The following is a 54,731-nucleotide window of genomic DNA, read 5'->3' on the forward strand; positions in this document are numbered from 1 at the left end:
CGTTACCTCTTTTTCCCGTGCTCTCTCCCTTTTCTTGCTTCCATCCGCGGTTCGTTACCTCTTTTCCCGTGCTCTCTCCCTTTTCTTGTCTCCATCCGCGGTTGGTTACCTCTCTTTCCCATTCAAAGCAATCCGCTCTCTATCTAACTACTATTTTTCTGCGTTTCCTATCCTTTGTTCTCGTAATTGACGAATATATCTTTTAATTGGTGGGTGATGATGGAACCAATATTGATACACTATGTAGATAAGTAATAACAAGGACTGGACAGCCGCCAAATAAAAACCATCAATCATTTGACGAATGAGGGCAACAGTCATTAAACAGGCAAAAATCAAACCTACTCCTAATAAAAAAGAGACCACAACTGTTTTCCCTCGTAGCTTCGTCTTTTTAAGAAAAAGACAGCCTTGACTAATCGCATGAATAATAAAACAGGCTATAACTAGCATAATGAGCATGATCACAGGTGAAAAAACGATTTGATTGCCATTCATCCGATCAATGACAGCTAAATGAATCCCCTCAATAGGTAAAGCATTCCACCTTGATAAAGAAGACATAAAACCAAAAAGAACCCAGAGTACTAAAAGAATTAAACCAGATTCTATAAAATGCACCATATATTTTTTCATAGGACTCTCCTACTTTAAATAACTATTTTACTCGTTTTCAAGTTCTTTAGTAATCGAAATCGCGACAAAAAGGGCACCTAAAAATTGGATCCATGAGCCGAACACATCAAAGAGGTCCGCTCTCTGTAAAAAACCTGATACTCCTTGTAATCCCGCTCCATAGAATTGCCACATTCCTCCTATATACGCCAATGAACGAAAATCATCTCCAGAAGCAACCGTTGCGATATAAGCACCTGATGCCTGCAGAAAATTCCCTCCTATCCCTAGTGGCTTATTGACAACCTCTGAGTCAGAAAAGACTTCTGCCAAATGAAAGGTACTAAAAATATTGCCAACAATTCCGATTAAAACACCAGCACTGACCCAGCTATCCTCTCTCCTACTTTCAACTAGAGCATTTCGCTCCAAATAGCTTGACGTCTGCCTAAACAACAGAGGTTGTGAAGAAGAAAAGGAACTCTTTTCATCCTCTCCTTCTTCCCCCTTATTGAACCAACATATTGAACTCCTCCACCAAGAGCTTGAAGTTCATTTCCATAGATTCCTAAATTAGTCGCTAAAGAAGCTTCCGAATCCGGTAAAGAAGAGCCAAGTGCAGCAAAAAAATTGCCGAGTGCTTGCACCCAAGCTCCTATCAAATCAGCATTCTCTTCTTGCATTTTCCCTCCACCACCACACACTTGTATGCGATAGCTTATTCAAAAGTCTACGAACATGTTCAGTGTTACCCCCCACTTACTGGTGGAATTAACGCAATAACATCCTCTTTTTGAATTAGATAATTGTCCTCGGCATACTCTTCATTCACCGCAATCATCGTTGCTTCACTGATTGTTAGTTCAGGATACGACTTTTGCAACAAATCTTTAAATGCAGCAATTGACTTTCCTTCTGCTTCAATAAAAAGCTCGCCACTTTGTGCTTGCTCACTTAATTCAGCAAATAATAATATTTTAATCATTTAACTCCTCCATCTTTGGGGCCCCTTTTGGATAAGCGGTCTTTTCTAGCTGATCACCGATCCACTTTTGCCCGTCTTCCCAATGCTCTTTTTTCCAAATCGGAACAATTTCTTTAATCCGCTCAATCGCATATCGACTTGCCTCATAAGAATCATTTCGATGTGGCGTTGAGACAGCTATGACAACAGCAAGATCACTAATCGCCAATTCTCCAATCCGATGCGTAATCGCCACTTGTGTATGGGGCCAGCGTTCCTTAATTTCGTCACCAATTTGAGCTAACTTTTTCTCAGCCATTGGCACATAAGCCTCATAAGCTAAATAAAGCGTCTTTTTCCCTTTTGTCATTTCACGAACGGTCCCAATAAAACAATTTATCGCTCCCGCATTTCGATCACTTACTTTATCGACCACTTCTTGGACGGTAATTTCTTGCTCTGTAATTAAAAATAATTTATTTTCCATGTTAAACTCCCCATTGCTTAAATAGCCATTCACTAATTTCATCAACATCATTAATAAAAAAACAGGCTTATCTTCTATTTGTCCGCTTAAGTTTTTCTCCCAAACAACGACAGCTTGAATATTCGTTAATTCAGAAAGCAAGACTAAATCAGCTTCTTCTTTTAATAGAACCAATTTAGGGTACGTTTTGTTTTTATATCCCTCAAGTAGAATGACATCTAGATCAGCCTGCTCATATAGTGGCAAAAGATCTTCTAATTGCCATTCCGTCGGTTTACTAATTTGGATTTGAAGCGTTTCGGCTGCTAACACGGCGCTCCCTACCGCACCTGCTTGACGGTGCTTCCAAGAATCCTTTCCTGTATCAAGGGCGGCGAGCTTTTTGCCATGACCATGATGTTTAATCGTTGCGATCGACAAGCCCCTTTTTTTACTTTTTCTTAAAATACCTTCTATTAACGTCGTTTTTCCACGATTACTAAAACCACTAATTTGCCAAGTGTTTAAACCGTTGTCCATGGCCACTCGCTTCCTTCACCTGTAAGTAACAGGACATCGACCACATCCCCTTTTTGAAAGCCATTCGCTCCACCTGGAAGCATCATCAAACAATTGGCATCAGCTAATGAACTCACAACACCTGATTTATCCAATCCTGTTGGTTTTACATAAAACTTACCGTTATCAAAATACATATAACTCCGAATGAACCTAGAGAAATTATTTGATTTATCGTTATCAACTACGAGTGTTGCTTGAAGCTTTTGCAAATGAGGTTTTCCAACGGAAAAACTCGTTAAAATGGCTGGTCTCACAAGTAATTCAAATCCAACAAAACAAGCGGAAGGGTTTCCTGATAATCCAAATAAAAGCTTCCCATTTACTTCTGCGACTGTTGTCACACTGCCGGGCCGCATCGCTATTTTATTAAATAATACGTTCGCTCCTAACCGTTTATATATTTCCGGTAAAAAATCATAATCACCAACAGATACACCACCTGTTGTAATTAAATAATCAACTTTTTCTAATTCTAGTGAAATCTTTTGAAAGCTCTCTTCTAAATCATCAACAAGTTGTCCAAAATAGACGGGCTCAGCTCCGACTTTCTTTATTTGGGCCGCAACCATATAAGCATTACTGTTCCGAATTTTACCTGGTTGTAATTCCTCATCAACATCGAGAAGCTCTGTCCCCGTTGCGATAATCCCAACTTTAGGTTTTTTAAACACTTCAACCTCAGCATAACCAAAGGTTGCGAGCAACGCTTTAATACCAGGCGTAATCCGTACCCCTTTTTGCACTAAGCTTGCCCCTTTTTGAGCATCTTCCCCTTGAAAGGAAATATTATCACCAGATTGAAAAGATTGAGTTAATTCAAAGTAAGCTTCTCCCTCTTTTTCAAACTCACGCACTAATTCAAACATTACAATTACATCCGTACCAGCTGGAATTTGAGCTCCGGTCATGATTCGAATCGCTTCATTTTGAGTTGGGATTTTTGCTGCCACCGCTCCTGCACCAATTTCTTCAATCACTTTAAAAGACTTTGGTGATTCTTCCGTCACCCCTTGACTATCCACGGCTCTGATCGCAAATCCATCAAGTGGTGAGCGATCAAATGGAGGGACATCATGGTCGGCGATTAAATCGCTTGCTAAATACCTTTCCTCACAATCATCAATGGAAATAAATTCTGTTTCTCCTGCCTTAGCATGATTAAGCACAGCTGAAACTGCTTCAGATACTAAGATTGGTTTTCTAATATCAACCACTTCATTCACCTCTTCAAATTAATCCTTTTTATTATAAACATCGAGCATTCCAGCTTAAAGGTCTTTTTGGATTTCACGGATAACATGGTTAAGTTCAGGTATTATCAATTTATCCATCGCAAGTTTCACGGCTCCTCTTGAACCAGGCATTGAAAAAACAGCCGTATTCTCATAAACTCCAGCAATTGCTCGGCTTAAAATCGCCGCTGAACCAATATCTTCTGCATAACTTAAATAACGAAAAATTTCACCAAACCCTGGCATTTCCTTATGTAACAAAGCTTGAACCGCTTCATATGTCATATCCCTTTTCGCAATACCTGTCCCACCAGTTAATAATATCGCATCGATTTCCCGACTGGACACCGCCTTTTTAATCTTCTCTTGGATTAATAACGGTTCATCTTTTATAATAGAATAAGCAGAAATTTGATGGCCTGCTTCTTTTAGTTTCTCTTTAATTAAAGCACCACCATGATCATTTTGCTCCGTGCGCGTATCAGAAATCGTCAACACCATACAACGAATCGATGTGGGGGCACCTGATTTATGTTCCTGTACAGACATATGTAAACAACTCCTCTCATTAACAAACATGTGTATGTCCTATGATAGCATAGATTTTTAAATCAATAAAAAGCAAACCAATTTGAAATGAATAACTTACGTACTACTGAATAGGAGTGACAAAATGGATAAATTAACTCATTTTAATGAACAAGGCCGAGCTAAAATGGTCGACATTTCTGACAAAAACATTACCATACGCACAGCGCTCGCTAAATCAAGCATAGACGTCTCACCCGAAATTCACGAAAAAATCGAGCAAGGTAAAATCGGGAAAGGGGATGTTTTAGCTGTAGCCCAAGTTGCCGGCATCATGGCAGCTAAAAACACTTCACATTGGATACCTATGTGCCACCCACTCTCTTTAAATGGTGTAAACATTGAATTTAGTTGGGAAAAGAATGATCACGATGCAACATTACACATTTCAGTTGAAGTGAAAACAGAAGGTAAAACCGGCGTCGAAATGGAAGCCTTAACCGCGGCCAGTGCTACCGCTTTAACCGTTTATGATATGTGCAAAGCTCTCGATAAAGGAATGGTTATTGGCCCTACTTTTTAGTTAAAAAATCAGGTGGAAAAAACGGAGACTTCGAAAGATAGATTTAACCCATTAACGCATTACAAAATGACACTTGAAAAGTTGAATCCAACAATTTAAGATTAGAGTATTGAATCGATGAAAAGAGTGGAGGAATTCCATGAGCCCAAGTCTCGTAGCTATGGTTGAAACTGAACCAGCTCATGCAACATTAATAGATTACCACTTAAAGAAAATGGGAATAAACGTTCAATCATTTGAATCAGGTCAAGCCTTTCTTCATACATACACTACTGCTCCTGTGGATGTTTATATGATTAGTGACCAACTCGATGATCTTCCTATTGAACTCGTTTTACAAGAGATAGAAACACTAAACGAAAAAAAGACGATCATCATTATGACGACTAGTCACCTAACGCCTTACCAATCGGATTTGCACGATATTTTGTATATTCGCAAACCGTTTTCCTTAAAAGAGTTTCGTGATTGTGTTGAACCATTATTCCTGCAATCAAATTGTGTTTAAAATCCAATTATAAAAACAATCATCTCTAGTTATATTTCTCGCTAAAACCTAACTTATAACCTCAACTTGATATTTAAGCACTAACCATTCCTCAAGTTCATGGAATGGTTTTTCTTTTATGATTTGAATTCCTTTGTGGGAGCGTTGGGAGGGTTATGATTCCTTTTGAAGGCTTTTTTGTATGGATTTTGGCTTCATTCAGCTCCTTTGATTCCCTTTCACAACTTTTCTGTATAGCTTCGGGATTCATTCGGCTCCTTTGATTCCCTTTCAATGCTTTCTTGCTCGGCTTTTGGATTCATTTGAGCACTTGGCTCTTTTCTAACCTCTATCTTCTAACCCATGCCCATTTAACCCTAGCTTCCTCACAATAGAAAAGCTATTCCATAAGGTAGCTCCCTTACAGAATAGCTATCAACCATATTTTATTTTAGTACATTTAACGATTCTCGGATAAACGCTGGAATATCATCGGGGGTTCGACTTGTGACAAGTTGTTCACCGCAAACGACTACTTCTTTATCATGGAACTTAGCACCCGCATTTTTAAGATCGATGTGAATCGATTTATAGCCTGTGACATCGCGCCCGTGTAAGGATTCCGCTGTAATTAAGAGCTGAGGTCCATGGCAGATTGCCATAACCGGCTTTTTGTCATCCATAAACTCTTTTGAAAAATGCACAAAGCGGTCATCAGCTCTTAAAATATCAGGTGAAAAACCTCCTGGAATTAATAAGGCATCAAAATCCTTTGCTGAAACATCATCGATTCCTTTATCGATGCGCACTTTTTCTCCTTCACTTTTACCCGTTACTTCATTTCCAACTTCTTTTTCAATATTAACCACTTCATGGCCTGATTCCTTTAAAGCCTTTACTGGTTCTGTGTATTCAGAGTCCTCAAATTCATTGGTGATAACAACGGCAATTTTTTTACCCATTTCAACATCACTACTCCTTTATTGGAATCTACTTATCGTGTTCCCTATTAAATGAAAAACTAAACACTATCTCCTCCATGACTATTCATTGACTTACTATATAAGAAAGCCTCCTTTCACAAAATCGTTGTAGCTTGTTAATTTTCCAAAACGAAAAAACCACAGCCCTTTTCTAAAAAGGCTGCGGTTTCTTCTTTATCTTACTCCGAAAAATTGTTTAATCTTCGTAAACATTCCTTTGTCTTCTGATAACGACATGAGTGGAACACTTTCTCCTAAAATTCGTCTTGAAATATTTCGATAAGCAATCGACGCTTTACTTGTATTATGTAGAGCAATGGGTTCACCATTATTTGCACATCTAATCACTTCTTCATCGTCCAAGACAATCCCTAATAAATCTATTCCTAAGACAGAGACAATTTCGTCAACATCCAACATATCGCCATTTTTCATCATATGTCCTCTAATGCGGTTAACGACTAAACGAGGAGATGCGATGTTTTCTTGCTTTTCTAATAAGCCTATAATTCGATCAGCATCGCGAACTGCAGACAGCTCTGGTGTTGTGACAACAATTGCTTGATCAGCACCCGCAATGGCATTTTGAAAACCTTGTTCAATTCCCGCAGGACAATCAATGACAATATAATCAAAATCTTGTTTTAATTGATCAATGATTTTTTTCATTTGTTCTGGTTCAACAGCCGTTTTGTCTTTCGTTTGGGCAGCTGGTAGTAAAAATAAATGGTCAAAACGTTTATCTTTAATTAAAGCTTGGTTCACTTTACAAATGCCTTCAACTACGTCAACTAAATCGTAAATGATTCTGTTTTCAAGTCCCATCACAACATCAAGATTTCGTAAACCAATGTCGGTGTCTATTAAGCAAACTTTCTTTCCAGCAAGCGAAAGAGCAGTTCCGATGTTAGCAGATGTAGTTGTTTTGCCTACCCCACCTTTACCGCTAGTTACAACAATTGCCTCTCCCACGCTCATTACCCCTTTCTATCTTAACGTATCATTCATTCGATGATTTGATGTTCATTCCTTTGTAAATTAGGGCGAAATCGGATAAGTCGCTGAACTTTTTCTAATACGATCTCAGCTAACTCACGATCAATAAAAGCCGCTTCCATCTCTGAATCTTTGTCATCTTCTTTCTCAAAATGATAGATTTGGTTGGCAATTCTTAATTGAGAAGGAGACATTTGCGAAGCGCTAATGACTGCTTCATCATTCCCTTCAAATCCAGCATGAGCAATTCCTTTTAAAGCACCCATAATATAAATATTTCCTGTTGCCATAACCATTCCGCCTGGATTCACATCACCAACTAGTAATAAATCACCTGTTACTTTTAATACTTGTCCAGAGCGGATAACTTTTGTTAATGTAATCATTTCTGATTGTTTACGAATTTGCTCTGCTTCCTCTATCGAGAGAACATTCGATTCAATTTTTTCGATCGAAAAGTGACTATCTTTTGTGATAATTTCTCTTAGCTCTTCTTTATCCGCATTTGTTAAATAGCGGTTCCCTACATGAACATTAACATTCACTTCAGGACCGTCCTTATTTTGATAATGTTTGGAGGATAGCTTTTCCGTTAATTCTGCAATTAATTGGCTATATCCACAATGGTCATCAAGTAGGAACATGAGTCCGTCTTTTGTTCCTTTGATCGTAACATGTTGTTTTTTCTGTGCCATAACGTTCATCTCAGACCACACGTCCCTTCTAAATGCCTTTCTTTCCAACTGACAGAGTCCTGAATCTTCGTTACTACCTTAATTCAACACGCACTTACAAAAACCCTGCTAATTAGCAAAGAATACAATTAATTTTACATGTTTTATAAGTATACCGGCAAAGACTTGGAACCGGTTCGACAAAGTGACTCTTCTTAAGCTATAGTCAGAGAATATTTGTTCTCCGACACCCTTGTAATGCCCGTCCAACAACATTTTTTACTTTTATCAAATATGAAAATTAGCGCTCTCTTAATTTTGATTGTTGTACGATGTGGGCAACAAGCTTTTTAATTGGATAATACATAATAATCGCAAAGCACAGATTTCCAATTAAAGTTGGCCATAATCGTATTTCAAGAAATGTTGAAACAGGCATCTCGGTTATATCAATTAATAAAAATAAGCCATATTGATAAAACTCAATAAAACAAACCGCTACGACAGATAGCAATAAAGGTAAGACTAGACTATCCTGTACCCTTTTAAAAGATAAGGAAAACAAATAACAAGTTAAACCAAAACCAAATAAATAAACCCCTAACAAATCGGTATAAACAACATCATATAACAAACCGAAAATGAGTCCGTAAAAAATACTAGAAGAACGTCCTAAGTATATCCCAATAAAAACGAGTAGAACGACAATAAACCTAGCGACGACGATAAACTGACCTTCAATCGCTTGAGTGATGAATTGAAAGATCGTCCCCTCTACGATAAAAACAAAAAAGAGCAGTAAAGAGAGGTAATACCGACTCATTATTCACCCTCCCCAAGTAGTGATGGATCAAGAGTGACAGACGTTCGTTCCACGATATAAACATAATCAAGACCAGAAAAATCTGCGGTTGGTTCAATATAGACATTCTGTGTTAAGCCATATTCATCAGGTTCCACAAACGCTACTGTTCCAATCTCCAAACCAGCCGGATAGACATCACCCAAACCAGATGTTGCCACCATCGTATCCAGCTCAATTTCTGCATCGATATCCAGCTTTCTCATAATCAGAAGCCCTCGCTCCTCATCATAGTCCTCCACAAACCCTGTTTCCGGGTCATCTAGCTGAATTTGGGCTGAGACACGGTTTGTTCGATCATTATCAGTTAACAGTTGAATATATGAGCTAAATTCACTCACACTTTGTACTTTTCCGATTAATCCACCTTTTGAATCGATGACAGCCATATTATTTTCTACACCGTGCTGAGTTCCACGATTTAAGCCAATATGTTCCTGCCATCTATCTGGATAACGGTGAATCACAACAGCTGGGCGCAATAAGTAGTCATGTAATGATTCTTCTAGTTCAAGCATGTCTCGCAACGTATCGTTTTCGTTTTGTAGAAGGTTTCGCTCAACTGTTATTTTGGCATACTCTTCCAGCCTAGCTTTTAACACTTTATTCTCTTCATAGATATACTTCATATCCCTAACATTCTCAAAGAAACCCGCTACAGCATGAGCGGGTTTTGAGAAAATGGATTGTACCCAACCAACGGTATCACGCATAATCTGCTCAGGACCCGTTACTCGTTCTCTGTCGCTTAAGGAAAAACCAATCAACGCCACCAAGATAATAATACTGACTAAGAGAACAATTAACTTTTTGTTTGAAAAAAAAGATGGCATATTTGAAACACCTACTTATGATTTTCTATCAGATCGTGATGTAATTCCAGCTTTTGAACGGAAAAGATGCAGATTTTCTAATGCTCTCCCTGTACCAATTGCAACACAATCTAATGGATTCTCCGCGACGATGACCGGCATATTCGTCTCGTCACTTAATACTTGATCTAAGTTACGTAAATATGCTCCCCCACCAGTTAAAACAATTCCACGATCCATAATATCGGCAGCAAGCTCAGGTGGCGATTGCTCTAATGTATTTTTCACAGCCTCAATAATAGTCGTCACCGTATCAGCTAAGGCTCCAGCAATTTCATCCGCTGTTACAGAAAGCGTTTTTGGCAAACCTGTTAAAAGATCGCGCCCACGAATGTCCATATCATCCACGCCTTCAGGTGCACCAGCTGAACCAATCTCAAGCTTCAATGTTTCGGCCGTACGCTCCCCAATCATTAAATTATACTTTCTTTTAACGTATTGGATAATCGCCTCGTCCATTTCATCACCAGCGACACGGATCGATTGACTTGTCACGATCCCGCCTAATGAAATAATCGCGACTTCCGTTGTACCGCCTCCGATATCAACGACCATGCTCCCCGTTGGTTCCCAAACAGGTAAATCGGCACCAATCGCTGCAGCAAAAGGCTCCTCTAATGTATAAGCTTCCTTTGCTCCCGCTTGTTTTGTCGCATCTTCAACTGCTCGTTTTTCAACCGCAGTAATTCCTGTTGGTACACAAACCATAACATTCGGTCGACGTGAAAACAGAGAGCGATTTTTAGCTGCTTGTCGAATAAAATGTTTCAACATTGTAGCTGTTGTATCAAAATCAGCAATAACTCCATCTTTCATCGGACGAACTGCAACAATATTCCCCGGCGTACGCCCAATCATATTTTTCGCATCATTTCCTACTGCTTCAATAGAACCTGTATCTGTACGAAGTGCAACAACCGAAGGCTCACGCACAACAATTCCTTTACCTTTAACATAGACGAGCGTATTTGCCGTCCCTAAATCAATCCCAATATCTTTTGAAAACCCACCAAACATCTATATGTATCTCCCTTCACTGATCCAAAATCATACCCTTTATTATATCTAATAATTGAGCAAAAAAATAGCCTTAAGTTCCCCGTAAATAATTTTACATTTTTTCCATTAGTTCTAACATTCTTTTCTATTTATTGAAACCATTCTTTTTAACTTCCTTCATTTAACATACCCTTGTTCTTTTAAGCTAATGTATTTTCTGTCACCAATAATGACATGATCCAATAATTCAATTCCTAGAACGTGTCCAGCTTCCGATAATCGGGTCGTAACATCAATATCTTCTTTACTAGGTGTTGGGTCTCCTGAGGGGTGGTTATGAAGACAAATAAGCGAAGCGGCTGAACGTTTTAAAGCTTCTTTAAAAACCTCGCGCGGATGTACAATTGAGGCATTCAAACTCCCTATAAACAGCGTTTGACGATGAATGACTTGATTTTTTGTATTTAAATAAAGAGCCATAAAATGTTCCTGTTTTAAAAAACGCATATCTTCCATTACAAAGTTGGATACATCCTCTGGGGAACGGATAACATACCGATCTGCAGGGACAAAATTATGAATCCGCCTTCCTAATTCAATCGCTGCACTTAATTCAACAGCTTTGGCAATTCCGATGCCTTTTAACGAACACATTTCTTCAATCGTCGCTTCCTTTAATAAGGTAATGCCATCAAAAACCTTCAAAACTTGTTGAGCAATTTGTAAGACCGATTCGTTCTTTGTACCTGACCTTAATAAAATCGCTAATAGCTCTTGATTCGATAAAGCTCGAATCCCGTCTTTTAACATACGTTCACGCGGGCGTTCACTTACGGGGACATCACGAATGGGGAGAGGTTGTTCGTTCAATCGATTACTCCTTCCAACTATTCAATTTTTTATCTTCGGGAAAAATAGAATACGCTGCTAAAGCTCTCATCACTTTAGCTAATGGCAAACCAACAACATTATTGTAATCGCCTTTTATTTCCTTGACCAAATAAGCTCCTAACCCTTGAATCGCATAAGAACCCGCCTTACCAATCGGCTCACCACTATTCAAATAACGCATTATTTCATCATCTGTCAGCTCATACATTTCAACATCGGTTTGTTGATAAAAATGTTGAGTTTGATCACGCGATAAAATCGAAACTCCTGTATAAACAGAATGTCTACAACCAGAAAGGAGCTTTAACATTTGGAAGGCTTCCTCTTTACTCTCGGGTTTACCGAGTATGTTATCTGCCTTTGCCACTATCGTATCAGCTCCTAGAACAATTCTATCAGGATGATCATCAAAAACAGCTTCAGCTTTTCGGTTTGCTAATTGTAAGACGAGCTTCTCTGGGAGTAGGTTTTCTTGCACTTGTTCAGATGTGTCTTTTGTTATAATCTCAAATGAATAATTGACTTGCTTCAGCAATTCTTGACGCCTCGGGGAACTTGAGGCCAAAATGAAAGGTATCATGAAGGGCACCTCACCAATAAGTTTTTCTCTTATTGTACAAGGTTATCTTCATAATACCAAATTTAGCTAATCACAACAATTTTTTTATCTGAATATTTAATCAATTACTCCTTTGTATTCATCATAAGCGAATAATTATTTAAAACAGATAATAAAGCTTGCTGAACCTTAATCGCATCAGATCCACTTTGACTTTCATTATAAGAGGCTAAAGCAGCATTCGCTTCTTTTAACCTGTCTGCCATCTCTAATGCGTATGGTTTAATCTCATCCGGCAAATTGGAAAAAGCGACATCCCGTTGCTCAGACAAAGCATTCATTTTATTTGTTGAGGTATCAAGCTGTGAGGCTGAAATCGTCGCTTCCTTTGTTAAAGCAGCCGCAGATAAAGTAGAAAGCTGCTGAAATAACTGAATCGCTTCCTCAAACCAAGCTTGACTTTCCACTGACGGCGGCACAGAATCACCATTAATTTGGTACGTTTTCACATACGTTTCTTGTCCTTCACCGACAAAATAGGCACTCACATTCTGTGCTTCGGCTCGATCAGCAGCAAGTCCAATAAATAAATAAAAACTCTCTGTATCCGCTAATAACACCGATGGAAACCCATTTGATAACATTTGTTCGTTCATTTCATTTCCCTTTTCTAGAGTCGAAAACGCACCAGCTTGTACAACTTCAGCTGTGAGTCGTGGCCATTGAAGCTGATGATTGGTCGCACCTGCATCAACACCATTATTGCTCATAACAGGTACGGCTCCGTTTTGTGTTATTGACACATCACTTTCCCCAGTAAAAATCGTCTTAATCACAAACCCAAAACTTAACCCAACAATAATCGCTGAAAGAATCGCCATGACCGTCATTACTGGAAAATCCTGAAATGAAAAATTCCCTTTTTTCTTCTTTTTCCGTTTATACGGCAAACTCGGCCCTTGCTCACGATTCCCATCATCCCAAAACGGAGCCGCGTTTCGTTTCCGTTCCTCCTGAAGCTGCCCAAAATCAATCACCTTATCATTTGGTAACGGAACTTCTAACTCCATTTCTGATGAAGTTCCCTGTTCAATCTCGTTTTGGTAAGTTTGACTATTATTCACTGATGATGCTCGACCAGTAGACAAATCGACTTTTTGACTTTTTTGAGACGGGTTTTCCTTTCCGTTTTTATCGTTAGCAACTTCCTCCACTTTTTCCTGATCCTGCAATTGATCACCATTCGTATCAGGGAAAATGTGCGGAATCGGTCTCATATTTCTTTTGGACTTGTCCAAATTATCCATCTCTTTTTTCTGTTTATTTAGAAATGGCCGGACGACGTCATTTTTATATGGAGCCGCAAATGACTTAACAGTTTCAGTTTTAGGTTGCTTTGTGAACGGCTCTTTAGCGTTTCTTTTCTCAAGGGGGCGAATTTCTTCAGATAACTGGTTTTTCTTCTGAATTTTATCTTTCTTTTTATCCACTTTTATCGGCTGCACTTCTTGTCGCTCTTCAATTTGTTGCTGCAGCTGTCGGTTTGTTACATGTTTACTAGACAAATCCACCTTCTTCACTGGCTGATTGAGTTTAATTGAAATCGTCCGCTTCTCCTGTTCGCTTCCCATGAAAAAGATCCCCTTTCACGTTATCTTCTTAAATCTATTCTATTAAACTTGAGGGGATGATAGAACTAGAATTCAAAAATATTTTCAAAAATATGATTCTTTTGTAAAGAGGATATGATAGCGGATTAAATGAAACGGGGTGAGAGAGTTTTATTCCCAACTGTCTGTTATTCGCACCGTAATCTTGGCTTTGCTGGCTTTTCATTACCTATTATCTGCTATTCGTACCCTAATCTTGGCTTTGCTGGCTTTTCATTACCTATTATCTGCTATTCGCACCCTAATCTTGGCTTTGCTGGCTTTTCATTACCTATTAACCATTATTCGCTCCCTAATCTACGCCTTGACAATTTTTCATTACCTATTATCTGCTATTCGTACCCTAATCTTGGCTTTGCTGGCTTTTCATTACCTATTAACCATTATTCGCTCCCTAATCTACGCCTTGACAATTTTTCATTACCTATTAACCATTATTCGCTCCCTAATCTCGGCTTCTGCAATTTTATATTACGAATCTCCTTCTCATTTCAAAAAGCAAACAACAAAAAAGCTGACGAGATGTCTGCTTTCGACTCTCATCAGCTTTAAAATGTGACGTTTTTTTCCTCTAGAATCTTTTATTAATCAAAATTCGCTCAACGAAAAGGATCATCTTTGTCCGAGTGATTCGGATAATTAATATTCGGTTCGTAATCTGAAGCAATCTCTGCTATTTCAGGATAATAGAATGTTGAAACGACTAATGAAGCAGTCAGTTGACTCTCCTCACCATCATTCGTTTCCCTAAAATTGAAACTGTCTACTTTAACAATTCGCTCAAGCTGCTGCAAATCTTCCACAAACGAAATGAGACTATGATAATTCGGTGCCTCTAACTGAAGAGATAACCGAAATGATGCAAGTCCTTCAACGACAGCCAGTTCTTCGGCAAATTGCTGATCGGCACTGTTGCTTTCCTCACTCATATCTGCTTCTTCATTTATCTCATTTGATTCCGTTTCACTTTCTTCCATCTCAGCGATAATCGCTCCAGACAAATCAGCACTAGCTCGTGTCTCCACTGTAATAGAACGAATCTCAGTCGACGTACTCTCGCTAATTTCGTTTAACAAAACGAAGAAGTAGTCTTGCCATGGCTCGCTTGGAAGCTTTTCTTGTAATTGCTCTAGACTATAATCAAGTTCAACGTCAGCACCTTGTTGTGCCTCACTTCCAAGCAAAAGTTGTAAAGTCTCTTGCTCAACCTTTAACTGCTCCTCTACCCTTGTCGCCTGTTCACTATGTGGTCGAACGAGTGAAAAATACAAATACAAATGAACTAAAAGGACGAGTGACAAAAATAGCACAAAAAATAAAATGCGTTTTTTAGGCCAAAATAACCTCATTTGCTCTCACCTAATTTTTCTAAGTTAGCCTGATTTAACTGGACTTGAAAAGCTGCTGTATGAGTAGGGTCATCTGCCCCTTCCCCTGTCCTCACTTCTAAAACCCAAACTTCATCAACGACTTCTGACTGCCTCAACTCATTTTGATAAGCTGACATTTCTTCTACTTGCATAAACTGAACATTCATTTCTATAGATGAAGCTCCATTCAGTTGAAAGTCCGAAAAAACAACATTGGCAGGCAACAAACGAACCATCTCTTGCATCACCCTCGGCACATAAGAAATGTCTTTTTCTAACCTTAATACGGCCATATTCCATTTCTTCTCTTCCGATATATGCAGCGTCGAGCTCTGGTTAAGCGTTGTAATCTCAAGTTGAACTTCATTTAATAATTGCTGATTATCAACTACTCGTGTTTTAGCATGCTGTGCCTGATTCATTGTAAAGACGAGCATAAAGATGATATACAATAAAACAATTAGGAAAATAAACAGTGGTGTTATATCACGTTTTCTTTTTTCAGGAAGTAAATTTACCTCAAGCATTAATGCACCTCTTTTTTCAAAACAAGCCCATAGCTATCATAGTAGCGAGCAGTGGACTCATCCTCAGCAAGCTTTTTATACTGGATGACAGGAAAATCTAATTGTTCGGCTAAATAATTTTTTAAGTCTGATAAGTTCTGATGGTCACCACATAACAAAAGATGAGAGTATTTCCCTTTCCCGACTCTAACATTGAAACGATAAAAGTTAATTACCCGTTCAATCTCTTGATAAGTCTGTTCGACATAAGAAAAAGCGGGATCATCTTCTGTCATAAATTCGACCGACTCTTGGAAGATATGTCTAAAAAAGAGCGGCAATCCCTTTTGAAAAACAGCAAACGTCAAAGAATGTTGATCCATTTGCACTAAAAGCTGTTCCTCTTGTTCCGCACACGTAAATTGCTTCGAAAACAAACGATAGCTGCAAAGAGAACGAACATCAAGTGCATTCAGTTCAATAGACAGCTTCCCGAAAAAATGAATCAATTGCCCAACAACTTTCTCCTGGACAGCAAATAATAAAACCTCATCCTCTTTTTCTCCTTTTTCAATCGTATGAACATCAAAAATCGGATCTTCCCATGGTAAAAGCAATGTTTCGCCAAGTTCATGATACAGTTGGCCTTTAATCTCTTCTTTATTTTGTCCTTTTTTGACTTGGTGTCGTCGTATAATGAGCTGACTGTCAGGAATACAAATTTGAATTTTTTCGTTTTTTAACCCCCATTTTTCGATATAGGGACTAAGCAACTCGATTAATTCTTCCTCTTGCACAATTAAACCATCATGAATAAGCCCTGCTGGTAAAATAATCTCATCAATAGTTGTAATCGATTCATGATCAGGCTTTGCACTTCCGATATACCGAATCACATGATCTTTTAATATGAGAGCATGACGATGCTTTTGTTTAAATAATGATAAAAAACCCATACTGTTCACTCCGAACTTTAATGATCTCTCTTTTTATTAAAAACCGCTAATATGCAAATACCACACAATCAAATCATGCCCGTAAAAATAACTGAGCAATGTGCCGAGTACGATAAAGGGCCCAAACGGAATTGGTTGTTTTCGTTTTACTTTTCCAGTTAGCATTAAAACTCCACCAATCGCCGCTCCAAAAAAACAGGAGAACATAAACGCTAACAAAACCAACTCAAAACCGAGGATGGCACCAAGAAGAGCGAATAATTTCACATCGCCACCGCCCATTCCACCTTTACTAATAATAGCGATTAAGAGCAATAACCCAAACCCGACAGCTGCTCCTAAAGGTAGCTCCCACCAGTGTTCAAAAGGGACAACGAACATTCGAAGCCCGATAAAAAACGGACTAAAAAAGAGCAATAGCTTATTAGGAATCAGCATATAACGGATATCCGTGACGATAATAATCATCAATAACGAGATTAATAGGAAAGCGACAAGAAGCTCCAAATCAAACCCGATTTGCCAAAAAGCAAAAACAAATAAAGTCGCTGTACTCAGTTCAATTAGTGGATAAAGCGGAGAAATCGGTGCCTGACAGCTCCGACATTTCCCCTTCAAAAAAAGATAAGAGAAAAGCGGGTATAGATCCTGTGCCGCTAGCGTCCGATCACAGCTCGGGCAATACGAACGAGCCCGAGTAAATAAATTTCCGTTAGGCAACCGCAAACCGACTACATTATAAAACGAGCCTAAACAAAGCCCGAGTACCGCTAAATATAAAATGATAAACAGCTCCACACCCGCTCCTCCTTTTTAATAACTAGTTGAAAGATTTTATGGAAAAAGCCTATCTGTGAGGATAGGCTTTTTGTCTTTTATTTTAAGACTATTACTACTATATAGATTAAATTTAGTTTACTATTCGGCAGTACACGCCTCTCTACCTAATGAAGTAAGCTCTTGAGAAGTTTTCTTGTCTATATCACATGCTCCTGAAAAATTAATAGATACAGTATCGGCTCCATTTGTACCAGCCCCAACAGTCACTGTATAATCATCAATATTACCATCTTCACTAGTATCCCAGGGATCTGTAACAACTCCTCCATCTAAGTAATCACCTAAAACATTATGAGCTAAATCTCCTGACGCCCCACTAGTCCCAGCCTTATACAAAGTCGCCGCACTCAAAATCTGCTGGGCATTCGCAACCGCCGCATCTTTCTTACTATTTTCAATAATCGCCCCAATACTCGGAATCGCAATGGCTGCAATGATCCCTAAAATAACAACGACTGCTAGTAATTCTACTAATGTCAATCCTCGTTCGTTTTTGACTCTTTTTAATAACTTTTTCATCCTTTTTCCCCCTCATAATAATTGGTATTGTTTTTGATGCTAAGATTGTGTTTGTGATTGCCTCTATACGCTGTATAATGTCAATCACTCTATTTACAAACTTGGCCGGTTGCACTACTTGCTCCTGACTATCCAAGTGCCCACATACAGATAATCAATCAACGCATCCAATTTTATAAGTTGTTAAAAAAGCTATTAAATCATTAAGAGTTAGCTATTTTTAATTTATTTATTCAATATATCGAACAAAATGAATCTAAGAAAATCTTATCTAAATTAGGTCTATTTGTCTAGTCTTTTTTATTCGAAAATAAAAAAGATTTCCCTACTAAGAAAAACCTTTATCATTTATCTTGATTACAAAAAGTTTTACCCAATGTGTTGAAATAGAGTAAACATCGGCACGATTATTGCCATAACGATGGTCCCGACAATAACGGCTAGTCCAACAATCATGACAGGTTCGATAAATGCTTTTAATTGGTCTGTTCCCGTATCAACTTCTGCTTCATAATAATCTGCCACTTTTTCCAACATCGTATCCAAAGTACCGGTTCTTTCGCCTACTGTAATTAGTTGTGTAACGAGTGGTGGGAACACCCAATGACCTTTCATAGGCACAGTAATCGATTCTCCTTTTTCAAGATAAACACGAGACTCCTTTAATACTCGATTCACAACCTCATTATCAACGATTCGTTCAACAATTTCGACAGCATGTATGATCGGTACCGAGCTAGCAAAAAGCGAGCTTAAAAGCCTTGTAATTCGGGCTAATACTGCTTTTTGAACAAGTTTCCCGAGTACAGGAATTTTCAAAATAAATAGATCAAAATAATAGCGGTATTTCCGCTCGTTTTTAATCATAACAAGCATCGTGGCGATGATGATTCCCATTCCTAAAAGAAGCCACCAGAAGTCACTAATAACCTCGCCGGCTTTCATCACGATAATCGTAATTAACGGGAGTTGCTGATTCATGTTGGCAAACATACTCGCAAACATCGGCACAATGACCGTTAATAAAAAGATGACAACACCTAAGGCAAACAAGCTAACAACGAGTGGATAGGTCATCGCGGCGGTGATTTTTTGCTTTGTCCGATACTGCTTTTCATAATCATCGGCAAGCCGTTCTAAAATATCATCGAGATTTCCACCCATTTCCCCAGCATAGACCATATTCACAAATAACTCTGGAAAAATCGCGGGATGCTTTTTCGTTGCTTCTGATAAAGAAACTCCACTGTTGACATCCTCTGTTACCCCTGCTAAAGCTCCCTTTAACGGCTTACTCGTCGTTTGCTCTGCTGAAATATTTGTAGCCGCAACGATGGGTATTCCAGCTTTTAACAAAGTGGAAAATTGTCGCAAAAACAAGACAAAATCTTGGGTTTTAACTTTTTTTAACCCGAGATCAAGCTCTTTAAATAATAATTCATTTATCGGCTCGAGCTGCAAAACGATAACTCCTTGCTCCTTCAGCTGAAGTCTTGCCTCTTTTTTCGTTTTCGCTTGCAATTTCCCAAGCACTTTTTCTCCATTGACCTTTTTCCCTTGATATGAGTAAAGCCCCATTAAACCGCCCCTTCAGTCAAATAAGGTAAGACCGTTTCTTTACTAACATGGTTTTCTTTAATAAGCTGATTAATCGCCATTTCTAATGTATGCATCCCTTGAGCTCGGCTCGTTTGCATCACACTGCGAATTTGATAAATCTTCTCATTCCGAATCAAGTTACGAACCGCGCCATTGTTTATTAAAATTTCCGTTGCTGCAACTCGACCTGAAAAATTTTTTTGCTTAAATAAACGTTGCGTAACGACTCCTCTTAATACCGAAGCAAGTTGAATTCGGACTTGAGCTTGCTGGGTATGAGGGAAGACATCAATAATTCGATCAATCGTTGAAGCGGCATCTGTTGTATGAAGCGTCCCTAACACTAGATGCCCAGTTTCTGCCGCCGTAATCGCTGTGGCAATTGTTTCATTATCTCGCATCTCACCGACGAGAATGATATCCGGATCTTGTCGCAAACAACTTTTTAACCCATTCGCAAAATTATTCGTATCTGACCCAACTTCACGTTGATTAATCACACATTTTTGGTGTTTATGTAAATACTCAATCGGATCTTCTAATGTAATAATATGACGATTAAAGTTCCGGTTCACATAATCAATCATTGACGCCAATGTCGTCGACTTACCACTACCAGTTGGACCTGTTACTAAGACAAGTCCGTGCGGTTTTTGAGCGAGGTCCTTTAACACATCAGGCATATTCAACTCTTCCAAACTAGGTATCGACGTAGGGACAACTCGAACCGCAAGGCAAACACACCCACGCTGATAATAAGCATTAACACGATAGCGGGATACGTTTGCAATCCCATAGGAAAAATCTAAATCCTTTTTCGTTTCAAATTGCTCCCAAAGATTCGCTGGGATTAACGCTTTCGCCATACCCTCTGTATCATCAGGCCTGATAATGAGATCATTCGCTTTTTGTAACTCACCATTTATACGAAACATGGCTGGAATCCCAACTGTAAGGTGAATATCAGAAGCTCCTTTATAAAAAGCGTCCGTCAACAAGTTCTCCACTTTTTCCTTCAATTTCCCCACCCCCGTTAATGGTCAAACGCTACCTTTAATACTTCCTCAATCGTTGTAAGTCCAGCTTCCACTTTCCTTAAGCCGTCTTCTACTAATAAAACCATCCCTTTGTTTTTCGCTTCTTCCCTAACTGCATGTAATGATTTTTGGTTCATTAAGAGTTCTCTTAACCCTTGATCCAATTGGAAGAGCTCATGAATCGCCATTCTTCCTTGATAACCACTATCATCACAAGCAGGGCAGCCTTTTCCGCGATAAATCTTATTAGTCACAATTTGATATTTTTCTAATAGCTCTTTTTCCATGACAGTTGGTTCATAACTCTCTTTACAGTGATTACATACTTTCCTAACTAAACGTTGTGTAACGACACCCGACAAAGCTGATACAACTAAATAGGGCTCCATTCCCATATCGATCAATCGTGGAATCGAAGCAATCGCATCATTCGTATGTAAAGTACTAAAAACGAGATGACCCGTTAATGAGGCGCGAATCGCAATCTCTGCCGTTTCTTTATCACGAATTTCACCAATCATCACAATGTTTGGATCCTGCCTTAAGATTGAACGTAGTCCAGTCGCAAAATTAAGGCCAAATTGGTTATTCACTTGGACTTGATTAATACCTTCAAGCTGATATTCAACAGGATCTTCAATCGTGACGATATTACTTTCTTCTTTATTAAGATGCTGAAGTGCCGTATATAATGTTGAGGTTTTCCCTGAACCGGTCGGACCTGTTAAGAGAATTAATCCCGATGGTTGCTCAATTAACTTACGAAAAGTCGCTAAATTATATCCATTAAAATCTAATTCCGATAAATTCAAAACGAGTTGACTTGCGTTTAATAACCGAATCACAATCTTTTCACCAAAAATCGTCGGCAAAGTTGAAATACGTAAATCCATCACTTCTCCTTCAATCGAAAACTTCGTCCGCCCGTCTTGTGGTAGACGATGATCCGTGATGTTTAAGTTCGCCATAATTTTAACCCTTGCTATTAAAGCAGAATGAATCCCTTTTGGAAACGTCCGAACTGTCTTGAGCCTACCGTCAATGCGGTAGCGAATAAAGACACGATTCTCAAATGGTTCTATATGAATATCACTCGCCCGTTGCTTATGAGCTGAGAACAACACTTGATTGACAAGCTGAATCATCGGAGCTGCTTCGTCTGTGATTTGCTCATCGGCTTCATTTAAATCCTTTTCAGCTTCCTGGGACAATTCCTTAACAACCGAACTATCGAGCTGGTAATACCGCTCAATCGCTCGAATGATCTCTTCACGTAAAGCTAAGACAGGCTCAATTTGAAATGATGTCATCATGCGCAAATCTTCAATCGCAAAAAAATCCATCGGATCCGCCATCGCGACGACAATTTTATTGCCATTTTGACTTAATGGAATCAATTCATTCTTGGAAGCAAAATCTTTAGGTACGAATCGAAACAAATGTGGTTCGAACGGAAAACGATTTAAACTTACTCGACTAATACCAAGTTGAACTTCAAGAGCATCGACAAGTTGTTCCTCTGTAATCATTTGTTCATGGACTAAGTAATTTCCTAACTTTTGTCCTGGCTTTTTGACCGTTAACGCTCGCTGTAGCTGCTGGACTGAAATTAAATTGGCATCAACTAATAAATCTCCCAATCGTTTCCTTTGTTTAACCGCCATTTTTCCACTCCTCTTCATTTCAGTCTTTACTTACCGGTTAAAAAGAATGATACTCTTAACAAAACCCTATATATATAAAACTACCTAAAAAATTAAGTTACTTTATATCTAGTTCTTTTTTATTATTGTATAATAAAGAGATTAAATTAGAAAGTGACAGATTTTATTATTTCCATGTCAAAATAAGGGGAAATCTTATGAATTCATTTAGTTTCTTACCTAAAAAAATAATCAACCATTCACAAGGGTTCACTTTAATAGAAGTCATCGTTTCGTTAACGTTGCTATTAATTTTTGGACTTTCCTTTGCTTATGTACTCGGTAATGGAATGAAAGCGAACGAATTGAATTCAGAAAAAATAGAAGCGACCTTTCTTGCTCAAAGTGAGCTTGAAAAAATCCGAGCGGCACGAGATTTAGCTTTAGGTTCAATAGACAATAAATTTGACTACGAAATCTATGAATCTAGTACAAGTAATGAAGATTTTGTCGTCTCATTACAAATAAACCCTCAAAATGAGCATCTTATTGAGGTAAGCGTAACGGTCACAGCCAAAAACTCCTCAAGTCCGCTCTATACAACACCAATTACATTAATGACGAACTTATTTATCGGTGGTGAGGTGACATCAGAATGAAGAAGTTACATAACCAAAAGGGCATGGCCCTGCCAATGGTGCTCATTTTTACAACGGTAGCTTTATTAGGTTTATTACTTGTTCTTCAAACATTAACGAGCGAATTTAAAGGAAACTCCATTCGTACCGAACAAATGACCGCTACTTTTGCGGCTGAAGCGGGAGTAGAACAAATGATTAGTTTCATTTATGTAGACCAAGCAAAAGTGTTACAGCTTGAAAGCAACACTTGCATTTTGCCACCAGAACTCACTACGGAATTGAACGGATATTCGATTTCCATTCATTGCGAAATAAATTCAGACCAACTGAAAATTACAAGCACCGCCACAAAAGAGGAAGCAGAAACGATTAAAAACATGGTCACTGAAGCCACCTTTGAGTTATTAAAACAAGGAAACCAAGTCCAACAACTTAACATCATGAATTGGGAAACAAAACCACAAAACGGAGGTGCCTCATGAAAAAATGGTGGAAAAATGAACAAGGACTCTCCATAATCGAACTACTCGCCGCCCTAACATTGATTACTCTTATATTCGGAGGCGCAACCTATGTGATTTTCCAACAAAACATCGCCCAAGACACCTTCCAACAAGCCACAAGCGAACGAATAGAATTACAAGCAGCAATTGCAGAGATGAAGAGGAATGTGGAGAATGCGAGTGAGTTAAACGCTATTGATAATAGAGTCGAAGTGATAGTAGATGGAAACACTATCACTTACGAAATTATGAATGGTGAGCTTCTACAGCAAAAAGATAGCCAACCAACGACACTCCTTACTAATGTTCAAAGAATAGAGCTTCTAAATGAGAACTTGGTGGAATTGACAGTAAGAGGTGGAGATGAAAAGATCCAAATGGCTCGACGGTTAATGGCCGTTTCGTTGCCAATAGTAGTGGAGAATGAGGATGATAGACCAATTCCACCTAAAGCAGATCATAAAGTCACTTGTTTACCTAATACTCCATTTAAATATCCATCAAATTCAGACTTTAGTAACTTAGCAAATCAAAATCAAAAAATAATTTGTAACACAACTACTGGTGAGTTAAGTTTCTGGTGGGGAGAAAAGATCGCTCTAAGCGATGGTTCTTATGAATTTGATGTAATGAAAACTACTGTTAATGCGGGGGCAACATTAGTACTTAATAACGGTTCCTTAATTACCAATTCACCATTAAATTTATTGTCAAGCTCTACATTAGAAGTCTCTGACTCTCTTTATATAAATGCAGATGTTTCTTTGAACGATTCAGCAAATAAAATAAATATCGGTAAGGATGTTTTCACTAGAAACCTCACTCTATTTTCGCATAACAAAATAAATATCGGTGGTCATATGATGATAGATGGGGACTTATCACTGTTAAATACTGGTGCTGGGGTTTTTGTGGATTTAGATGCTCATATTAACGGGAAAATAATTACAAGATATGAAAATTATGTATCGTCAAGAGATTTAAAAGTTAAAGATTCAATTAACATTAAACAAGATAGTACTTTTATGATTTCTCGAGACTTTTATGCCAATAATGGTTTATGGATAGATGCTAATGTTACTTTTGATGTAGCTGGTAATGCCTATATTAAAAACTTGATTTCGTTTAATCAACATTGGATAGGCCATACTAAATTAGTTGTAGGTGGTAAATTTACCTATACAGGTCCAACTGAACATGATGATCGAGGCAGATTAATACAGGCAAATGAATTAATTAATGTTCCAATTTTAGACTTAAATCCTTACTTCCCCACGTTTCCTGAATTCCCTCAAAAACTACCATAAATTTAAAATATTAAAGGGCTTCAGCCACAATATTCGTCAACACCTTTTCATACATCTAGTAAAACTATCAACCTATTCTTGATATTTTACTGGATGTATAGCACTAATTTTTCGAATATTACCGCACACAATTCTCTGATACAGTCACTTTGTCGAACCAATATATGGACCGCTAACTATAACTATGTAACTGTGAATTTTTCTATGAAGCCGTAGCCGAAGCATAAAATTCAAGTATTATTCAAATATGGCTACAAAGAAATATTAATTTCAACATCTTTACATTCAAAAAAATGCCTTTAATGCAAAAAACAAGAGATTCACCTCTTGTTTTTTAACCCGCATCCCATTAAATCTTCACCAAATCCCATTCCCCTTGCTGATATGCTTTCCTAATATCCGAAATAAAATAAAGCGATCCTGTAATAATAAGCATCTCATTCTCTTCTAGGGATTTAAGTGCTTCCTTAACAGCCACTCTCCAGTTCGGCTGTAACGACTTTTGCTGGATGGGAGCATTCTCATACAATTCCTTCGCTGTCGCTGCTTTAAAAAATTCAAATTCCGTAAACGTAAAGTAGGCGTCCATGTTTTTAAATGGGGCGAGCAAGATGCCGGTATCCTTCTCTTTTGTCGCTGAAAAGACAAAACGATAATTTCTTGTTGGATACTGGGACTTTAACGTTTCTGCTAATGCTTGAAGTCCTTCCTCATTATGGGCTCCATCAATTACGACTAATGGATCACTACTTAAAATTTCAAAACGGCCAATCCAGCTCGTTTGCTTAAGCCCTTTAAGAATATGATCTTCCGTTATGTGAAGCTTGTGATCTTCCTTTAATAACGCAATTGTTTTGAGGGCAACACTCGCATTTTGTAACTGATGCTCCCCTTTCATCTCAATGATTGCTTGTTCAATCGTAAATCCATCAGATAAAAAGGAAAAGTGTTGCTCTTTTTCATTCATTTTTTTCTTTTGATAAGAAAAATCACGGTTTAATTCATATAGGTTGGCATTCATATTCCTAGCCACTTGTTGGATCACATTCGCTGCTTTAGGATCAAGGACTCCTGAAATAACGGGAACTCCCGCTTTAATAATCCCTGCTTTTTCACTAGCGATTTCCTCAATGGAATTACCTAATATATGCATATGATCATGTCCAATCGAAGTGATCACAGATGCAATCGGGGTAAGAACATTCGTTGAGTCAAAACGACCTCCTAACCCAACCTCCATTAAAACAAAGTCAGGATTAGCTTGATGAGCAAAATGCTCAAAAGCCATCGTTGTAATCACTTCAAATTCAGTCGGCGAACTAAGTTCTGTTTTGGCAAGCTCTTCTACGAGTGGACGGATTTTATTAGCCGCTCTCAAAAGGTCTTCTTCAGAAATCGGATGTCCATTTAAAGAAATCCGTTCTTCAAAACATTCAATAAAAGGAGAGGTGAACGTACCAACCGAGTAACCAGCGGACTCCAAGATATTCCGTAAATAACTGACTGTCGAGCCTTTCCCATTCGTACCTGCTATATGTATAAACGTCGATTTTTTTTCTGGATTCTCTAACCGCTCAAGCATCCATTCCATTCGTTTTAATCCCGGCTTAATGCCAAACGGTAATAAACTATGAATCCAACTAATCGCTTCTGATGCCTTTTTCACCTTTTCCAACCCCTAGCTTATGTGCTCATAATTTCCTATTATACAGATCGTTAGTCAGTTGTTTCAATGGTTTTATCAAAATGAAAAACAAGGCTAACGGAAGGTATTATTTTATTACCAATTAATCCCAACCCTATTTCCCTATGAGCTCTGCCTTATTTTTAACAATTTAAGGCTCCCTATTAATATTCTACCTTTTTAAAGCTATATATAAGTTTGGAGGTGTTTTTGTGAGTAAAAAATTAATGATGTTTTTGTCCGTCACCCTTTTCATTTTTTTATGCGACATTAACAATGGCTGGTGAACTATACGAAGACTTTACCTACGCTTATATCGAATTAACGGTTGAAGAAGATGGCGAATATTCAAGAGCTGAATATTATCAAGATTATGATGTCATGTATTTAAATGAGGGAGAGACGGACTGGCTCAGCGGTCCAAGCGAGCCACTCGTTACCGACTCTGATACGAGTTATACAAACATCGCCAACGGCTTGCTTGAGATCCAAGATATCGTTACCGTTGAGGAAACAGCTCATCATTATGAAATTAAATATTTTGGAAATGATAGCAATGTCTTTTATGCCTTTCAAAAACCTTTTGATTTATCCTTTCAAGGCTTTGACTTAGAGAAGCATTTAGAAATGGAGCTTTTTATTTATGTAGATAAAGAATCGTCTTATATGTATTCCTTCACATTTAATATTTTAGCCGATAACAATGAATGTGTTGCCTACATTGAAACAAATGCAACGTTTGCTCGTTTCAATGAAATCGGAGAAATAATCGTGCCTGAAGAAGTTATAGAAGAAGCAACTGTTAATCATTGATAAGAAGATTTATGTGAATATGCTTATAGCCGCATCCTGCTTTAAGTTTAATATGTCGACAAGGATTTGGGCTTCATTGGGGACCTTTTAGAATCAAATAAGCAAAACTCCCATTCTCGTAAGAAAGGGAGTTTTGCTTTCATTTAATCAACTTTAGCCTTGTAATTCAGCAATTCGTGCTTGAACTGATTCACGTTTTGCTGTGTAGTCAGCTTGTTTTGCTTTTTCTTCTTCAATCACTTTTTCTGGTGCTTTTGCTAGGAAGCCTTGGTTGTTCAATTTTTTCTCAACCCGCTCTACTTCCTTATTAAGTTTCTCTACTTCTTTTCCAAGGCGAGCAATCTCTGCATCGATATCAAGTAAGCCAGCCAATGGTAAATAAATTTCCACTCCGGTTAACACGTTTGACATTGATTTATCTGGAGCGGTTACGTCTGTACCCATTTCAAGCTTACTAGGATTACAGAATTTCACAAGATACTCTTCGCCACGTTGTAATTGGTCGAGAACATCTGCATCCTTCGCTTGAACGACCATTTCGATTTGTTTACTCATTGGTACATTTAACTCTGAACGAGTGTTACGGATCGAGCGAATGATTTCTTTTAAAAGCTCCATGTCCTTGTTCGCTTCAGGGAAAATATATTCTTCAACCTTTGTTGGCCAAGCAGCAACAGTGATTGATTCGCCTTTATGCGGCAAGTGCTGCCATATTTCCTCGGTAATAAACGGCATAAACGGGTGCAATAAACGCATCGTTTGATCCAAAACATAAGCTAAAATCGAACGAGTCGTTTTCTTTGCTGCCTCATCTTCACCGTAAAGTGGTAACTTCGCCATTTCAATATACCAGTCACAGAAATCATCCCAAATAAAGTTGTAAAGAAGGCGCCCAACCTCACCAAACTCATAAACTTCAATTAAACGAGTCACATCTTCAATCGTTTCTTGAAGGCGAGTTAAAATCCATTTATCGGCGATTGATTTTTCACCACTGAAATCAATTTCATCATATGTTAAGCCTTCCATATTCATTAAAGCAAAACGCGAAGCATTCCAAATTTTATTACCAAAGTTCCACGTGGATTCAACTTTTTCCCAATAGAAGCGAAGGTCATTCCCAGGCGAGCTTCCTGTTGCTAAGAAAAATCTCAACGCATCGGCCCCGTATTTGTCAATGACTTCAATTGGGTCAACCCCATTACCTAGTGACTTACTCATTTTGCGGCCTTCGGAATCACGAATTAACCCGTGGATTAAGACATCTTTAAATGGACGCTCTTCAGTAAACTCAATTCCTTGGAAAATCATTCTTGATACCCAGAAGAAAATGATGTCATAACCTGTTACAAGAGCACTTGTTGGATAGTAACGTTTGAAATCAATTGCCTGCTCATCTGGCCAACCCATTGTTGAGAATGGCCATAAAGCAGAGCTGAACCATGTATCTAAAACATCCTCATCTTGATGCCAATTTTCAATATCTGCTGGTTCTTCACGGCCTACGTATAATTCACCTGTTTCTTTATGATACCAAGCTGGAATCCGATGCCCCCACCATAATTGTCTGGAAATGCACCAATCACGAATGTTTTCCATCCAACGAAGATACGTTCCTTCAAAACGTTCTGGAACAAAGTTGACTTTTCCTTCTGTTTGTTGAAGTTTTATCGCTTCATCCGCTAATGGCTGCATTTTAACAAACCATTGTGTTGATAAATATGGCTCAACAACGGCACCACTACGCTCTGAGTGACCAACCGAATGCATATGCTCTTCAATTTCGAATAAAACGCCCGCTTCTTGAAGGTCACGAACAATTTTTTTACGGCAAGCAAAACGGTCTAACCCTTGGTACTCACCTGCATTTTCATTCATTGTTCCGTCTTCATTCATAACTAAAACACGTTCAAGATTATGACGGTTTCCAATTTCAAAATCATTTGGATCATGGGCTGGGGTAATTTTTACCGCACCTGAGCCAAATTCCATATCAACATAATCATCGGCAACGATTGGAATTTCACGATTGGTAATTGGTAAAGTCACGGTTTTGCCAATTAAATGCTTGTAACGCTCATCTTCAGGGTGAACCGCAACGGCCGTATCGCCAAGCATCGTCTCTGGACGAGTTGTCGCAACATGAATTGAACCACTGCCATCCGTTAATGGATAGTTCATATGATAAAATGCTCCTTGGACATCCTTATAAATAACTTCAATGTCCGATAAAGCGGTTTTCGTTTGCGGATCCCAGTTAATAATATACTCGCCGCGGTAAATGAACCCTTTTTCATATAAGGAAACAAATACTTCACGAACTGCTTTTGATAAACCTTCATCAAGGGTAAAACGCTCACGTGAGTAGTCAACAGAAATCCCTACTTTTGACCATTGATCACGAATAAAGCCCGCATACTCCTCTTTCCATTCCCAAGACTTTTCTAAAAACTTCTCACGTCCTAATTCATAACGATTCGTACCTTCTTCTTTTAACTTTGCTTCTACTTTTGCTTGGGTTGCAATTCCGGCATGGTCCATTCCTGGTAGCCATAACATATCATTACCTTGCATCCGTTTTGTTCTCGCAATAATATCTTGTAGCGTTAAGTCCCAAGCATGACCTAAATGTAGTTTTCCGGTTACATTTGGCGGCGGAATCACGATCGAATATGGTTTTTTCGATTCATCCCCTGTTGCTTCAAAAAACTTACCGTCAAGCCATTGTGAATACCATTTTTTTTCTGTTTCTTGTGGATTATATTTGGTTGGCATTTCATGGTTTTGATTTTCCACTGTCATCACTCCAATTATTTGATTTATATTCTTTTAGCTGGCTCCATTTTGAACAACAAAAAACGAGCTCGCTCCACTATTAAGGAATACTTATGGAAGATTTTTTGCTCCTTTAACATATGAATCTCACTTTGAGAAATAAAGACTCGCCCTTTACATTTTATTCCTTTTAGAACATACAAAAACTCCCTCCATCCAAAGGACGAAGAGAGTTGATTCGCGGTACCACCTTTGTTTACACAAATAAAAGAGCATTCGTGTACACTCAACATGTTAACGGGTTTTCCCGACTTAACCTACTGTCTTTCAGTTAAGTGGCTCATAGGCGACCTTCCATTCATACAGCTTAAAGAATCTTACAGCCAAGGATTCTTCTCTCTAAAAGGTTCTGAATGTACTCTTCCTACTCAAAGCTTTTTTCTACTATATAAAAAAAATATGTATACGTTATTTTACTCAACGATAATGTTAATTGTCAATATCAGCATCGCCCATTTTCCGGTTTTTATTCATCTTCTTTTTAGAAAATGAACAAGTAAGTCTCCATTTCTTCTGTAATCGCATAGGCTGTAATATCTAAACCGTACAAAAGGAGTTAGTCGTACATGCGAAAACGAATGCGTTATTATAAGAAGCCCTGTCGCCCCGCTTGGTCATTCAAAATAAAAACGATTTGTGCTCAAATTCTCGTTCCACTTATTTGCTTTCAATTTATTCGAACCATTTTACTCCCGACAACCTTTGATCTTTTTTTGTTGACGATAATGGTTGTGTTATATTGTTCGATTTGGTTTAAGTTATGGTAAAACTTTAACATAGAAAAAACGTTCCCTTCACTTGAAAGAGAACGTTCTTATTGTTGCTCCTGTTCTTGTTCGACAATTAATTTTTGTGTCAATCTTTGCACTTTTCGCATCGAAAGGAGACGTTTCTCTAAGCGTTGTACATGTTCAATTTCACTTCTGGAACGTTTTTTCTGTACGTATGCTTCAACCGCAAATACAATCGGCTCTGGAAAATTTAGATAGGCACAAATGAGATGTTTTTCTTCATCAAGTAACGGCAAATGTTTTTCATAACGAAAAAACCACTTTAACACTTCTTCTTCAGACCACATTGCTCTTGGAAAACTGTAGCGGCAAAACCCCGCAATATCTCGTGCCGGTGTATCTATGCTCGCTCGTTCAAAATTGATGAGGAGAGGTTCATTTTCCATGTTAATAATCGAATGAGAGCGTGACAGACGTCCATGACATAAAACAGTTCGATATTTTTCCTTCTCTAAACAAATTTCATACCACTTCTCTAAATGATACTCCGCTCGTTCTGCCATCTGATCGAGCATATGAGCATGAGTAATAAAGGAGAGTTCAAAAGGAGACATATACGTCTTCGCCTCGGCAAGGTCAGCAAAACGAGATAGTTCAAGTCGCCTCAATTCCCAGTGAGATAATAAGCGATTATACGATTTTTCAATTGTCTCCTTTGAGAATTTCTGTGTTTGCACGGTGACACGATGAACAATCGCCATTTGAGCAATCAGCTTTTCTTCTTGTGATTCTCTCCCTAAATACTCCACAGGTTCGACCCAAGGCATTAAATAATACGTATGAGAATTCGTTGAAATCGTATATTCTCCGTACTTGGTCGGAATAATCGGGATTACTTGATGATAATTATGTTTGGCTAGCATCCTCATCGCCTGTACAAATTCATCCGCTTGAAGTGGGGTCATCGTTGTTTCCTTTAAAGCAAAATCTCCACGGGAAGTGGAAATCCTTTTGATTTTTCCATGTTCTTCAATCGACTGAGGGTACACATCGTAATAAAATAAAATCGATGAATACGGATTCTCTTGTTCTTGCCTCATCTTGTACTCACCTTCTTTTTCTGATCTAACCATCGACTCATAAAGGTAACGAGCTTTTTTGAGCGCTCCCATTCAATAAGTGAAAAGCGGATAGCTTGTTCAATATCATGATCTGTCACATCGGTCCTTTGAATTTCTTCCGCGACTCGATTTAATTCGTAAGGAATCAGGCATTCAGCGATAAATAACATCACTTGCTCATCTGGAAAACCTTCAACCGTTCGCATCGTTTCTACTACTTTTTCTAACGATTCCTCTCCATGCTCTTGAAGCCAATAAAGAAAAAGCTGTCGTAACCCTTGATAAGAACGTACTGGAGCTTCAACTGTCCCATTCCAAAAAAGAACTTCATACACTTTTTTCGCTTGCCTAACTGAATAAATGTTGTCCATTAACGGAACTTGCTCACTACCTGCTAATTTAACCAATTGTTCGGACTTTTTAACTCGAAAGTGAACTTCTTTTAAACAATCTGATAAAATTGCTCTTTGTTCACTTTTGATAACTGGTAACAAATTAGAAATTTCTTCGTACTTACGTGAGAAACGCTTTTGTTCCTTAACTTCAGCTTTAGTCAATTGCCCAAAACGAATCAGCGCTCCGAAAAAAGTGCCCCATTCAATTTCTTTTCCTTTTTCCAAAAAGTAATCCTCAATTTCATCATGAACCGTAACCCAACCATCTTTCCACTCTACAAATGGTTCTTCTGCTTTGGTGCGAATCATTCTATCAACTAACACATGAGGCGTGACACTGCAACAGTCACGCCATACGATATGCCAATCTAAGATTTCTTTATTAAGCCAGTATTGAATTTTTTTTCGCCCTTGATCGGTTTCAAGAATCGCTTGATTAATAAATTGAGCTTCCTTCCATTGATAATTTTCTTTAAGCCAATCCAATAATTCCATCCCTTTACTCCTTTAACAAAAAGCGTAGCCTGTTTGCCCAGAAGCGAGAAAAGAGCCGTTGGTATACTCCGCCAGCTGCATGCCCTACACGTTCCGCGGGTGAGTCGGGAGCCTCCTCGTTAACGCTGCGGGTCTCCCCTCCCTCACTAATCCCGCAGGAGTCTCCGGGCATTCCGCTGCCTCCGTTTGGTTTAACCAAAAAACAATTGACTCCACTTAGTAGTGAACATTTTGATTCGTTTTTCTCAAAGTTTTAACAGGTCTAGCTAGGTTAATTACGATTGGTTCGAAACTGGAATGTACAGTATTTGTCCTTCTTCCACTTGCTCTTCCTTTAAACGGTTGAAACGAATTAACGTACTTGTTGGTATATCGTAGCGCTCGGCAATCGAATCAAGTGACTCATTTTCTTGGATAATGCACATTTTCCATTTCGAAAATCTTTCTTCACCCTTTGTGAGCATTTTTGTTAAATAAAGAGCATTTTCTTCTTTACGAGTTTTTTCCTCTACTTCCTCTTCATATTCTTCCTCAGCAAGCACTTCATCCACTAGCTCTTCTTCCTCTATAATTGCAGCTGGGCTCGAACGTGCATACTCAAGTTCAGGCTCGACTTCGACAACTTGGGCTTCCTCTTCTGTCGGATGTATTTGAACAACAGGTTCCTTCTCTGTTGTGTCTTCTTGTTGGGACGATGGCTCGTTTTGTGCATGTGGCTCTCGTTCTTGGTTCTCCTCTTGCACAAACTGCTCTTCCTTTTTAGCAACTGGTGTTTTTTTCTCTTTATATAAATACTCCAATGGTTTTCTTTCTTCAACTGGCTGTAACTCCGGCTCTAATTTCTTCGCAGTTGGTGCTTCCTCTTCTGCTTGTGCTTCTTCTTTTTCAAAAACAGGTGGGCTAATCGGAGCCGGTATTTCTTTTTCCTCTACTTTCCTCGCTTCAAAACTAAAGCTTGTATCTTCTAAAGAATTGTCTGGTATGGCTTCAGGCTCAATTTCTAACTCCTCGTCCTCCTCACGCACCTCTTCTTCTTGATGCGTTGCCATCCCACTAATGCCAACATCGGCGGTCAATTGAATGCAACTTTTCTCTGGCAAATCATAATCAAACGACTCAACCTCGACAAAGACATCATCAAGATTTTGAATACGACTTATCGGAATCGTTACATCAATCGGGAAAAAGTGCTTAATTTCTCCTTGACCTTCCTCTGTTAATTGAAATTCTTCAACGGAGCGATAAGAAATTTGTTCCTCTAGTGGCTGTTCCGGATCCAACTCAGATTCCGCTCGACTCACCGCTACATATTCCCCTACTAGTCTTAAGCCACCCTTAATATAAACATGCTGATTATGCTCTTCAATCGTAATCTCTGGTTCTAAAGACATTGACAATACTTCCTTCACTTCTTGACCTTTATTCAACCAAACAGATTCTTCAATTGAAAAAGACAATTTCGACGGATGCTCCTGTGTCATCGTACATAACCTCCCTTAATTCATCGTACAAATAAATAAATTCGAAACATGATAAGTTCACAATAACACTCTATGACAAGTATCCAGAGATTATGATTGTTAAGCGAAACATTTCTTCTTAATAAGGGAAATTGTCCTCTTAATGCCGTTCGTTTTCCATACAGCCTAAGCATTAACTCAAAAAAGCCCCCGACTAGGAAGGCTTTCAATCCATTCATTTTTACGTCTCCACAATTCATCTCATGACTACTTCAATCCCGTTGTCGCAATCCCTTTCACGATATACTTTTGACAGAAGATGAATAAAATAAACTGTGGTAATAACGAAAGAGATGACATCGCAATTAATGGTCCCCAAGCTGTCATCGCATCAGGATCCATAAAACCTCTTAACCCTAAAGCGACCGTATACAACCTGGTATCTTGTAGGAAAATTAACGGAGAAAAGAAATCATCCCATGTCCACATAAACGCAAAAATCGTTACCGTTATGAGTGCTGGTTTACATAAAGGTAAAATAATCCGCCAAAAGATCCCAAAATGACTGCAACCATCAATCGTCGCTGCTTCATCTAGTTCCCGTGGAATACCACGAATAAATTGAACCATCAAAAAGATAAAGAAAGCTGATCCCCCTAAAAAAGCAGGAACAATTAATGGCAAGAATGTATTCACCCAGCCAATATTATGAAAAAGAATATATTGTGGAATAATGACAACTTGAACTGGTAACATCACCGTACCTAATAAACAAGCAAACAACACTTTTTGAAACTTAAACTTTAAACGAGCAAACCCGTAAGCGACTAAACTCGAAGAAATTAATGTTCCGATAACGACAAAGGAAGTGACAATCATCGAGTTTTTAAAAAATAAATCAAAACCAAAATTTCCGTAACCTTCCCAACCGATTGAATAATTTTCCCATTGAAAGACAGAAGGGATTAAAGAGGCTGCATTATGAAAGATTTCCGCTTCTGGTTTTACAGAGCTAGCAAACATCCATAAAATAGGATAAATCATCAAAAACCCAAGACCAATCATGAATGTATGATAAATGATGGATGATAATCTTGATTTTTTATCGAGCATTATGATTTGCCTCCTTCTGATTCATAATAAACCCATTTTTTGCTCGTAAGGAAAATAATCGCAGTAAATGCTCCTATAATAACTAAGAGGACCCACGCTAAGGCTGAAGCATAGCCCATCCGGAAATACTCAAACGCATTTTGATAAAGATAGAGGGCATAAAGTAATGTTCTATCAATAGGGCCTCCTGCGGTTATTAAGAAAGCCTGTGTAAAAGTTAAAAATCCATTAATAATCGCAAAAATGAGATTAAAGAAAATAACCGGTGTCAACATCGGCAATGTGATATTGAAAAAAGATTGAATTTTATTAGAACCGTCAACTGCTGCCGCTTCATATAGCTCTTGTGGAATTTGTTTTAAACCAGCTAGAAAAATAACCATCGGTGAGCCAAACTGCCAAACAATTAACAAGATCAAAACCGATAACGCATAATCAGGATGAGCAAACCAGTTATACCCTTCAACTCCAAACCAAGAAAGAACATGGTTCAACGCCCCTTCACGTCCGAAAATTTGTCTCCAGATGACGGCTACTGCAACACTACCACCAATAATTGATGGAACATAATAAATTAAACTATAAAACCCTGAGCCTCGATGACCCGTATTCATTAACATCGCAACAGCTAAGGCAAAAACTAACCGAAGTGGTACAGCAATAGCAACGAAAATAAGCGTCACTTTTAAAGTCGTCCAAAACCTTGGATCATTCGTAAACATCCGTATGTAATTGTCAAAACCTATCCATCTAGGGGCACTCAATAAATCATAGCTCGTAAACGATAAATAAAGGGAATAAATCATAGGACCTACAATGATTGCGATAAATCCAAAAAGCCAAGGTGAAATAAAAGCATAGGCGACGAGATTTTGCCTGAAGTTTCTTTTTTCTTTTGTCATCGTCTTAATAGCTTTTTCCTTTTGCTCCAGATTAGGAAGACTACTCATAACCAAACCTCCTTATTTATAAAGCGGAGCCTGTTTTCTCGAGCTTCTAACAGGCACAGCTAGATTAGAAGTAGAAGCCACCTAAATAGCTCGTCTAAATGACTTCTACTTATTATTGTTGCTCTATTGTCGACTAATAATATCAAGTACCTCGGCTTTATAACGACTAACCGCATCTTCTGGCGTAATCACTCTATAGAGTAATTCCATAAAAATTCGATTGAAGGCATCATCTAGTTCGCTTCCAGATGGTGGCGGTGGTGGCGGTGCGTCTCCAGCGTATTCACCAATTAAATCAATATAGTCAAATTGTTGCTGGACCGTTTTCTCAACACTGCTAAACATATGTTCACGAATTTCAGAGGAAATCGGTACACCTCTATCCCCTTGCAAAATATCGTTTGCCTCTGTACTATTTGTCATCCAATCCATAAACTTAACGACTTCTTCAGGATGATCCGTATTTGGACTCATTGAATATAATAAGGAAGCTCGGATATAAGCTCCTGTTTCTCCCGTTGGACCAGAAGGAAGAATCGTCATTTCTAAATCACGATTTGCTGCTTCTACAACCGCAACGATTTGATTACTATGAATAATTTGCATCGGTGCCTGTTTATTTACAATTAAATAATTCTCAATTGTATCTGAAGCTTCATTCACATCGGCAGGAGGAACGACACCTTCATCTTGTAGTTCAATCCAGAAATTCATAAAGTCAATGAACAATTGATCATCTTCCCAACCTAAATCCGTTCCTTCTTCGTTATACAACCATTCACCTTGCTGTAATAACCAAGTACCTAATGCTCGAGAATGGTTAACATCAATATAAGTCCCATATATATCTAATGCTTCCGATAATTCACGGGCAGTATTGGCAAAATCATCCCACGTATATCCAGGCTCTAATATTGGTACACCAGCTTCCTCAAACATCACCGGATCATAAACTAACGCGAACGCATTACTACCAGTACTTAATCCAACTAACTCACCTTGAAAATAACCAGGGTCTAAATTACTTTGGTCAATATGGTCTACATTAATGTCTCCAGAATCAACATATGGTTGAAGGTCAGCTAATTGGCCTCGGCTTCCATACATCGGCAACCAACGGTCCACCATTTGGAAAATATCTGGAGCATTTCCACCAGCCACTTGAGTAGCTAAACGATCCGCATAGTCGTCAAACCCTAAAAACTCTGGTGCAATCGAAACATGTGGATTTAAACCTTCATAGACTTCAATAAGCTCTAATGTACGATCATGTCTATCTTGATTTCCCCACCATAAAAAGCGGAGTTCTACATCACCCTCATCATCACCAGCAGGCTGATTGTCTGACTCACCTGATGAGCCTGAATCACTACTATCATTTGAACCGCTTACATCATCCGATCCATTCGAACAAGCTACTAATATAGAAACAAAAAACAACATAACCAACAATAATACCGTTTTAATTGACTTTGACATTTTTCTCCCCCTTAATTTAATAAATAAAAGAAAACGCCTTCATTTCGTTATAAAACTTTCTTTCTCGATTTTCTTTGATACCTACCCCCTATTTATCTAAAATATTTTTTTCACCTTATTGGAAATCTGTTTGCAGTGACATCTCATTCCGTAAAGGTTAAACCTAATTTATACGATCGATGAAGATAACGTCTACAATCCTTATAACAGATGAGTGTAAACGCTACCAAAATATCACTACATTCAGTAAAAACTAATAAAATGAATACATATATAAGGTAATGATTGTCTCTTTCCGGCTATAAGAAGCTACTGAGCTATTGCGACTTCTCTCTTCCATATAAAAAAGCTTGTCGACAGTCCCCGGAAACGAGACTTCATCGACAAGCTAAGCGACTAAGAATTTAAACCTTTTGCTCTTTTAGAAATGGCCTAATCTTTTATTTATGATTGACTAAATGTCTAGACGGCCATTCTTTTTTCTTTTCATAAATAAATGAATCAGTATCCCCATACTCATTAAGAGGATACCATATAGAAGAAATTGATAATGTTGAGTAGCTGTGTTTGGTAAGCCTTGCTCCTCTTCTACCTTCTTCCCTGTTCCACCTTTTTTATTGTCGTTATTCTCTTTTGAGCCACCTTCATTTTTTCCACCAGCATTGACATCATCATCAGACTGTTCATCTTGTCCCTTTCCAGGTAATTTGTCTACTGGCTTTTTATCCTCTCCCTTTTTATCTTCTTTTTTCTCATCCTCTTTTTTCTCTTCCTCTAGCTCATCTTCTTTTTTCTCATCCCCTGGTTTTTCTTCCTCTTTCTCGTCTTCTTCTTTCTTTTCCTCTTCTTCTATTGCTGGAAGTGCTCCAACATGGGCTGGGTCTTTCCCTGCTGTATTTAAAAAGCTATCTACTGTTAAGCGTAGGAAATCTCCCCATTCAATGGAACCATCCTCATTTCGACTATAAAATTCTGGTTCAACAAGACTAGCAAAATCCGCTTCTTTTACAACTTCACCGTTACTATTCACGGATTGAGTTCCATCAAAGAAGAAGTTTGTTTCATCGACATTACCTGAAATAAAATCAGGGACAGCATCTGCTGTATTCGTTCTAAACGATAAATTGTTCTTAAATGTCCCTTGCTCCTCAGGTGAAAAATATGGATTTAACCTAAAGATGAAATTAAATCGCTCATTATCAAACGATGTATTATTTTCGATGACTAAGGCACCTGGGTTAAAGTTATCTGTAAATCCGTCCATGCTATTATGAAAAGCAAGATTATTTTTCACGATATGGGCGACTGGTAATCCTTCCCCACCGACTTTAAACCCATTCCGATTCCCATAAGCAATATTGCCATCAAGGAGGACTGGCATATTCGGCCCTTCATTAATTCGGTTATATAAATCCCAACCATCATCAACGTTATCATGAGCAATATTCCCTCTAAACACATTTCCTTCACCGACACCTAATTTAGCCGCAAACCCATCTGCATCAATTTGAGATACATCTTCATTATGATGTGAAGTACTGTTTAACACGAGGTTATGCTTTGGCCAATCATTTGGATCGGATCCATCTCCGGTAATATGGAGGCCCGTATTGCCATTATAACTAAAGGTCATCATTTCAATTATATTATGATCCCCTTTTAACCTCATACTCGTTGCTGCTGCTCTTGTTAGCTCAATTCCATAAAGATGCCAATAATCCGCTTCGAGGCGAAGAATTTCATTCAAGCTTCCTTGACCATCAATTACAACTTTCTCTCCATTATAAGGAACGATCTGTTTTCTTTTCCCCTCTTCACCGCTATACTCTTCACTAATTCTAATCATTGAGTCAGGGGTGTAGATGCCTCCACGCATAAAGATTGTTTCACCAGGAAGTACATATTGAATCGCTGTTATGAAGTCCAATGGATCCTCAATCGTCCCTGTTCCTGAGCTCGTTCCTTCAGGTGAGACAAATAGCCCTTCTCCACTTGTAAAAATTTGCTTTGTGACAGCAATTTCTCTCGTGATCGGCTGATCCGTTGGGGCCCCCTCAGGAAGATAAGTCACTTTAAAATTCGTTATTTCATTTTCAAGCTCGGCTTTATATTCAAAAACATCATTCGCTTCGATCTCTGCCTGACTAATCACTTCTTGCTCATCTTTTGTAATCGAAATCGTGCCTTTGTAATTGGCTAAAATCTTTAAGTTATAATCAGTCGCTCCCGATTGTGGGGCTGAGACGATATTCATCGCTGCATTAGCTAAAGGCTCCTCAACGATTGGCGACTGAACCGTATTAGCTTCACTTAAAGTAATGCTCGCATTCTCTACGCGAATTTTCGCATTTCTAGCCGCATAAAAGCCTAAGTTCATCTGATTGGAATCGATCACTTGAACGAGATCCGCCCCTTCTACCTCTTCTTCAAAGTGGACCGTCTCACCAGTATGAGTTGTATAGCTCGTTGAAAGAATAAAAGAAGTATCGGTTCTTTCAAGCTTCATTCGGATCGGCGTATCTAAATTCGCATGGTGGTTGGCATTTGTACTAAATGGTGACATTGAGAATGTTGAACCGAAATTCCCCCAAGGATTTAAAACTCCTGTTCGGCTAATTGGAGCAACTCGGACTTGTTCTTTATTCGAGCCATTTACCCGGACAGCACCAACTCCAAATATGTTCGAGGCAGCTGGTACCTCTTCAAAGCCAGGTAACATCGGATCTTGGCGGGCTCCCCCATTCACATCCCTCACCATAATTCCAGCACTATCTTGCGTGCTTGGACCAGCGGCCGTTTCAGGTCCAAATTGTTCGACATAAATATCCGCTTCTAGAACAAAATTATGGACGTTCGGATCTAAAGTCGTATAGTAAAAAGTTAGTCCGTCATGACCGGCAGCAATTTTTCCACCACGGCTTTCTAGAATAATAGAATCTTCAATCGTGCCTGGAACAGCTGGTTCTGCATAGTTTGTTCCTACTTTTTCAGGTATCACATTCGAATTAAAGTTTAAATCAGTCGACTGACCGAACGTAATAGCCTCCCATACTAAATCAGGATTCTCTGAACCTTCATTAGAAAGAAGATATTTAAAGAAATCTCCCCAGACGATATTTCCGTTTTCATCTTTTTGATTGACGATGGATGGCAAATCATAAGGGTTTAATGGCAAGGTTGGTTCTGAAATAATAAACTGATCATCCGTTAACGTTTGCGAACTTGAATTGGTTGATTTCGTTCCGTCGAAATAGAAATTATTTTCACCTGTTTGTTCCGCTGGATATCGATCCCGATACGCAGAACCCGTCCGCTCACTTTGATAAGATACGATTCCATCTATCGTAAAATCCGGTGTAATATGATCGTAAGTGGAAATGTGTAAATTACCTTCCTGATTGTTATATACGATGGAATCTTCAATAATCAAACCTGGATTACTATTACTCGTTATGCCGTATTTCCCATTGTTGAAAGCAAGACTATTTCGTAAAATATGAGGAACATGAACACCCTCTCCTCCTAATTTAAAGCCATTTTTATCGCCGCCTCCACCGGTTCCATTCGTCAAAATCCCGTTGTTGAAGGCAATGCTATCTTCAATTAATACGACACCTATTGGACCAGAGCCAACTTTTGTATATAAATCATACCCATCATCGACATTGTTATGGGCTACTAAACCTCGTAATATATTCCCTTCACCGACCGTCAACTTGATCGCAAAACCATCGGCATTATTTTGAGCAGGGTCCATATTATCAAAAGCAACACTGTATTGAATCAAGTTATTCGAAGGCCATTCATGCATTTCAGTGAGTGAATAATCAATTCGGCTCATTTGGAAGCCTGAATCACCATTATTATAAAAGCGACTATACTCAATGACATTGTCACTCCCAGCAAGGTGGTAACCTTTTGTATTACCAGCCGAGTTAGTGAAATCAAGCCCAGATACATGCCAGTAGTTCCCCTCATGAAGCATCCCATCAGAACTGCGGTCAAAGTCAAACACAGGTCTTGCTCCTTCATCAGCCACTAAATATTTCATTTCTTCAGCTGTACCGTCATTGTATCGTTTAATATGGAGGGCTGATTGGCGAACATAATTCCCATCAAGGGCGACAATTGATTGTCCAGGTTGAACGAAATCAATCGCTGTATCAATGTCAAGTGGATTGCTTCTTGTGCCATCCCCTTGACTGTTTCCTTCTGGTGAAATATAAATATTATGACCGTCTGCAAAAGTATTGTGGACGACTGTAAAATTCTGTATAACCGGATTATAAGATGTTAAATATTGTCTATCATCTGGGATTAAAGTGATACTAAACGTCGTATTACTCTTCTCATTTAATGTAGTAGGAAGGTCGATTACCTGTCCCGCTTGCACTAGGATTTGTTCAGTCTCTCCGCTTCCCCCTTGCCTAACATTTAAGACACCATCCACATTTGCTCGTACTTTTAAATCATAATTAATCAACGGTGTTTTATTTAACGAGAGCACCTCAATCTCTGGTTTTATTTGCTCCAACGGTCGTTCTACTTTTGGTGCATCTGTAGCCGCAGCAGTGACCGCAAACTCAATATTATGAACTTCAATTGTTGCTTCGCGTGCTGTATAAAACCCAACATAAATGTTATCATCTTGAACATTCAAAATTTCAGGTTCAAAAATAATCTCTTCATACTCATTGTTTAACTTTCCGACAAAGCCACTATTCGTTTTTGCCAAAGTTAAGCGATATTCTTGTTCTGGATACGTATTTTCCAATGAAGGTCGTTCCTCTTTTAACATCACCCTTTGAATGTCTTCACTGCCTTCACCGTCAGGGGCAATGACACCTGTTCTTGCAAATAATTGAGTTCCATTTGGCCAAATCGTCCTCCCAGCAAAACCACCAACAGCCGCTATATTGGAAGAAAAAACAGCCGAATCATCTGGTTGACCGATCGCATCTCTGGCCATGATGCCAAACGATTCTTGTCCATCATGGGGAGTTTTTGCATAGTGAATGACCTTAATATCAGCCGATAATTCAAAGTTATCTTCATTTGCATCAATCACAGTGTAATAATACGTAATCCCGTCATGGTCCCCGGTTATTTTTCCAGCATTTTGTCCTGTCGATGCTTCAAGCTTGATTACTTGTTCTTCAAGTTTTCCATCTTGTATCACTTCCCAAATATTTCGGTTCGTCCCGATGGATTGCCCAAATCTAATAAACTCCCAATCATATTCAACTACCTCTCTAACCGTCACTTTTAATGTTGTAGAAGGCATACTTGTGTCGTGTGGCTTGATGTCAATCGAATAAATTCCAGGCTCAGAATTATCAAAAAGTGACAAGTCAAGATCATATAAATCTTCAGCTAAAACTTCTTCATCGAAATTATCATAGACTTTAGATACCTCTAACCCTGATCGTTCAAAGCTTTCGCCAATGTAATAAGTGGTTTTCGGATAATCGGTCACTTTGATTTTAGCTAACTCTTTTTCCTTCACTGTCACACTAAACGTCACTTCCACCCCTTTATGAGCAACTGTCAATTCTTGCTCACTAGGTGCCGATGTATCTAATGCAGAAACAGTAAATTCATCCCTCAACAGTCGAACACTAGAACCGTCATCATACTTTGCATAGACGACCAAACCACTTAGATCTATTTCATCCCCGATAAAATAGACCGTTTTCTCTGGTAGACTGTCAATCTCTAGTGCTTGTAATTTTGTATCTTTCACTTCAACATTGAAAGTCACCGATTTTTCTGGAGTTTCCGTTGAAATGACCTCTACTTCAATCATTCCAGCATGTTCAAAAATATAAGCCTCATCAACTATAGTCGCTTCAGGAATCGAAAAAGTGTAGTCATCCGGAGTGAGCTCCTCTTTTAGCCCTGTATTATAAATGGCTTGTACGACAAAACCATTTGCATCAAACCTGTCTCCTAAATAATAAGTCGTTTTCGCCGGGTAATAAAGAATCTCTAGCTCCTCAACAGATAAGGAAGCAATCATCAAATCAATCGACGTTTCCAAACCATTAAAATGAACTGTTACTGTATTAGGACCAGCACTACTACTATCAAATCCTGTTACAATATACTCATTTTGCGAAAGAGTTTCTGTGCGTTCAACCCCATTTGAATCGCTCCAAGTTGTTATCACGACTAACCCGTTTAAGTCTAAATTTTCACCAATTAAATAATCGGTTTTCATTGACGTAGAATTCGCATTTAACTGTGTTGGTATTCGTGCATCAGTTTTGATTTCAAAATTACTGAAGGTAACTTCTGCATCTCTTGCGACGTATAATCCGGCAAAAAACGTTTCACTAAATAGTTCTTCTTGAACAAACACTTCCCTTTGTCCATTAGTCGTTACAACATAGACGTTACCTGATTTGCGAATACTCAAATCGTAAACCTCACCAGCTGAAGGCACCCGAACATCAAAAGGCGACAGTTTGATTTGTGTCCCCGTACTCGGTGTTGTTCCTGTTACACTATGTTTATAAAACCCTTTCATCTCATTTGTATCAAGAGCTCCGACGGCGACATAATTCGAACTTTGTGTTGCCGAACCTACCTCAAACTGGTCACGGATCATGACTCCGAACGATTTTTGATTAGGTGTAGAAATGCTGCTATCTGTATTAAAGCTGTTTACAGTTGCCTTTGTTGTTATTTCAAAATTTGAATCTGCTGGCAATTGTTTATACAAATAAGAGACACCTTCATCATTGCTTGCCACCTTTCCACCTGATGCAAATAAAGTGACCGATCCATCTTCATGAAAAGTTGGTTCAGGATTTCTTTCATCACTCGTATTCGATCCAAACTTTTCAAACTCCCAATCACCTGTTCCTATTGTCGGTTGAATCGAGAATTCGACGTCACTAAAAGTAACCGTTGCATTTCTAGCGACATATAACCCGAAATAATTCAACGCCTCATCATATTCGATAATTTGTGTATCATTTCCGACTGAAAGGGTATAAATATTGCCTACTTTTCTAATCGTTAGCTCATAAGTTTCATTTACTTGTGGCTGACGTGCTAAAGTAAATTCATACCCATCTTTCGTCTGTACTCCAAGCTCGTCACCTTCTTTAAAGCCCTTTTTATAATAGGCTTTCATCTCTTGGTCAAGGGCACCAAGAGCCAAATAATTTCCGGTAAAAGAAGCTAGTCTCTCATTATGTAAGACATTACTTCTTAACATTAAACCAAAAGAAACTTGATTATTAGCCGTCCATGATTCTACATGAGCGGTTGCCTTGAACTCAAAGTTAACATCAGGCTCTATTTCTTTAAAATAATAAACGAACCCTTCTGTCGCCGCAGAGATTTTGCCACGGTCATTGGAAGCGCGTAACGTCACATCACCTGTTTCATGTTCCATAATCGAAAAATTCTCGACATTTAAATCATTTGTACCCGTATCACCCATCACACTGCCATTCCAGTCACTATTTATTTCGATCATTTCATCTTGAGGCTCAGTGGCTGAAGCAACCAATGTGAAATTAAAATTAGAAAATATGAGAACAACAATCATCCAAACTGACAACCAACGTTTTCCTTTTTTCATTTACCTTGTCCTCCATAAGTTTTTTCCCTCAACAGGTTCAGACCACGTTCAAACTCTTTTCTGTACTCACCTCACTTTAAATTGAATTAGAGACATTTGGCCTAAACGAATTGTCGTTACAATCAACCCAAACGCCCTAATTCTTTGATAATTAAACCGTAACGCACAAAACAAAATTACGTCTATAATCCCTAGTGCAGATTCATGTAAGCGGTATCAAAAATGAATAAAAAGGGATAGAATCTAATAAATTGAATACAGACATAAGCTGATGATTATTCAAATTATTCTAAAAATTAAACCCCAAAATCGATAATCTCCTCTAGAATCCAACATAAAAAATGGCTGGTTTCTCTTTCCATTAACCAGCCAGTTTATTTCGTCGATCTACTTCTTCTATTTTATTAAAAATTCGGTGTGCAATAATCATAAACATCATACTTAATGGGGCAACACTAAAGAATAATAAAGAAGCTGGTGCGACTTCAAGAGCGATATAACATAAAATTAAACAAAGAATCATTGAGAAGGTATGAAAAGGATTAGATAGGCCAAGGATAAACGCATATTTTATATTTTGAAAGAGCTTCAAATCATAGTGAACATACACTTGAAAAATATAAAGAGTCATAACCAAATAATTAAAAGCAATCACAACAAAAAGGTAGAAGAAAATTTGTGACATTCCGCTTTCTAAATGATAAAAGAAATACAAATCAATGAATAAAATCACAGCTAAACTCGTTAAAATGAAACCGAGTCCATTTGATTTCACAAACTCCCTCTTGTATGTTTGCCAAAATTCTTTTGAAATCTGTAATTCCTGCTCCCCATTAATCCATTTTCGTGCTAATGTAAACATCGCGACGGTTGCTGGGAATACGCCCAAAATAATCCCTCCGAGTAAAACAAACCCAACCCATAATATATTGACGATCGCTAACTTAGCAATCCATTCAAAAGCCCGATAAAAGACGCCATATACACCATTTGCCTCCATTTACAATCCACCTTCCTCATTCCTATTTATAAACCGGCTATCTTTTTTAGTTTTTCCTCACGATCTTTTGATTTGACGATGATTTTTCCAATCGCTGCAGCAAGCACCTGCTGAAACAAAATAACCACAATGATTGGAATACTCACTTGCGGCGGAAAATAGGTAACCGCTAAGGCTGAGCCTACCCCGTTATTTCTTAATCCGCTGCTATAAGTTAAACTGATTCCAATCGTTTGATCCCACTTAAATATTTTTGCTGCCGTAAATCCTAACACATAACCAACAACCGTTAATAACAAGAGGGTAACGAATAATTTGAGCAATGAAACATTTGTGTCCTTTAGAAAAGGGGCTGCGACCGAACAATTAATGGCAATCACTAGAAGCAAACCACACTTTGCAAAAGGAGCTAATGTTTTTTTGATTTCCCCCGAAGGCTTTGTGAAAAAATGGGTACAAGCTAATCCTATAATGGAAGGAACAACAACCATCCAGATAAGCCCTTTCATTACCTCCCAAATAGGTAAGGACACCTCCGTTCCTATTAATAGCTGTAAAGAAAGAGGAACAAGAAAAGGGGCAAGCATCGTATTGACTAAAATAATCGTTAAAGTCGTTGAACTGCTCCCTTTATAAATAGACACCCACATTAAACTCACGATTCCTGTAGGGATGACAAAGGCTAATACGAGCCCGGTCACAATATACATGTCATCAGCAAAAAAAAGATGTCCTCCCCCAAAGGCTAGAAGCGGCATTATCACTTGTAAAATGATTAAACTAATAAAAATGGGCAAAGGATTTTTAATGGCATGTCCAATCTCCTTTACCTTAAGCCCGAGGCTACTCGAAAAAGTAATACAAGCAAAAATCCAAGGCACTAAAAAAGCATAAGAATGGAGAAAGGAAAATATCGTCATTCCACCTAATACAAATAAGGGAGTAATAAAAGGAAAGTAAGTCTCTAATGTTGTGTTTGCTTTTTCAAACAATGGCTTCCTCCCCTTTATACACATACAATTGAGTGTAGTCTATTAACCTATGCATAATTGAATTGCTTGCTTTTAAATATACATCTTTCTCCTTAAAACGACTATAATCTTCTTGACAGTTTATAAGAATGAGAACATAAATCGCTACAAACTTATCTAATGAACGCTATATAAGATAATGATTATTCTCTTTTTCCCTCACTAATCATCCTTCTCAAAAATATTCCTTAAATTGAAGCTTAAAAAGAGGTATAATCAGGACAGAATCAATTGAAAACGCTTTATCTTTGATTAGGGGGGGTTGAATGAAAAAGAGAAAAACAAAATTCTACTTTAAACTGTTAGCCTTTATATTAATTGTCAGTACGTTCCCAGTTGCTTTTGTCGGGACATTTTCTTATATAAAAGTCTCAGATTCGATGCTGGCGAAAGCTTCAGAAGAACAAAAGCAAAATATCCACCAAAGAAATATAAACGTTGAGCAAGTATTAAATACGATTGATCATTCTTTAACTTATTTTGTTAATTCTTCGTTTTTAACAGATACTTTACAGCAACCAATGGGAGCTGTGCAATTTCAAAGATATCGACAGCTAAAACATGAATTAAATTATTTACAATCCTTTGATACAGGAATTGAAGACATTCTGATTCTCAGTTTCAATCACAACTGGAAAATTAATAATGAAGGACTAAATCACTTAGATGAGCAAGAAATCGATGAACATTATTCTAAGTACCTCCAGTCTTACAGTGGGACAGAATGGCTCTTGGAAAAGAAAAAAAACACCCCTGCTCATCCCCCAGATGAAGAGGTTGAACATTGGGAAAGTCAAGCCCATTGTGATTATAGCATTCAGTTAGTGAAACAACTCCCACTTGTTTCAAGCTCAAAGACTGGTCTAGCCGTTGTCAGTATCCCATCATGTTCTCTATCTAATATTTTGACGACTAGTGGTGAAACAGAACAAGTTATGATTTTAGATGAAAATTTCCGAATATTAGCACATAATAATCCTTCTTTGATCGGCGAATATTTCGAGGACGTTTCGATTATTGAAAATATAGATCATACCGATACAAATAGCCTAGGACAAATCGCCACTAGCCTAGACATGACAGAATCAACAATTACTTATAAAAAATCAGATTATAATGGTTGGCTTTACTTATCTATTATCTCTAATCAAGAATTAAAACAAGAAGCAAACGCTATTGGGCTATTTACGTTACTCGTTTGTGTAAGTATTATTATGACCTGTTTTATCTTTTCTTGGTTCGGCTCAAAAAGGTTATATAAACCTATTAAAGAGCTATACAAAACACTTATGACCAACATGAATCATTCATCCAGCCCCAAACAACATCGTGATGAATTTGAAGCTATTGGTGATCAAATTCACCATATGTTAGAAGAAAATAAAGTGCTAGAAACAAAGCTTCATGGACAAATCGATCAATTAAAGCATTTATTCAGTGTTCGTTTACTAGACGGGCAACTAAAAGAAGAAGAACTATTAAATATTTATTCATCTTATCATTTCACAAAAAATTGGCATCATTTATGTGTTTTAAGTTTACAAATTGACTCCCTTGAAAATACTAGCTATACAAACGGGCAGAAAGACTTATTACTATTTTCAATTAACAGCATTGTAGAAGATAATGTACCGACTCAAAGACGGTTGACTCCGATTATTCGTAAAGATGTACAAGTCACGATTCTTTTAAGTACATTGGAATCTCAGGAATCCTTTGAAGAATATATTCATGAGGTTGCTACAAGTATTCAAACAAAAGTCCAAGAAGAGTTAGGCTTATCAGTAAGCATCGGGGTTAGCCATCCTTATGCCGAACTTTCTTCTACGAGAGAGGCTTATCTTGAAGGGGTAGAGGTTTTAAAATACCGACTTAAATTTGGTCAAAATTCAATTTTATACTATAAAGATATTGAAGCTGGAAGCTCTTTTCAAACATATTTTCCGGAAAATGTTAAAAATGAGTTATTTGACTTTATCAAGTTAGGTGAAAAAGACAAAGCTGAGGAAGCTTTAGAAAGATTGATTGCCACAATCTTTTCAAAAGATTTAACCCCAAATCAATACCAGATTTCTTTAATGCGGTTATTAAATGATTTAATTTTATTAATGCAAACACTTGGTATAGAGCTAGAAAATGTTGATGATAAAAAGTCATTGTTTGATCAGTTTTTTGAGTTAAAGTCGATTGAGGAAATTACGAATTGGTTTAGAGACCACATTATTTATCCATTAATTCAATCCATCCAAGAACGAATTCAATCAAAGTATAAAAACATCTCAGAAAACATCATTCATATTATTCAGAAAGAGTATGATACAGAGCTTTCACTTGAATCGATAGCGGAGCGGTTGCACTATAATCCTAATTATTTAAGTAGTATTTTCCGCAAAGAAACGAATATCTCTTTTAGTGAATACTTATCAATGTATCGTCTAAATATGGCGAAACAGTGGCTTATTGAATCGGATTTATCTATTAAAGAAATTGCTGAAAAGTTTCACTACAACAATTCACAAAACTTCATCCGTTCTTTTAAAAAGAAAAAAGGAATCACACCAGGAAAATATCGTGAATTACATGCTAAAAAGAAGTTTGAATAATAAAAAAGGATGTCTCTTAAGGTTCATTTTCATGACCTTTTGAGACATCCTCTTTAACAATCACATTGATAGGCTTGAGTAAATTCCTCGATTATTCGGTTTCCGCCACTCGTATACCAGTTTTCTACTGCTTTTTGAAATCCATCCTCATCTATTTGTCCAAGAATAAATTGAATGGTTGCATCCTCCATCATTTGCTTTAACTGGCTTCCTTTAATGACAAATGTATCAGAATCTAGAGAAATAGTCGGATTGTGTATTAAATGCTTTTCATTTTGCTGAATTAAATCAATTGCCTTCACTTGAACATCATAACTAAAATAACGTTCATAGCCTTTATGTGTCTCACTCTCACCAATTTCAAGCGCTAAATACGGCCTTACTTCTTGATCATGTAAGGCTGAGTTTATAATATTGGCCATACCATCAATGACTTCATAGTGTTCACCTTCCACTCCCCACAATAATAAGTTACTTATTTCAGGTGTCAATAATTGGTCGTAGAATGAAAGGATTTTTTTCAAATCAGCTTCGGTCTTCACAGATGACTTTGGAAATAATAATAGATTCGAATATCCAGGTATCGCCCAAATCCCAAATTCACCATCTGCTCGCCTCACCTTACTATGAACATCAAACTCGGCGTCAGGATTTATCAAAATAGCTTGATTATATAGGTTAATGACATCAGCCATAGAACCTACATAAATCCCCGCTTCCCCATTCACTAACAAGGACTGCTGCTCCATTTTACTCGCAACTGGAAAGTCTTGATTCATATAGCCGTTTTGATAAAGCTCTCTCATGTATTCCAACGTCTCCATATATTCAGGGAACATAAATTCAGGCAATATTTCGTCGTCTTTGATTCCAAATTCATTCGGAACCCCAAACCAGGAGGAAATTGTTTTAAAAGCTCCAAAAACTAAGTCACTCCGTTCAGTTAACCCGATTGTATCTTGTACACCTGTACGATTAGGGTCATCTTCGGTAAAAGCTCTTGCTAATTCAAAAAATTCTTCAGTCGTTTCCGGTGCCGATAATCCAAGGTTCCGAGCCCAATCTTTACGATAAATGATCCCTTGCCGTGACAGTGGCCTCCCTTGATAAAGAGAATAAATCTTCCCATCTACCTTTGTATTAGATAAGATTTCTGGTTTTAATTTACTTAAGTTCTCAAACTCCTCTAAATACGGGCCAATTTCCCAAAACTGTTCATCACGGATGGCATCCTTATATTGATTAAACATTTGAAAACTCATGGGGACAACCATCGGCAAATTCCCTGTTGCAAAAGCGGTATGAACACGATCATTATAATTAGTCTCACGAACAAACTGAATGTTTAACTTCGTATTAGTGGCCCCTTCAATCAACCTTTTTATTTTTGTATTGGGCACTTCGAAGTTATGTAAGTTTAATAGCATCGAGATCTCATAAGGATCTTCAGATGATTTTCCAGATGTAGTTTTATAATTTATTTGGCTATCTTCATTCTTTTCACCGATGACAGCGTTTTCATTTTTGCTACAAGCAATGAGTAATAAAAGAAGAAAAGAACATATCCAAAACGAAACAAATATTGGCTTTCTTTTAAATAAGATCATTACATCCCCCTTCAACTTGCTTGTTCAGTAATATCCTTCAATAGAATAAGAGCACGATATAATTATTATAACATTCTTAGTTATAAGAAAAGTAAGAAATAATAAAAACCGTTTATTTCCGCATCCTGTCCATGATAAACCTTTGAGCTTCCAAAATATTATCTGAGTTAACAGAATCTAAAATAATCTCAATATGTGGTTTGTGTTGAAACAACCTTGCAAATATTAATTCATAGTTTAAATGACCTTGTCCTACTGGAACCCATGATAACTCATCGTTCTCTTCAAAAAAACAGTCTTTCGCTTGAAAAGCAACGATCTGTTCCCCTAATAATTCAAACATCTCTTCAATAACGACATCTTGATTTTTATAATTTTTTTCCGTAATTAAATTGCCCGGATCAAGAACAACTCCTAGATGAGACGAAGGAACTTCATCAATTAATTTTCTTAATTTTTTAGCGTTATCAATGAGGTGATATTGAGCAGGCTCTATCCCAATAAATACGCCCCATTTTTCTGCTTCTTCTAACAACTCCTGAAGCGTCTCTTTTAATTTCGCCCAATCCTCATTCGTAAAATGTCCAGAATCGATTTTTCCTGTTTCTGTTGCGACAATTGGAGTTCCAAAAATTCCAGCATAACGGATCATTTCTTTATATCTTTCCTTATTTACCTGATGCTTTTTTTCATCTCTTTCAAACAAATGTAAATAGCATCCTAAAACCGAAATAGAACTGCCATGCTTCTCAAACTCTTTCTTAATATATTTGGCCATTCCCGGATTTAACCTTCCCGGCTTCGTAAAATCATATTCATTAAAAGCCTTCCATAAAGCTAATTGCACGTGCTGAAATTGATAGGAACCTACTTTTTGGGCCACATCTTGAACCGTTCCTTTATGACATAGATGAGCTAATACTCCGATTGACATTATGTAAACTCCTCCCAATTAAAATAAAAAACTACTTATACATTCCCCTCTTTCATTCACTCATTACAAAAAGGTTGACCTACTATCCTTTTATTGATTTGATAAGTTAGAAAAAATCTGCAAATAACCAATCGAATGTCTTTACAAACTAAATTGTATTATAAACTCTCGATAATCGTAATAATCTTCATATCAGAAAAACTAAAATCTAAGATATTGATTATCCATGTTATTAGGGATTATCCTCCTTGTGGGCCACTTAAGACTGTTCATTTAGGAAGGAAGAAAGAAAAAAAACGTCCCATAAGATCGTTATCTTATGAGACGGCTTTTCTATATAATCATCACTTATTTACCTAAATCTACTTATGCTTTTAACTTTGAAAAAGCTTTTTGGGCTGCTGCTATCGTTTTGTCGATATCCTCTACAGTATGTTTGGTTGATAAAAACATTCCTTCAAATTGAGAAGGTGGAAGAGAGATACCTTCATTCAACATCTCACGGAAATAGTTTGCAAAATAATCGAGATTTGATGTTTTCGCTACCTCAAAGTTCACAACTTTTTCATCTGTGAAGAAAAATCCGACCATAGAACCGATACGATTAATATAATGTGGAATTTCATATTTTTCCGCTGCTGCCTTTAACCCTGTTTCTAAGCGCTCTGCTAATTCGTCAAAACGTTCATAATCAGCTGGTGTTAGCTGGGACAAGGTCTCATATCCAGCTGTCATCGCAAGCGGATTCCCAGATAACGTACCTGCTTGATAAATTGGACCGCTTGGGGCAATTTGCTCCATAATTTCACGTTTCCCCCCAAAAGCACCAACAGGTAATCCACCACCAATTACTTTTCCTAAACATGTTAAATCAGGTATGACACCTAGTGTTCCTTGTGCACAATTATAGCCGACTCGGAAGCCTGTCATTACCTCGTCAAAAATTAACAAACTGCCATTTTGCTCCGTAATTTCACGTAGGCCTTCTAAGAACCCTGCAATTGGTGGAACAACGCCCATATTTCCTGCTACAGGCTCAACGATAATAGCGGCAATGTCGTCACCAAACTTATCAAAAGCATATTGAACACTTTCCAAGTCATTATAATTCACAGTCAATGTATTTTGAGCTACTGATTCTGGTACTCCAGGACTATCCGGTAAACCAAGTGTAGCTACACCCGAACCTGCTTTAATTAATAAAGAATCACCGTGACCATGATAGCAACCGACGAATTTAAGGATTTTGTTACGACCTGTGTAACCACGTGCCAAACGAAGAGCACTCATCGTTGCCTCTGTACCTGAGTTGACCATACGGACGACTTCAATCGAAGGCACTCGTTCAATAACCAGCTCAGCAAGCTTTGTTTCCATTTCATTTGGAGCACCAAAGCTTGTCCCTTTTTCTGTTGCTTCTTTTAACTTTTCGACAACCTGTTCATCGGCATGTCCTAAAATAAGTGGTCCCCATGATAGGACGTAGTCAATATACTCATTTCCATCGATATCATAAATTTTTGACCCTTTACCACTTTCCATATAAACCGGATTCATGTTCACCGATTTAAAAGCACGTACAGGACTATTAACTCCACCTGGCATAAGTGGCTTTGCTTTTGCAAAAGCCTCTTCTGATTTTTGATAATGACGCATCTAAATCCCCTCCTTAAATATAAAGCTTAGTCCGTTTGCTTAGAAGCGAGAAAAAATACAGGGCTGACTAGAAAGTCGCTTTTTGACTTTATAGGCAGACCGATTTTTCTCAAGCTTCTAACGGACGCAGCTGGATTGATATAAAGCGAAGCCTGTTCGGTCAGAAGCGAGAAAATTAAGGATCAACGCTAAGTTCGCGCCATCCTGCCGCAACGCCTTGTACCCACTTCCTGTGGGCAGGGGCGGCTGATGAAGACGCTCTTTGTCTTCACTCAGACGAACCGATTTTTCTCGAGCTTCTAACAGGCGTAGCTGGATTGATATAAAGCGTAGTCCGTTTGCTTAG

The 54,731-nt window shown here is 38.1% G+C and carries 45 protein-coding genes, 2 pseudogenes, 1 riboswitch and 1 other annotated feature; of the genes and pseudogenes, 8 read left to right on the forward strand and 39 right to left on the reverse strand.

The features are described 5' to 3' along the window. Positions 1-150: 150 nt before the first annotated feature. The 8 genes and pseudogenes from BALCAV_RS08510 to BALCAV_RS08540 form a co-directional block, all read right to left on the reverse strand. Positions 151-636: a hypothetical protein gene (locus tag BALCAV_RS08510; protein WP_003320462.1), complete on the reverse strand. Its 486-nt coding sequence runs from the start codon at positions 634-636 to the stop codon at positions 151-153. 27 nt (positions 637-663) lie between these two features. Next, complete coding sequence (locus BALCAV_RS08515) at positions 664-1,047, reverse strand: DUF6944 family repetitive protein (protein ID WP_003320463.1); 384 nt, start codon at positions 1,045-1,047, stop codon at positions 664-666. Continuing rightward, entirely contained in the window at positions 1,029-1,298 is a 270-nt protein-coding gene (locus BALCAV_RS08520) for a DUF6944 family repetitive protein (RefSeq protein ID WP_003320464.1), read from the reverse strand. Before BALCAV_RS08520 ends, BALCAV_RS08515 begins: the two co-directional genes overlap by 19 nt. 65 nt (positions 1,299-1,363) lie before the next feature. Beyond that, on the reverse strand, positions 1,364-1,600 hold the full coding sequence (gene moaD / locus BALCAV_RS08525) for a molybdopterin converting factor subunit 1 (protein WP_003320466.1): 237 nt from the start codon (positions 1,598-1,600) through the stop codon (positions 1,364-1,366). Then, a complete protein-coding gene (locus tag BALCAV_RS22760) occupies positions 1,593-2,066 on the reverse strand; it encodes a molybdenum cofactor biosynthesis protein MoaE (RefSeq protein WP_003320467.1) in 474 nt (157 codons plus the stop codon). Before BALCAV_RS22760 ends, moaD begins: the two co-directional genes overlap by 8 nt. Positions 2,067-2,228: 162 nt before the next feature. Continuing rightward, positions 2,229-2,585: pseudogene (gene mobB, locus BALCAV_RS22765) on the reverse strand (molybdopterin-guanine dinucleotide biosynthesis protein B); the annotation flags it as partial. After that, positions 2,570-3,841: a molybdopterin molybdotransferase MoeA gene (locus BALCAV_RS08535; RefSeq protein ID WP_003320469.1), complete on the reverse strand. Its 1,272-nt coding sequence runs from the start codon at positions 3,839-3,841 to the stop codon at positions 2,570-2,572. The gene BALCAV_RS08535 and the pseudogene mobB, both read right to left, overlap by 16 nt. Positions 3,842-3,895: 54 nt before the next feature. Beyond that, positions 3,896-4,408 carry a MogA/MoaB family molybdenum cofactor biosynthesis protein gene (locus tag BALCAV_RS08540; protein WP_003320470.1) on the reverse strand — a complete coding sequence of 171 codons (513 nt, stop codon included), beginning with the start codon at positions 4,406-4,408 and terminating at the stop codon, positions 3,896-3,898. A gap of 124 nt (positions 4,409-4,532) precedes the next feature. Between BALCAV_RS08540 and moaC the strand changes: the two are divergent. Together moaC and BALCAV_RS08550 are read left to right on the forward strand one after the other, a co-directional pair. Beyond that, positions 4,533-5,011, forward strand: a pseudogene (gene moaC, locus BALCAV_RS08545) (cyclic pyranopterin monophosphate synthase MoaC). Between the two features lie 98 nt (positions 5,012-5,109). Continuing rightward, on the forward strand, positions 5,110-5,478 hold the full coding sequence (locus BALCAV_RS08550) for a response regulator (protein WP_003320472.1): 369 nt from the start codon (positions 5,110-5,112) through the stop codon (positions 5,476-5,478). Between the two features lie 425 nt (positions 5,479-5,903). Here BALCAV_RS08550 and BALCAV_RS08555 read toward each other — a convergent pair whose 3' ends face one another. The 9 genes from BALCAV_RS08555 to BALCAV_RS08595 form a co-directional block, all read right to left on the reverse strand. After that, positions 5,904-6,419: a type 1 glutamine amidotransferase domain-containing protein gene (locus BALCAV_RS08555; protein ID WP_003320473.1), complete on the reverse strand. Its 516-nt coding sequence runs from the start codon at positions 6,417-6,419 to the stop codon at positions 5,904-5,906. 195 nt (positions 6,420-6,614) lie between these two features. Then, a complete protein-coding gene (minD, locus tag BALCAV_RS08560; RefSeq protein WP_003320474.1) occupies positions 6,615-7,412 on the reverse strand; it encodes a septum site-determining protein MinD in 798 nt (265 codons plus the stop codon). A 32-nt stretch (positions 7,413-7,444) separates the two neighbouring features. Continuing rightward, positions 7,445-8,140: a septum site-determining protein MinC gene (minC, locus tag BALCAV_RS08565; RefSeq protein ID WP_003320475.1), complete on the reverse strand. Its 696-nt coding sequence runs from the start codon at positions 8,138-8,140 to the stop codon at positions 7,445-7,447. 271 nt (positions 8,141-8,411) lie between these two features. Then, the gene (mreD, locus tag BALCAV_RS08570) at positions 8,412-8,933 is read right to left on the reverse strand and encodes a rod shape-determining protein MreD (RefSeq protein ID WP_003320476.1); all 522 of its coding nucleotides are present in this window, start codon (positions 8,931-8,933) and stop codon (positions 8,412-8,414) included. Beyond that, positions 8,933-9,805, reverse strand: coding sequence for a rod shape-determining protein MreC (mreC, locus tag BALCAV_RS08575; RefSeq protein WP_003320477.1), 873 nt, complete (start codon positions 9,803-9,805; stop codon positions 8,933-8,935). Before mreC ends, mreD begins: the two co-directional genes overlap by 1 nt. A 15-nt stretch (positions 9,806-9,820) precedes the next feature. Further along, positions 9,821-10,861 (reverse strand): rod shape-determining protein, encoded by a 1,041-nt coding sequence (locus tag BALCAV_RS08580; RefSeq protein ID WP_003320479.1) that lies wholly within the window; start codon positions 10,859-10,861, stop codon positions 9,821-9,823. A gap of 159 nt (positions 10,862-11,020) precedes the next feature. Next, positions 11,021-11,713 (reverse strand): RadC family protein, encoded by a 693-nt coding sequence (radC, locus tag BALCAV_RS08585; protein ID WP_003320480.1) that lies wholly within the window; start codon positions 11,711-11,713, stop codon positions 11,021-11,023. A gap of 4 nt (positions 11,714-11,717) precedes the next feature. Then, entirely contained in the window at positions 11,718-12,314 is a 597-nt protein-coding gene (locus BALCAV_RS08590) for a Maf family protein (RefSeq protein WP_003320481.1), read from the reverse strand. Positions 12,315-12,418: 104 nt separating this feature from the next. Then, entirely contained in the window at positions 12,419-13,924 is a 1,506-nt protein-coding gene (locus BALCAV_RS08595) for a hypothetical protein (RefSeq protein WP_003320482.1), read from the reverse strand. A 129-nt stretch (positions 13,925-14,053) separates the two neighbouring features. On the opposite strand from BALCAV_RS08595, the gene BALCAV_RS22035 reads away from it, so the two are divergent. Further along, positions 14,054-14,515 (forward strand): hypothetical protein, encoded by a 462-nt coding sequence (locus tag BALCAV_RS22035; protein ID WP_152563040.1) that lies wholly within the window; start codon positions 14,054-14,056, stop codon positions 14,513-14,515. Between the two features lie 47 nt (positions 14,516-14,562). Here BALCAV_RS22035 and pilO read toward each other — a convergent pair whose 3' ends face one another. The 8 genes from pilO to BALCAV_RS08635 form a co-directional block, all read right to left on the reverse strand. Continuing rightward, on the reverse strand, positions 14,563-15,312 hold the full coding sequence (pilO, locus tag BALCAV_RS08600) for a type 4a pilus biogenesis protein PilO (protein WP_003320483.1): 750 nt from the start codon (positions 15,310-15,312) through the stop codon (positions 14,563-14,565). Continuing rightward, positions 15,309-15,860: a hypothetical protein gene (locus BALCAV_RS08605; RefSeq protein ID WP_003320484.1), complete on the reverse strand. Its 552-nt coding sequence runs from the start codon at positions 15,858-15,860 to the stop codon at positions 15,309-15,311. The genes pilO and BALCAV_RS08605 overlap by 4 nt, the downstream gene beginning before the upstream one ends. Continuing rightward, positions 15,860-16,795 (reverse strand): type IV pilus biogenesis protein PilM, encoded by a 936-nt coding sequence (pilM, locus tag BALCAV_RS08610; RefSeq protein ID WP_003320485.1) that lies wholly within the window; start codon positions 16,793-16,795, stop codon positions 15,860-15,862. The genes BALCAV_RS08605 and pilM overlap by 1 nt, the downstream gene beginning before the upstream one ends. Before the next feature lie 36 nt (positions 16,796-16,831). Beyond that, complete coding sequence (locus tag BALCAV_RS08615) at positions 16,832-17,593, reverse strand: prepilin peptidase (protein ID WP_003320486.1); 762 nt, start codon at positions 17,591-17,593, stop codon at positions 16,832-16,834. Between the two features lie 120 nt (positions 17,594-17,713). Next, positions 17,714-18,154, reverse strand: coding sequence for a type II secretion system protein (locus BALCAV_RS22770; protein WP_003320487.1), 441 nt, complete (start codon positions 18,152-18,154; stop codon positions 17,714-17,716). 94 nt (positions 18,155-18,248) lie between these two features. Then, a riboswitch (cyclic di-GMP riboswitch) is annotated at positions 18,249-18,332 on the reverse strand. A 191-nt stretch (positions 18,333-18,523) separates the two neighbouring features. Beyond that, on the reverse strand, positions 18,524-19,732 hold the full coding sequence (locus BALCAV_RS08625) for a type II secretion system F family protein (RefSeq protein ID WP_003320489.1): 1,209 nt from the start codon (positions 19,730-19,732) through the stop codon (positions 18,524-18,526). Beyond that, positions 19,732-20,772, reverse strand: a complete 1,041-nt coding sequence (locus tag BALCAV_RS08630) for a type IV pilus twitching motility protein PilT (protein ID WP_003320490.1) — start codon at positions 20,770-20,772, stop codon at positions 19,732-19,734. Before BALCAV_RS08630 ends, BALCAV_RS08625 begins: the two co-directional genes overlap by 1 nt. Positions 20,773-20,786: 14 nt before the next feature. Continuing rightward, complete coding sequence (locus BALCAV_RS08635) at positions 20,787-22,454, reverse strand: GspE/PulE family protein (protein ID WP_003320491.1); 1,668 nt, start codon at positions 22,452-22,454, stop codon at positions 20,787-20,789. 197 nt (positions 22,455-22,651) lie between these two features. Between BALCAV_RS08635 and BALCAV_RS08640 the strand changes: the two genes are divergently transcribed. From BALCAV_RS08640 to BALCAV_RS08650, 3 genes are read left to right on the forward strand one after another with little or no spacing between them, the layout of a single operon-like run. After that, on the forward strand, positions 22,652-23,092 hold the full coding sequence (locus BALCAV_RS08640; protein ID WP_003320493.1) for a type IV pilus modification PilV family protein: 441 nt from the start codon (positions 22,652-22,654) through the stop codon (positions 23,090-23,092). Then, on the forward strand, positions 23,089-23,556 hold the full coding sequence (locus tag BALCAV_RS08645; protein ID WP_003320495.1) for a hypothetical protein: 468 nt from the start codon (positions 23,089-23,091) through the stop codon (positions 23,554-23,556). Before BALCAV_RS08640 ends, BALCAV_RS08645 begins: the two co-directional genes overlap by 4 nt. After that, a complete protein-coding gene (locus BALCAV_RS08650; RefSeq protein WP_003320496.1) occupies positions 23,553-24,884 on the forward strand; it encodes a hypothetical protein in 1,332 nt (443 codons plus the stop codon). The genes BALCAV_RS08645 and BALCAV_RS08650 overlap by 4 nt, the downstream gene beginning before the upstream one ends. 349 nt (positions 24,885-25,233) lie before the next feature. Here the strand turns inward: BALCAV_RS08650 and BALCAV_RS08655 are convergent, their stop codons facing one another. After that, positions 25,234-26,550, reverse strand: coding sequence for a bifunctional folylpolyglutamate synthase/dihydrofolate synthase (locus BALCAV_RS08655; RefSeq protein ID WP_003320497.1), 1,317 nt, complete (start codon positions 26,548-26,550; stop codon positions 25,234-25,236). A 294-nt stretch (positions 26,551-26,844) separates the two neighbouring features. Between BALCAV_RS08655 and BALCAV_RS08660 the strand changes: the two genes are divergently transcribed. Further along, positions 26,845-27,381, forward strand: coding sequence for a DUF6612 family protein (locus BALCAV_RS08660; RefSeq protein WP_003320499.1), 537 nt, complete (start codon positions 26,845-26,847; stop codon positions 27,379-27,381). 153 nt (positions 27,382-27,534) lie between these two features. Here the strand turns inward: BALCAV_RS08660 and BALCAV_RS08665 are convergent, their stop codons facing one another. The 10 genes from BALCAV_RS08665 to BALCAV_RS08720 all read right to left on the reverse strand — a co-directional run bounded on the left by BALCAV_RS08665 (position 27,535) and on the right by BALCAV_RS08720 (position 47,546). Continuing rightward, positions 27,535-30,156 carry a valine--tRNA ligase gene (locus BALCAV_RS08665; protein WP_200880884.1) on the reverse strand — a complete coding sequence of 874 codons (2,622 nt, stop codon included), beginning with the start codon at positions 30,154-30,156 and terminating at the stop codon, positions 27,535-27,537. 216 nt (positions 30,157-30,372) lie between these two features. Further along, positions 30,373-30,597, reverse strand: a binding site (T-box leader). Between the two features lie 433 nt (positions 30,598-31,030). Beyond that, positions 31,031-32,047: a spore coat protein YsxE gene (gene ysxE, locus BALCAV_RS08670; RefSeq protein ID WP_003320504.1), complete on the reverse strand. Its 1,017-nt coding sequence runs from the start codon at positions 32,045-32,047 to the stop codon at positions 31,031-31,033. After that, positions 32,044-32,958 (reverse strand): hypothetical protein, encoded by a 915-nt coding sequence (locus tag BALCAV_RS08675; protein ID WP_003320505.1) that lies wholly within the window; start codon positions 32,956-32,958, stop codon positions 32,044-32,046. Before BALCAV_RS08675 ends, ysxE begins: the two co-directional genes overlap by 4 nt. A 275-nt stretch (positions 32,959-33,233) precedes the next feature. Continuing rightward, positions 33,234-34,439, reverse strand: a complete 1,206-nt coding sequence (spoVID, locus tag BALCAV_RS08680; protein ID WP_003324486.1) for a stage VI sporulation protein D — start codon at positions 34,437-34,439, stop codon at positions 33,234-33,236. A 246-nt stretch (positions 34,440-34,685) separates the two neighbouring features. Then, positions 34,686-35,531, reverse strand: a complete 846-nt coding sequence (locus BALCAV_RS08690; protein WP_003324484.1) for a carbohydrate ABC transporter permease — start codon at positions 35,529-35,531, stop codon at positions 34,686-34,688. Beyond that, positions 35,531-36,481 carry a carbohydrate ABC transporter permease gene (locus BALCAV_RS08695; protein ID WP_003324483.1) on the reverse strand — a complete coding sequence of 317 codons (951 nt, stop codon included), beginning with the start codon at positions 36,479-36,481 and terminating at the stop codon, positions 35,531-35,533. Before BALCAV_RS08695 ends, BALCAV_RS08690 begins: the two co-directional genes overlap by 1 nt. 123 nt (positions 36,482-36,604) lie before the next feature. Continuing rightward, positions 36,605-37,960, reverse strand: coding sequence for an ABC transporter substrate-binding protein (locus BALCAV_RS08700; RefSeq protein ID WP_003324482.1), 1,356 nt, complete (start codon positions 37,958-37,960; stop codon positions 36,605-36,607). Positions 37,961-38,414: 454 nt separating this feature from the next. Continuing rightward, positions 38,415-45,554 (reverse strand): bacterial Ig-like domain-containing protein, encoded by a 7,140-nt coding sequence (locus BALCAV_RS21140; protein WP_003320897.1) that lies wholly within the window; start codon positions 45,552-45,554, stop codon positions 38,415-38,417. Positions 45,555-45,915: 361 nt separating this feature from the next. Next, entirely contained in the window at positions 45,916-46,554 is a 639-nt protein-coding gene (locus tag BALCAV_RS08715; protein ID WP_003320895.1) for a YesL family protein, read from the reverse strand. Positions 46,555-46,580: 26 nt separating this feature from the next. Beyond that, positions 46,581-47,546: a bile acid:sodium symporter family protein gene (locus BALCAV_RS08720; protein WP_003320893.1), complete on the reverse strand. Its 966-nt coding sequence runs from the start codon at positions 47,544-47,546 to the stop codon at positions 46,581-46,583. Positions 47,547-47,851: 305 nt separating this feature from the next. Here BALCAV_RS08720 and BALCAV_RS08725 point away from each other — a divergent pair, with 305 nt between their 5' ends. After that, complete coding sequence (locus BALCAV_RS08725) at positions 47,852-50,188, forward strand: helix-turn-helix domain-containing protein (protein WP_003320892.1); 2,337 nt, start codon at positions 47,852-47,854, stop codon at positions 50,186-50,188. A gap of 53 nt (positions 50,189-50,241) precedes the next feature. Here BALCAV_RS08725 and BALCAV_RS08730 read toward each other — a convergent pair whose 3' ends face one another. From BALCAV_RS08730 to hemL, 3 genes are all read right to left on the reverse strand, one after another. Then, a complete protein-coding gene (locus BALCAV_RS08730) occupies positions 50,242-51,795 on the reverse strand; it encodes an extracellular solute-binding protein (RefSeq protein WP_003320891.1) in 1,554 nt (517 codons plus the stop codon). A 112-nt stretch (positions 51,796-51,907) separates the two neighbouring features. Further along, the gene (locus BALCAV_RS08735; RefSeq protein WP_003320890.1) at positions 51,908-52,729 is read right to left on the reverse strand and encodes a sugar phosphate isomerase/epimerase family protein; all 822 of its coding nucleotides are present in this window, start codon (positions 52,727-52,729) and stop codon (positions 51,908-51,910) included. Positions 52,730-53,095: 366 nt separating this feature from the next. Further along, positions 53,096-54,385, reverse strand: coding sequence for a glutamate-1-semialdehyde 2,1-aminomutase (hemL, locus tag BALCAV_RS08740; protein ID WP_003320889.1), 1,290 nt, complete (start codon positions 54,383-54,385; stop codon positions 53,096-53,098). Positions 54,386-54,731 lie beyond the last annotated feature (346 nt).

The sequence above is a fragment of the Alkalihalobacillus alcalophilus ATCC 27647 = CGMCC 1.3604 genome (genome assembly GCF_000292245.2).
GTDB lineage: Bacteria > Bacillota > Bacilli > Bacillales > Bacillaceae_D > Alkalihalobacillus > Alkalihalobacillus alcalophilus.

Excerpts from the sequence above, each read along its gene's own strand:
- pilM (WP_003320485.1), bottom strand. The coding sequence starts at position 16,795 with ATGGGTTTTTTATCATTATTTAAACAAAAGCATCGTCATGCTCTCATA.
- BALCAV_RS08715 (WP_003320895.1), bottom strand. The coding sequence starts at position 46,554 with ATGGAGGCAAATGGTGTATATGGCGTCTTTTATCGGGCTTTTGAATGG.
- BALCAV_RS08625 (WP_003320489.1), bottom strand. The coding sequence starts at position 19,732 with ATGGGGCTTTACTCATATCAAGGGAAAAAGGTCAATGGAGAAAAAGTG.
- BALCAV_RS08580 (WP_003320479.1), bottom strand. The coding sequence starts at position 10,861 with ATGTTTGGTGGGTTTTCAAAAGATATTGGGATTGATTTAGGGACGGCA.
- BALCAV_RS08645 (WP_003320495.1), top strand. The coding sequence starts at position 23,089 with ATGAAGAAGTTACATAACCAAAAGGGCATGGCCCTGCCAATGGTGCTC.
- BALCAV_RS08555 (WP_003320473.1), bottom strand. The coding sequence starts at position 6,419 with ATGGGTAAAAAAATTGCCGTTGTTATCACCAATGAATTTGAGGACTCT.
- BALCAV_RS08520 (WP_003320464.1), bottom strand. The coding sequence starts at position 1,298 with ATGCAAGAAGAGAATGCTGATTTGATAGGAGCTTGGGTGCAAGCACTC.
- ysxE (WP_003320504.1), bottom strand. The coding sequence starts at position 32,047 with ATGAGGCAAGAACAAGAGAATCCGTATTCATCGATTTTATTTTATTAC.
- BALCAV_RS08590 (WP_003320481.1), bottom strand. The coding sequence starts at position 12,314 with ATGATACCTTTCATTTTGGCCTCAAGTTCCCCGAGGCGTCAAGAATTG.
- hemL (WP_003320889.1), bottom strand. The coding sequence starts at position 54,385 with ATGCGTCATTATCAAAAATCAGAAGAGGCTTTTGCAAAAGCAAAGCCA.
- mreD (WP_003320476.1), bottom strand. The coding sequence starts at position 8,933 with ATGAGTCGGTATTACCTCTCTTTACTGCTCTTTTTTGTTTTTATCGTA.
- BALCAV_RS08690 (WP_003324484.1), bottom strand. The coding sequence starts at position 35,531 with ATGCTCGATAAAAAATCAAGATTATCATCCATCATTTATCATACATTC.
- BALCAV_RS22770 (WP_003320487.1), bottom strand. The coding sequence starts at position 18,154 with ATGAAAAAGTTATTAAAAAGAGTCAAAAACGAACGAGGATTGACATTA.
- BALCAV_RS08550 (WP_003320472.1), top strand. The coding sequence starts at position 5,110 with ATGAGCCCAAGTCTCGTAGCTATGGTTGAAACTGAACCAGCTCATGCA.
- BALCAV_RS21140 (WP_003320897.1), bottom strand. The coding sequence starts at position 45,554 with ATGAAAAAAGGAAAACGTTGGTTGTCAGTTTGGATGATTGTTGTTCTC.
- BALCAV_RS08725 (WP_003320892.1), top strand. The coding sequence starts at position 47,852 with ATGAAAAAGAGAAAAACAAAATTCTACTTTAAACTGTTAGCCTTTATA.
- BALCAV_RS22760 (WP_003320467.1), bottom strand. The coding sequence starts at position 2,066 with ATGGAAAATAAATTATTTTTAATTACAGAGCAAGAAATTACCGTCCAA.
- spoVID (WP_003324486.1), bottom strand. The coding sequence starts at position 34,439 with ATGACACAGGAGCATCCGTCGAAATTGTCTTTTTCAATTGAAGAATCT.
- BALCAV_RS08605 (WP_003320484.1), bottom strand. The coding sequence starts at position 15,860 with ATGCTTGAGGTAAATTTACTTCCTGAAAAAAGAAAACGTGATATAACA.
- BALCAV_RS08735 (WP_003320890.1), bottom strand. The coding sequence starts at position 52,729 with ATGTCAATCGGAGTATTAGCTCATCTATGTCATAAAGGAACGGTTCAA.
- moaD (WP_003320466.1), bottom strand. The coding sequence starts at position 1,600 with ATGATTAAAATATTATTATTTGCTGAATTAAGTGAGCAAGCACAAAGT.
- minC (WP_003320475.1), bottom strand. The coding sequence starts at position 8,140 with ATGAACGTTATGGCACAGAAAAAACAACATGTTACGATCAAAGGAACA.
- BALCAV_RS22035 (WP_152563040.1), top strand. The coding sequence starts at position 14,054 with ATGAAACGGGGTGAGAGAGTTTTATTCCCAACTGTCTGTTATTCGCAC.
- BALCAV_RS08635 (WP_003320491.1), bottom strand. The coding sequence starts at position 22,454 with ATGGCGGTTAAACAAAGGAAACGATTGGGAGATTTATTAGTTGATGCC.
- mreC (WP_003320477.1), bottom strand. The coding sequence starts at position 9,805 with ATGCCATCTTTTTTTTCAAACAAAAAGTTAATTGTTCTCTTAGTCAGT.
- BALCAV_RS08700 (WP_003324482.1), bottom strand. The coding sequence starts at position 37,960 with ATGTCAAAGTCAATTAAAACGGTATTATTGTTGGTTATGTTGTTTTTT.
- BALCAV_RS08640 (WP_003320493.1), top strand. The coding sequence starts at position 22,652 with ATGAATTCATTTAGTTTCTTACCTAAAAAAATAATCAACCATTCACAA.
- pilO (WP_003320483.1), bottom strand. The coding sequence starts at position 15,312 with ATGAGGTTATTTTGGCCTAAAAAACGCATTTTATTTTTTGTGCTATTT.
- BALCAV_RS08730 (WP_003320891.1), bottom strand. The coding sequence starts at position 51,795 with ATGATCTTATTTAAAAGAAAGCCAATATTTGTTTCGTTTTGGATATGT.
- BALCAV_RS08695 (WP_003324483.1), bottom strand. The coding sequence starts at position 36,481 with ATGAGTAGTCTTCCTAATCTGGAGCAAAAGGAAAAAGCTATTAAGACG.
- BALCAV_RS08660 (WP_003320499.1), top strand. The coding sequence starts at position 26,845 with ATGGCTGGTGAACTATACGAAGACTTTACCTACGCTTATATCGAATTA.
- BALCAV_RS08510 (WP_003320462.1), bottom strand. The coding sequence starts at position 636 with ATGAAAAAATATATGGTGCATTTTATAGAATCTGGTTTAATTCTTTTA.
- BALCAV_RS08675 (WP_003320505.1), bottom strand. The coding sequence starts at position 32,958 with ATGGAATTATTGGATTGGCTTAAAGAAAATTATCAATGGAAGGAAGCT.
- BALCAV_RS08650 (WP_003320496.1), top strand. The coding sequence starts at position 23,553 with ATGAAAAAATGGTGGAAAAATGAACAAGGACTCTCCATAATCGAACTA.
- BALCAV_RS08595 (WP_003320482.1), bottom strand. The coding sequence starts at position 13,924 with ATGGGAAGCGAACAGGAGAAGCGGACGATTTCAATTAAACTCAATCAG.
- BALCAV_RS08665 (WP_200880884.1), bottom strand. The coding sequence starts at position 30,156 with ATGCCAACCAAATATAATCCACAAGAAACAGAAAAAAAATGGTATTCA.
- BALCAV_RS08540 (WP_003320470.1), bottom strand. The coding sequence starts at position 4,408 with ATGTCTGTACAGGAACATAAATCAGGTGCCCCCACATCGATTCGTTGT.